60 protein-coding genes and 1 riboswitch (1 of these 61 cut by a window edge) are annotated in these 54,638 nt (G+C 72.0%); of the genes, 23 read left to right on the forward strand and 37 right to left on the reverse strand.

From position 1 onward, the window contains the following. Positions 1-68 precede the first annotated feature (68 nt). Positions 69-428 carry a nuclear transport factor 2 family protein gene (locus ACZ63J_RS07245; RefSeq protein WP_465398464.1) on the forward strand — a complete coding sequence of 120 codons (360 nt, stop codon included), beginning with the start codon at positions 69-71 and terminating at the stop codon, positions 426-428. A gap of 53 nt (positions 429-481) precedes the next feature. Here ACZ63J_RS07245 and ACZ63J_RS07250 read toward each other — a convergent pair whose 3' ends face one another. Beyond that, on the reverse strand, positions 482-1,636 hold the full coding sequence (locus ACZ63J_RS07250; RefSeq protein WP_465339697.1) for an NAD-dependent epimerase/dehydratase family protein: 1,155 nt from the start codon (positions 1,634-1,636) through the stop codon (positions 482-484). Positions 1,637-1,774: 138 nt separating this feature from the next. Here ACZ63J_RS07250 and ACZ63J_RS07255 point away from each other — a divergent pair, with 138 nt between their 5' ends. Continuing rightward, complete coding sequence (locus tag ACZ63J_RS07255; protein ID WP_465339698.1) at positions 1,775-2,272, forward strand: GtrA family protein; 498 nt, start codon at positions 1,775-1,777, stop codon at positions 2,270-2,272. On the opposite strand, the gene ACZ63J_RS07260 is transcribed toward ACZ63J_RS07255, so the two are convergent. Then, on the reverse strand, positions 2,202-4,376 hold the full coding sequence (locus ACZ63J_RS07260) for a glycosyltransferase (protein WP_465398465.1): 2,175 nt from the start codon (positions 4,374-4,376) through the stop codon (positions 2,202-2,204). The genes ACZ63J_RS07255 and ACZ63J_RS07260 overlap by 71 nt on opposite strands. After that, the gene (locus tag ACZ63J_RS07265; protein ID WP_465398466.1) at positions 4,373-5,320 is read right to left on the reverse strand and encodes an NAD-dependent epimerase/dehydratase family protein; all 948 of its coding nucleotides are present in this window, start codon (positions 5,318-5,320) and stop codon (positions 4,373-4,375) included. The genes ACZ63J_RS07260 and ACZ63J_RS07265 overlap by 4 nt, the downstream gene beginning before the upstream one ends. Positions 5,321-5,450: 130 nt before the next feature. Here ACZ63J_RS07265 and ACZ63J_RS07270 point away from each other — a divergent pair, with 130 nt between their 5' ends. Both ACZ63J_RS07270 and ACZ63J_RS07275 read left to right on the forward strand, forming a co-directional pair. Continuing rightward, a complete protein-coding gene (locus tag ACZ63J_RS07270) occupies positions 5,451-6,119 on the forward strand; it encodes a hypothetical protein (RefSeq protein ID WP_465398467.1) in 669 nt (222 codons plus the stop codon). Between the two features lie 69 nt (positions 6,120-6,188). Beyond that, complete coding sequence (locus ACZ63J_RS07275; RefSeq protein WP_465398468.1) at positions 6,189-6,923, forward strand: helix-turn-helix transcriptional regulator; 735 nt, start codon at positions 6,189-6,191, stop codon at positions 6,921-6,923. 6 nt (positions 6,924-6,929) lie between these two features. Here the strand turns inward: ACZ63J_RS07275 and gcvP are convergent, their stop codons facing one another. Together gcvP and ACZ63J_RS07285 are read right to left on the reverse strand one after the other, a co-directional pair. Further along, positions 6,930-9,809 carry an aminomethyl-transferring glycine dehydrogenase gene (gcvP, locus tag ACZ63J_RS07280; protein WP_465398779.1) on the reverse strand — a complete coding sequence of 960 codons (2,880 nt, stop codon included), beginning with the start codon at positions 9,807-9,809 and terminating at the stop codon, positions 6,930-6,932. Between the two features lie 299 nt (positions 9,810-10,108). After that, a riboswitch (glycine riboswitch) is annotated at positions 10,109-10,207 on the reverse strand. Positions 10,208-10,249: 42 nt separating this feature from the next. Further along, positions 10,250-10,828 carry a MerR family transcriptional regulator gene (locus ACZ63J_RS07285; RefSeq protein ID WP_465305274.1) on the reverse strand — a complete coding sequence of 193 codons (579 nt, stop codon included), beginning with the start codon at positions 10,826-10,828 and terminating at the stop codon, positions 10,250-10,252. Between the two features lie 278 nt (positions 10,829-11,106). Here ACZ63J_RS07285 and ACZ63J_RS07290 point away from each other — a divergent pair, with 278 nt between their 5' ends. Next, positions 11,107-11,739: a TetR/AcrR family transcriptional regulator gene (locus ACZ63J_RS07290; RefSeq protein WP_465398469.1), complete on the forward strand. Its 633-nt coding sequence runs from the start codon at positions 11,107-11,109 to the stop codon at positions 11,737-11,739. Here the strand turns inward: ACZ63J_RS07290 and trxA are convergent. The 8 genes from trxA to ACZ63J_RS07330 form a co-directional block, all read right to left on the reverse strand. Then, on the reverse strand, positions 11,720-12,055 hold the full coding sequence (trxA, locus tag ACZ63J_RS07295; protein ID WP_465398470.1) for a thioredoxin: 336 nt from the start codon (positions 12,053-12,055) through the stop codon (positions 11,720-11,722). The two genes, ACZ63J_RS07290 and trxA, sit on opposite strands and share 20 nt — an antisense overlap. An 11-nt stretch (positions 12,056-12,066) precedes the next feature. Then, positions 12,067-12,462: a MerR family transcriptional regulator gene (locus ACZ63J_RS07300; RefSeq protein WP_465305280.1), complete on the reverse strand. Its 396-nt coding sequence runs from the start codon at positions 12,460-12,462 to the stop codon at positions 12,067-12,069. A gap of 41 nt (positions 12,463-12,503) precedes the next feature. Continuing rightward, the gene (locus tag ACZ63J_RS07305; RefSeq protein ID WP_009078856.1) at positions 12,504-12,977 is read right to left on the reverse strand and encodes a bifunctional nuclease family protein; all 474 of its coding nucleotides are present in this window, start codon (positions 12,975-12,977) and stop codon (positions 12,504-12,506) included. A gap of 215 nt (positions 12,978-13,192) precedes the next feature. Next, positions 13,193-13,939 carry a transcriptional regulator FtsR gene (gene ftsR / locus ACZ63J_RS07310; protein ID WP_465305282.1) on the reverse strand — a complete coding sequence of 249 codons (747 nt, stop codon included), beginning with the start codon at positions 13,937-13,939 and terminating at the stop codon, positions 13,193-13,195. Then, positions 13,936-14,406, reverse strand: a complete 471-nt coding sequence (gene garA / locus ACZ63J_RS07315; protein WP_284750621.1) for a glycogen accumulation regulator GarA — start codon at positions 14,404-14,406, stop codon at positions 13,936-13,938. The genes ftsR and garA overlap by 4 nt, the downstream gene beginning before the upstream one ends. A gap of 137 nt (positions 14,407-14,543) precedes the next feature. Further along, complete coding sequence (gcvH, locus tag ACZ63J_RS07320; protein WP_465305284.1) at positions 14,544-14,930, reverse strand: glycine cleavage system protein GcvH; 387 nt, start codon at positions 14,928-14,930, stop codon at positions 14,544-14,546. A gap of 99 nt (positions 14,931-15,029) precedes the next feature. Continuing rightward, the gene (locus ACZ63J_RS07325) at positions 15,030-15,650 is read right to left on the reverse strand and encodes a CDP-alcohol phosphatidyltransferase family protein (protein WP_465398471.1); all 621 of its coding nucleotides are present in this window, start codon (positions 15,648-15,650) and stop codon (positions 15,030-15,032) included. Positions 15,651-15,671: 21 nt separating this feature from the next. After that, positions 15,672-15,893, reverse strand: coding sequence for a hypothetical protein (locus tag ACZ63J_RS07330; RefSeq protein WP_465305288.1), 222 nt, complete (start codon positions 15,891-15,893; stop codon positions 15,672-15,674). Between the two features lie 281 nt (positions 15,894-16,174). On the opposite strand from ACZ63J_RS07330, the gene ACZ63J_RS07335 reads away from it, so the two are divergent. Further along, on the forward strand, positions 16,175-16,723 hold the full coding sequence (locus ACZ63J_RS07335) for a hypothetical protein (protein WP_465398472.1): 549 nt from the start codon (positions 16,175-16,177) through the stop codon (positions 16,721-16,723). Positions 16,724-16,754: 31 nt separating this feature from the next. After that, positions 16,755-17,147, forward strand: coding sequence for a hypothetical protein (locus ACZ63J_RS07340; RefSeq protein ID WP_465398473.1), 393 nt, complete (start codon positions 16,755-16,757; stop codon positions 17,145-17,147). A gap of 103 nt (positions 17,148-17,250) precedes the next feature. Here ACZ63J_RS07340 and ACZ63J_RS07345 read toward each other — a convergent pair whose 3' ends face one another. Beyond that, on the reverse strand, positions 17,251-18,222 hold the full coding sequence (locus tag ACZ63J_RS07345) for a helix-turn-helix transcriptional regulator (protein WP_465398474.1): 972 nt from the start codon (positions 18,220-18,222) through the stop codon (positions 17,251-17,253). 88 nt (positions 18,223-18,310) lie between these two features. Here ACZ63J_RS07345 and ACZ63J_RS07350 point away from each other — a divergent pair, with 88 nt between their 5' ends. After that, positions 18,311-18,706 (forward strand): RidA family protein, encoded by a 396-nt coding sequence (locus ACZ63J_RS07350; RefSeq protein WP_465398780.1) that lies wholly within the window; start codon positions 18,311-18,313, stop codon positions 18,704-18,706. A gap of 16 nt (positions 18,707-18,722) precedes the next feature. On the opposite strand, the gene ACZ63J_RS07355 is transcribed toward ACZ63J_RS07350, so the two are convergent. Together ACZ63J_RS07355 and ACZ63J_RS07360 are read right to left on the reverse strand one after the other, a co-directional pair. After that, a complete protein-coding gene (locus ACZ63J_RS07355; RefSeq protein WP_465398475.1) occupies positions 18,723-20,426 on the reverse strand; it encodes an AMP-binding protein in 1,704 nt (567 codons plus the stop codon). Positions 20,427-20,438: 12 nt separating this feature from the next. Then, positions 20,439-21,281 carry a crotonase/enoyl-CoA hydratase family protein gene (locus tag ACZ63J_RS07360; protein WP_465305298.1) on the reverse strand — a complete coding sequence of 281 codons (843 nt, stop codon included), beginning with the start codon at positions 21,279-21,281 and terminating at the stop codon, positions 20,439-20,441. Positions 21,282-21,417: 136 nt separating this feature from the next. On the opposite strand from ACZ63J_RS07360, the gene ACZ63J_RS07365 reads away from it, so the two are divergent. Further along, positions 21,418-22,296, forward strand: a complete 879-nt coding sequence (locus ACZ63J_RS07365) for an alpha/beta fold hydrolase (protein ID WP_465339709.1) — start codon at positions 21,418-21,420, stop codon at positions 22,294-22,296. Between the two features lie 77 nt (positions 22,297-22,373). Here the strand turns inward: ACZ63J_RS07365 and cobA are convergent, their stop codons facing one another. The 7 genes from cobA to rpmB all read right to left on the reverse strand — a co-directional run bounded on the left by cobA (position 22,374) and on the right by rpmB (position 27,586). Next, positions 22,374-23,600 (reverse strand): uroporphyrinogen-III C-methyltransferase, encoded by a 1,227-nt coding sequence (cobA, locus tag ACZ63J_RS07370; protein WP_465398476.1) that lies wholly within the window; start codon positions 23,598-23,600, stop codon positions 22,374-22,376. Positions 23,601-23,647: 47 nt separating this feature from the next. After that, positions 23,648-25,489, reverse strand: a complete 1,842-nt coding sequence (locus tag ACZ63J_RS07375) for a vWA domain-containing protein (protein ID WP_465398477.1) — start codon at positions 25,487-25,489, stop codon at positions 23,648-23,650. Further along, positions 25,486-26,538, reverse strand: coding sequence for an ATP-binding protein (locus tag ACZ63J_RS07380; protein WP_465398478.1), 1,053 nt, complete (start codon positions 26,536-26,538; stop codon positions 25,486-25,488). Before ACZ63J_RS07380 ends, ACZ63J_RS07375 begins: the two co-directional genes overlap by 4 nt. Before the next feature lie 88 nt (positions 26,539-26,626). Then, complete coding sequence (gene rpsR / locus ACZ63J_RS07385) at positions 26,627-26,881, reverse strand: 30S ribosomal protein S18 (RefSeq protein ID WP_465339714.1); 255 nt, start codon at positions 26,879-26,881, stop codon at positions 26,627-26,629. Further along, positions 26,878-27,183, reverse strand: coding sequence for a 30S ribosomal protein S14 (rpsN, locus tag ACZ63J_RS07390; RefSeq protein ID WP_465398479.1), 306 nt, complete (start codon positions 27,181-27,183; stop codon positions 26,878-26,880). Before rpsN ends, rpsR begins: the two co-directional genes overlap by 4 nt. After that, on the reverse strand, positions 27,183-27,350 hold the full coding sequence (gene rpmG / locus ACZ63J_RS07395) for a 50S ribosomal protein L33 (protein ID WP_285992151.1): 168 nt from the start codon (positions 27,348-27,350) through the stop codon (positions 27,183-27,185). Before rpmG ends, rpsN begins: the two co-directional genes overlap by 1 nt. Continuing rightward, positions 27,350-27,586: a 50S ribosomal protein L28 gene (gene rpmB / locus ACZ63J_RS07400; protein ID WP_465305309.1), complete on the reverse strand. Its 237-nt coding sequence runs from the start codon at positions 27,584-27,586 to the stop codon at positions 27,350-27,352. Before rpmB ends, rpmG begins: the two co-directional genes overlap by 1 nt. 78 nt (positions 27,587-27,664) lie before the next feature. Between rpmB and mrf the strand changes: the two genes are divergently transcribed. The 4 genes from mrf to ACZ63J_RS07420 are packed head-to-tail and all read left to right on the forward strand — an operon-like array spanning position 27,665 to position 30,361. Further along, complete coding sequence (mrf, locus tag ACZ63J_RS07405) at positions 27,665-28,915, forward strand: ribosome hibernation factor-recruiting GTPase MRF (RefSeq protein WP_465398480.1); 1,251 nt, start codon at positions 27,665-27,667, stop codon at positions 28,913-28,915. After that, positions 28,912-29,166 carry a type B 50S ribosomal protein L31 gene (locus ACZ63J_RS07410; protein ID WP_465398481.1) on the forward strand — a complete coding sequence of 85 codons (255 nt, stop codon included), beginning with the start codon at positions 28,912-28,914 and terminating at the stop codon, positions 29,164-29,166. The genes mrf and ACZ63J_RS07410 overlap by 4 nt, the downstream gene beginning before the upstream one ends. Then, positions 29,166-29,315, forward strand: coding sequence for a 50S ribosomal protein L32 (rpmF, locus tag ACZ63J_RS07415; RefSeq protein ID WP_125316285.1), 150 nt, complete (start codon positions 29,166-29,168; stop codon positions 29,313-29,315). Before ACZ63J_RS07410 ends, rpmF begins: the two co-directional genes overlap by 1 nt. Then, positions 29,312-30,361, forward strand: a complete 1,050-nt coding sequence (locus tag ACZ63J_RS07420) for a GTP-binding protein (protein WP_465398482.1) — start codon at positions 29,312-29,314, stop codon at positions 30,359-30,361. The genes rpmF and ACZ63J_RS07420 overlap by 4 nt, the downstream gene beginning before the upstream one ends. Here the strand turns inward: ACZ63J_RS07420 and ACZ63J_RS07425 are convergent. Continuing rightward, complete coding sequence (locus ACZ63J_RS07425) at positions 30,358-30,654, reverse strand: hypothetical protein (protein ID WP_465398483.1); 297 nt, start codon at positions 30,652-30,654, stop codon at positions 30,358-30,360. The genes ACZ63J_RS07420 and ACZ63J_RS07425 overlap by 4 nt on opposite strands. Before the next feature lie 142 nt (positions 30,655-30,796). Here ACZ63J_RS07425 and ACZ63J_RS07430 point away from each other — a divergent pair, with 142 nt between their 5' ends. From ACZ63J_RS07430 to ACZ63J_RS07445, 4 genes are read left to right on the forward strand one after another with little or no spacing between them, the layout of a single operon-like run. Further along, on the forward strand, positions 30,797-31,231 hold the full coding sequence (locus ACZ63J_RS07430; RefSeq protein WP_465398484.1) for a MarR family winged helix-turn-helix transcriptional regulator: 435 nt from the start codon (positions 30,797-30,799) through the stop codon (positions 31,229-31,231). Continuing rightward, positions 31,228-32,916 (forward strand): MFS transporter, encoded by a 1,689-nt coding sequence (locus tag ACZ63J_RS07435; RefSeq protein WP_465398485.1) that lies wholly within the window; start codon positions 31,228-31,230, stop codon positions 32,914-32,916. Before ACZ63J_RS07430 ends, ACZ63J_RS07435 begins: the two co-directional genes overlap by 4 nt. Then, complete coding sequence (locus ACZ63J_RS07440) at positions 32,916-33,656, forward strand: dienelactone hydrolase family protein (RefSeq protein ID WP_465398486.1); 741 nt, start codon at positions 32,916-32,918, stop codon at positions 33,654-33,656. The genes ACZ63J_RS07435 and ACZ63J_RS07440 overlap by 1 nt, the downstream gene beginning before the upstream one ends. Before the next feature lie 11 nt (positions 33,657-33,667). After that, complete coding sequence (locus ACZ63J_RS07445) at positions 33,668-33,940, forward strand: DUF6295 family protein (RefSeq protein ID WP_465339724.1); 273 nt, start codon at positions 33,668-33,670, stop codon at positions 33,938-33,940. Between the two features lie 43 nt (positions 33,941-33,983). On the opposite strand, the gene ACZ63J_RS07450 is transcribed toward ACZ63J_RS07445, so the two are convergent. The 6 genes from ACZ63J_RS07450 to ACZ63J_RS07475 form a co-directional block, all read right to left on the reverse strand. After that, a complete protein-coding gene (locus ACZ63J_RS07450) occupies positions 33,984-35,399 on the reverse strand; it encodes a pyridoxal phosphate-dependent decarboxylase family protein (RefSeq protein WP_465398487.1) in 1,416 nt (471 codons plus the stop codon). After that, positions 35,386-36,699, reverse strand: a complete 1,314-nt coding sequence (locus ACZ63J_RS07455) for an MFS transporter (protein ID WP_465398488.1) — start codon at positions 36,697-36,699, stop codon at positions 35,386-35,388. The genes ACZ63J_RS07450 and ACZ63J_RS07455 overlap by 14 nt, the downstream gene beginning before the upstream one ends. A gap of 44 nt (positions 36,700-36,743) precedes the next feature. Next, positions 36,744-37,691, reverse strand: coding sequence for a sphingomyelin phosphodiesterase (locus ACZ63J_RS07460; RefSeq protein ID WP_465398489.1), 948 nt, complete (start codon positions 37,689-37,691; stop codon positions 36,744-36,746). Between the two features lie 11 nt (positions 37,692-37,702). Beyond that, positions 37,703-39,703 carry a neutral/alkaline ceramidase gene (locus tag ACZ63J_RS07465; protein WP_465398490.1) on the reverse strand — a complete coding sequence of 667 codons (2,001 nt, stop codon included), beginning with the start codon at positions 39,701-39,703 and terminating at the stop codon, positions 37,703-37,705. A 90-nt stretch (positions 39,704-39,793) separates the two neighbouring features. Further along, the gene (locus ACZ63J_RS07470) at positions 39,794-40,819 is read right to left on the reverse strand and encodes an LLM class F420-dependent oxidoreductase (RefSeq protein ID WP_465398491.1); all 1,026 of its coding nucleotides are present in this window, start codon (positions 40,817-40,819) and stop codon (positions 39,794-39,796) included. 21 nt (positions 40,820-40,840) lie between these two features. Beyond that, positions 40,841-41,770 (reverse strand): oxygenase MpaB family protein, encoded by a 930-nt coding sequence (locus ACZ63J_RS07475; protein WP_465398492.1) that lies wholly within the window; start codon positions 41,768-41,770, stop codon positions 40,841-40,843. A gap of 87 nt (positions 41,771-41,857) precedes the next feature. Between ACZ63J_RS07475 and ACZ63J_RS07480 the strand changes: the two genes are divergently transcribed. The 5 genes from ACZ63J_RS07480 (at position 41,858) to ACZ63J_RS07500 (ending at position 46,675) form a co-directional block, all read left to right on the forward strand. Beyond that, entirely contained in the window at positions 41,858-42,448 is a 591-nt protein-coding gene (locus ACZ63J_RS07480; protein WP_465398493.1) for a TetR/AcrR family transcriptional regulator, read from the forward strand. Positions 42,449-42,499: 51 nt separating this feature from the next. After that, on the forward strand, positions 42,500-43,285 hold the full coding sequence (locus tag ACZ63J_RS07485; protein ID WP_465398494.1) for an IclR family transcriptional regulator: 786 nt from the start codon (positions 42,500-42,502) through the stop codon (positions 43,283-43,285). Positions 43,286-43,392: 107 nt separating this feature from the next. Continuing rightward, positions 43,393-45,216: a glycosyl transferase gene (locus tag ACZ63J_RS07490; protein ID WP_465398495.1), complete on the forward strand. Its 1,824-nt coding sequence runs from the start codon at positions 43,393-43,395 to the stop codon at positions 45,214-45,216. Between the two features lie 18 nt (positions 45,217-45,234). Further along, a complete protein-coding gene (locus ACZ63J_RS07495) occupies positions 45,235-46,083 on the forward strand; it encodes a DUF4397 domain-containing protein (RefSeq protein WP_465398496.1) in 849 nt (282 codons plus the stop codon). After that, positions 46,073-46,675, forward strand: a complete 603-nt coding sequence (locus ACZ63J_RS07500) for a class F sortase (RefSeq protein WP_465398497.1) — start codon at positions 46,073-46,075, stop codon at positions 46,673-46,675. The genes ACZ63J_RS07495 and ACZ63J_RS07500 overlap by 11 nt, the downstream gene beginning before the upstream one ends. Here the strand turns inward: ACZ63J_RS07500 and ACZ63J_RS07505 are convergent. The 6 genes from ACZ63J_RS07505 to ACZ63J_RS07530 form a co-directional block, all read right to left on the reverse strand. Further along, entirely contained in the window at positions 46,672-47,775 is a 1,104-nt protein-coding gene (locus ACZ63J_RS07505; protein ID WP_465398498.1) for an LLM class flavin-dependent oxidoreductase, read from the reverse strand. The two genes, ACZ63J_RS07500 and ACZ63J_RS07505, sit on opposite strands and share 4 nt — an antisense overlap. Beyond that, complete coding sequence (locus ACZ63J_RS07510; RefSeq protein WP_465398499.1) at positions 47,772-48,776, reverse strand: ABC transporter substrate-binding protein; 1,005 nt, start codon at positions 48,774-48,776, stop codon at positions 47,772-47,774. Before ACZ63J_RS07510 ends, ACZ63J_RS07505 begins: the two co-directional genes overlap by 4 nt. Next, complete coding sequence (locus tag ACZ63J_RS07515; protein ID WP_465398500.1) at positions 48,769-49,473, reverse strand: ABC transporter ATP-binding protein; 705 nt, start codon at positions 49,471-49,473, stop codon at positions 48,769-48,771. Before ACZ63J_RS07515 ends, ACZ63J_RS07510 begins: the two co-directional genes overlap by 8 nt. Next, entirely contained in the window at positions 49,458-50,276 is an 819-nt protein-coding gene (locus ACZ63J_RS07520) for an ABC transporter permease (RefSeq protein WP_465398501.1), read from the reverse strand. Before ACZ63J_RS07520 ends, ACZ63J_RS07515 begins: the two co-directional genes overlap by 16 nt. A 113-nt stretch (positions 50,277-50,389) precedes the next feature. Continuing rightward, positions 50,390-52,426, reverse strand: a complete 2,037-nt coding sequence (locus ACZ63J_RS07525; RefSeq protein WP_465398502.1) for an acetate--CoA ligase family protein — start codon at positions 52,424-52,426, stop codon at positions 50,390-50,392. Beyond that, positions 52,423-53,574 carry an acyl-CoA dehydrogenase family protein gene (locus ACZ63J_RS07530; protein WP_465398503.1) on the reverse strand — a complete coding sequence of 384 codons (1,152 nt, stop codon included), beginning with the start codon at positions 53,572-53,574 and terminating at the stop codon, positions 52,423-52,425. The genes ACZ63J_RS07525 and ACZ63J_RS07530 overlap by 4 nt, the downstream gene beginning before the upstream one ends. A 124-nt stretch (positions 53,575-53,698) precedes the next feature. Between ACZ63J_RS07530 and ACZ63J_RS07535 the strand changes: the two genes are divergently transcribed. Then, entirely contained in the window at positions 53,699-54,460 is a 762-nt protein-coding gene (locus ACZ63J_RS07535) for an IclR family transcriptional regulator (RefSeq protein WP_465398504.1), read from the forward strand. Here ACZ63J_RS07535 and ACZ63J_RS07540 read toward each other — a convergent pair. After that, on the reverse strand, positions 54,444-54,638 hold the 3' end of the coding sequence (locus ACZ63J_RS07540; RefSeq protein WP_465305366.1) for an MBL fold metallo-hydrolase. The gene runs 516 nt beyond the window's last position; only the last 195 of its 711 coding nucleotides appear in the window; its start codon lies off the right edge, out of view; the stop codon is at positions 54,444-54,446. The two genes, ACZ63J_RS07535 and ACZ63J_RS07540, sit on opposite strands and share 17 nt — an antisense overlap.

Genomic DNA, 54,638 nt, shown 5'->3' on the forward strand with positions numbered 1-54,638 from the left:
GCCGCGTCAGAGTCGTGCTCAGCACCGGGACGACAGAAGCCGTTGTCCCCCAACCGAAGGAGCACCCCATGACCGACGTCCGCACCGTCGTGGAGCAGTACATCGCCGTCTGGAACGAGACCGACGACACCAAGCGCCGGGAGCTCATCGCCGGCCTCTTCACCGAGGGCGCCGGGTACACCGACCCGCTCGGGGCCGTCACCGGGCACGACGGGATCGACCAGTTCGTCGCCGGCGCGCAGCAGCAGTTCGCCGGGCTCACCTTCAGCCTGCCCGCCGACCCGGACGCCCACCACGACCTCGCGCGGTTCCACTGGCACCTCGGCACGCCGGGCGCCGAGCCGGTCGCCATCGGGTTCGACGTCGTCGAGCTCGAGGACGGCCGGATCACGAAGGTGCACGGCTTCCTCGACAAGCTGCCGGGCTGAAAGAACGGCGTGCGGGCTCCCGGGCAGGGGAACCCGCACGCCTCCCCGCGGTGTCAGCTCTTGAGCGCGCCCCGCCAGCGCACGGTCGGGCGCAGCTTGTCCGGGTTCACCCGGTGCTTGTTGGCGCCCACGATGTCGAACATCGACTCGATCAGCGTGTCCGACAGCAGGTGCGGCTCCAGCCCGAGGCCGACCAGCCCGGTGTGCTTCACGTTGTAGTAGTGCTCCGGCGCCTCGGTGCGCGGGTTCTCCAGCTGCTCGATCTGCACCGGGCCGGGGAACCGCTCGGCGACGAGGTCGGCGATCGCGGCCACCGACATGCTCTCGGTCATCTGGTTGAAGACGCGGAACTCCCCCGCCTCGGCCGGGTTCTCCACGGCGAGCCGGATGCACTCCACGGTGTCGCGGATGTCGATCAGGCCGCGGGTCTGGGCGCCCTTGCCGTACACGGTCAGCGGCTGGCCCAGCACCGCCTGGATGACGAACCGGTTCAGCACCGTGCCGAACACGGCGTCGTAGTCGAAGCGCGTCGCCAGACGCGGGTCGAGCGCCGTCTGCGGGGTCTGCTGGCCGTACACGACACCCTGGTTGAGGTCCGTCGCCCGCAGCCCCCAGGCGCGGCAGGTGAATTCGATGTTGTGCGAATCGTGGACCTTGGTCAGGTGGTAGAACGACCCGGGCCGCTTCGGGAACAGCACCCGGTCCGCGCGCCCGTTGTGCTCGAGGTCCAGCCAGCCTTCTTCGATGTCGACGTTCGGCGTGCCGTATTCGCCCATCGTGCCCAGCTTGACCAGGTGGATCGCCGGATTGATCTCCGCGATCGCGTACAGCAGGTTCAGGTTCCCGATCACATTGTTGTGCTGGGTGTACACCGCGTGCTCGCGGTCGATCATGGAGTACGGCGCCGACCGCTGCTCCGCGTAGTGGACGACGGTGTCGGGCGCGAAGTCGCGCACCGCGCCGAACAGGAACTCCGCGTCCAGCAGGTCGCCCTCGTAGCTGGTGATCTCCCGGCCGGAAACCTCTTGCCAGGCCGCGATCCGGTCGGCCAGGGACTCGATCGGGACGAGGCTTTCGACGCCCAGTTCGACGTCGTACCCACGGCGGGCGAAATTGTCGAGAACGGCTACCTCGTGGCCTTTGTCCGATAAGTGCAGCGCGGTCGGCCAGCCCAGATATCCGTCACCGCCGAGAACCAGCACACGCATTGTGCCGCCTTTCCTGCTCGTTTACGCCCCCCGACGCTATCGATCACCTGCTGATGAAGACCTGGCAATAGGCTGTGAATCTCCTATGCGTAGGGGACCCGGACGGCGGCGCGCCGAGCCCGCGGGGAGGATGGGGGCATGACGACCGTAACCAACGGCGTGCGGCCTCGCACAACGGAGAAGACCCGCCGCCGGGGCTGGGCCCGGCTGGCGCGCGCCGCGGCGACGTCGGTCGCGGCGACGGTCCTCAGCCAGGTCGTGCTGCTCGCGGTCCTCGCCACCGGCGGCGCGGCGGCCCTGGCGAGCACGCTGGCCTGGGCGGCCGGCGCGGTGCTGAACTTCGTGGTCACCCGCCGCTGGGTGTGGGGCCGCACCGGACGCCCGCGCGTCCGCCGCGAACTGCTGCCCTACCTGGTCGTGATCGGGCTCGGCGGGCTGGCGTCCATCGGCCTGACGACGCTGGCGGGCTCGCTGCTGACGCCGCTGGACCTGCCGCACTTCTGGTGGGTCGTGCTCGTCGACGGCGCGTACGTGGCCAGCTACGCGCTGGTGTTCGTCGTCAAGTTCACCCTGCTCGACCGGCTCGTGTTCGGCCGCGGCGCAGCACGTACCCCCGCCACCACGTCCCCGTCATGACCCGGGCGTAGTTCGCGCCGTAGACGAGGCTGCCGCCCTTCTTGCTCTTGCCCGCCTTGCGCAGGCGCATGCTCATCGGCAGCTCGACGACGCGGGAGCCGCGCGCGGTCACCCCGAGCATCAGCTCCGACGACTGGTACTGCGGCTCGTTGAGCGGCACCGAGCAGGCCAGCTCGGCCCGCATCGCGCGGAAACCGAACGACGTGTCGGTGATCCGCCGCGCCGTCAGCACCGACGCCAGGACCGCGAACACGCGCACGCCGAGCCACCGGACGCGGCTGTCGGCCTCTTCGTGCCCGAGCCTCCGCGACCCGGTGACGAAGTCCGCGGTGCCGTCCACGACCGGGCTGACCAGGGCTTCGAGCTCGCTGTTGTCGTACTGGCCGTCGGCGTCGGTCGTCACGACGTACTCGGCGCCGGCCTCGGCCGCGAGGTGGTAGCCGAGCCGCAGTGCCGCGCCCTGGCCGCGGTTGCGGGGCGCGACGCAGACGTACGCGCCGTGTTCCTCGGCGATCTCGGCGGTGGTGTCGGTGCCGCCGTCGACCACCACGAGGACGTCCACGCGCATGCCGAGGCACTGGTCCGGCATCTTCTCCAGGACCTCGCCGATCCCGCCGGCCTCGTTGTAGGCCGCGATGACGACGGTCAGCGGGGCCAGCGTCAGGTCCGGGTGCCGGCCGCGGAAGTCGTCGAGCGCGCCGATGTCGACGTCGTCCGGGAACGCGGCGAGGCGTTTCCGGCTGGCCGAGGTCAGCGTGGTGAAGCCGAGCGCGCCGGCCAGCGGGAGCAGGACCAATGCGGGGATCTGGTAGCGCCAGGAGAACTGGAAGACCGCCGAGGCGAAGAGCAGGACCAGCCCGCTCGACGCCGCGAGCAGCGCACCCGCCCGCGCCTTGTCCAGGGGCTTCTTGCGGCGGAACACCGTCAGCAGCCCCAGCAGCGCGCCGATGCCGAGCACCGCGCCCGGGACGTACCCGCCGCCGAGCTGGTAGTCGCGAAGGAACTTGGCCAGCGGCTGGTCGACGCTCGCGGTGACCCCGTCGTTCTGCTGCGTGACGAGGTCGATCAGCGACTGGTCGGCCCACTGCGGGTAGCTCAGCTGGAACTGCCACCGGTCGAGCGGGACGTCGGTCGGGTCCTGCTCGCGGGTCCAGGCGAAGCTCTTGGCGAAGTCGTTCAGGATCGCCGCGGCGACGTCGCCGGGCTGCTCCTTCAGCACGTCGATCGCGAACTCGTGCGCCAGCGCGGCCTTGTCCGCGCCGGGCGGCAGCGGGCCCGGCCAGTTGGGGTCGAGGTCGGCGTGGGTGTAGTTGTCCACCAGCCGCGTCTCGCGCGGCTCGGCCGGGCAGAACACCCGCAGCGTCGGGTCGAGGTGGAGGGCTGCGCAATCGGCGATGGCGGCCGTGCGGCCGTACAGCATGTTCCCCGACGGCCCGGTCAGGCCCCATTTGCCGGTCTCCGAGTGCACGCGCGCCGCGTAGGGCGCCAGCACGACCAGGAGCCCGAGCACACCCACGCCGGCCCGGCGCCAGCCCGCCCAGTGCCGCCACGCTCCCCCGGCGGCCACCAGGTAGACCAGCAGCGGCAGGGCCAGCGAGATGCCGATCAGGCGGGTCAGCACGGCGAACCCGACGAGCAGGCCCGCGAGCCCGGCTCGCTTCCACCCCGGAGCGCCCTTGCCGAGCAGCAGCCACAGCAGCCCGAGCAGGACCGCCTCGAAGACGACCTCGGACATGATGTTCTGCTCGATCTGCAGCTGGTAGGCGTCCAGCAGCACCGGCGCCGCGGCGAGCGCGCCGACCCAGGGGCGGCCGCCGAGGCGCAGCACCAGCGCGTAGACGCCGATCGCGATCAGCACACCGCCGACGTGCTGCACCGCCGCCACCCACGCGAGCCCGCCCACCGCCAGCAGCGGGCGCAGCACGAGGTCGTAGCCGATCGGGTCGAGCTGGTCGGCGCGCAGCGCGTGCAGGTTGTCGATGTAGCGGAACGAGTCGATGAACAGCAGCGCCGGCCGGTAGGCGAGCCAGGTCAGCACCCGGAGCGCGATCGCCGGGACGAGGAGCAGGAGCAGCAGCCAGTGCCGCCGGAGGAACGGCTTCACGGTGTCCCGTTGGGACGATCGAGGTTGGAGAAGTACTTCCACGCCGTGGCCAGGCCGTCGGTGAGCGAGACCGACGGCTCGTAACCGATCGTCTCCCCGCTGGCCGAGACGTCCACGACCACGGCGGGCATCTCCCCCGCCGGGGCCTCGACGTGCTCGACCGGCAGCTCGGCGCCGGTCACCTCGCGCACGGCCTCGACCATCTCCAGGACCGACACCGACCGCCCGGCGCCGACGATCGCGCGGCCCGAGTGGCCGCTCTCGAGGGCCAGCAGGATCGCGCGGACGACGTCGTCGACGTGCACGAGGTCGCGGCGCTGGCGGCCGTCACCGTAGATCCTGACCCCGGCGCCGGTCAGCGCGGCCCGCATCATCCGCGGCACAAAACTGTCCTTGTGGGACATTCCCGGGCCGTAGACGTTGGTGAACCGCAACGCACACGTGGTCATCCCGTACGCGCCGGCGTAGCCCGAGAGCAGCATTTCGCACGCCGCCTTGGTCGCGCCGTAGGGCGTCAGCGGCCGCAGCGGCAGGTCCGGCGTGATGGTCGCGGTGCCGACGTTCCCGATCACGGCGTTGGTCGAGGCGAGCAGGAACTTCGGCACCTCCCGGCGCCGGGCGAGCTCCAGCAGCTCCTGGGTGACCAGGACGTTGTCGGCGAAGGTGTCTTCGGGCAGCTCGACCGACTTCAGCACCGACGTCAGCGCCGCGAGGTGCACGATGCCGGCGGTCTCCCGCGTCACGGCTTCCTCGCGGACGGCCGCGTCGCGCAGGTCGCCGGTCACGACGCGGACGCCGTCGAGGTCCTCGGGGAACGGGACCCGGTCGACGACGGTGACCGGGACGCTCCGGTCGCGAAGGGCGCGCACGACGGCCCGGCCGATGAAGCCGCTGCCGCCGGTCACGACCACGGACGTCCGATCAGGACCGTGCGCACTCGCCATGGGCGTCAACCTACCCGCCGTCCCTGTGCGGACGCCGTGGGCCCGCGTACGCAGAAGTGCGTATGGCCGGCGGCCCCGCCGGGTTGGTGTCCTTGAGCGGTCAGACCGTCCCAGGGGAGGAAACCACACCATGAAACGACTCTTCACCGTTCCGGCGCTGCTGCTCGCATCACTCGCCGGCGCGCTCACGCTGGCCGCCGCGCCCGCCCAGGCGGCCACCACCGACGTCGGGGTCATCCCGGCGGGCCGGTCCTGCCCGGTCGGGACCGAGGCGATCGTCATCCGGATGGACGACGAGGACTCGGGCAACGCCAACTCGCGCGGTGGGTTCATCGGGGCCGTCAGCAGCACCAGCAACACGGAGATGTTCTTCTGCCGGGTCAACGGCACCGCGTTCCGCGGGGTCACGCAGTCCGGCTCGTTCCGGCCCTACGCGGTGCTGAAGCTGGGCGCGAACTGCCCGAACGGCTCCCAGGAGTTCTCGCGCCGGTTCGACAACGAAGACGACGGCAACACCAACTTCTCCTCCGGCAACATCTTCCCGAACGTGAGCGACAGCAACACGCTGCTGCGGTTCTGCCTCTTCGCGCCCGGGGTGGCCACGACGACGGCGTTCCCGAACGTCGGCTTCGGCTACCTCGTGTTCTCCGGGGTGGACTCGTCGGGCTTCTTCCACACCGATGACGAGGACGACAGCAACAACAACTCCTACAGCGCACCGGCCGGGATCAGCAGCATCGCGCAGTCGATGGTGAGCGCCGGCGCGAACACCACGCTGAACGTCCGGATCGCCCCGTAACGTCGGAGTTCGTATCTCCCTCGGCCCGCCCGGGTCTTTCTTCACCGGGCGAGCCGAGGGGGATCGGGAGTGAGCAGTGAACTGACGGCGCGGCACCTGCACCGCGCCCTCGAAGTGGCACGGGAGTTCCGGGCCGAGGGGCCGGCGGCCGGGCTGGCCGGGCTCGCCCGGCTCGTCGGCTGCGACTTCGCGTCGTGCACCAGCGCGGAGCACACGACCCGGCGGCTGACCGGCGCCGTGACCGACCGGCCGGAGCACAACCTGCTGCGCCACGCCGGGTTCCGGGCCCAGGTGTACCAGCACCCGGCGTTCGCGGCCCACCGCGACGGGCGGCTGCCGCTGGGGACGTCGGCGGCGTTGAGCGACCTGGCGGACCTGCGGACGCTGCGCGCGTTGCCGCTGTACACCGACTACTACCGCCCGCGGGGCACGGTCGACCAGCTGCTGTGCATCGTCCAGGTCGACGACCGGCACGGCCGCATCCTGACCTTGAGCCGTTCCCGGCCGGGGTTCTCGGCGCGGGACCGGGCCTGGGTCGACCTCCTGGCGCCGCACCTCGGCCAGGCGCTGGCCCGCGAGGAGCGGCCGCCGGTCCGGCCCCTCGCCGGTCCGGAGCTCACGCTGCTGACCACCCGCGAACGGCAGGTGGCAAGGCTCGTCGCGGACGCCGCGGGTGACCGGGACATCGCACGCCACCTCGGCATCAGCCCGCGGACGGCGCAGAAGCACCTCCAGCAGATCTACCGCAAGCTGGGGTTGACCAGCCGGACGGAGCTGCTGGTGCGCCTGGCAGCTTCGGCGTGACCGCGCTCAGGCGAAGGCTTCCGGGGGCGGGCAGGAGCAGACCAGGTTCCGGTCCCCCGCCGCGCCGTCGATGCGGCGGACCGGCGGCCAGATCTTGGTCGCCGCGGGGCCTGCCGGGAACACCGCCGTCTCCCGGCTGTACGGCCGTTCCCACTCGCCCGCCACGCAGCGCGCGGTGTGCGGCGCGTGCCGCAGCGGCGAGCCGGCCAGCGGCCACTCCCCCGAGGCGACGCGGTCGATCTCGCCGCGGATGGCGATCATCGCCGCGCAGAACCGGTCCAGCTCGGCGAGGTCCTCGCTCTCCGTCGGCTCCACCATCAGCGTGCCGGCGACCGGGAACGACATCGTCGGCGCGTGCAGCCCGTAGTCCGCCAGGCGCTTCGCGACGTCGTCCACCGTCACGCCGGTGGCCTTCGTCAGCGGCCGCAGGTCGAGGATGCATTCGTGCGCGACCAGGCCCGAGCGGCCCGCGTACAGGACCGGGTAGTGCTCGCCGAGGCGCTTCGCGACGTAGTTGGCGTTCGCCACCGCGACCAGCGTCGCCCGGCGCAGGCCTTCCGCGCCCATCATCCGGACGTAGGCCCACGAGATCGGCAGGATCGACGCGCTGCCCCAGGGCGCCGCGCTGACCGGGCCGACCCCGGTCACCGGGCCGGCGGCCGGCTGCAGCGGGTGGTTCGGCAGGAACGGCGCCAGGTGCGCGCGGACCCCGATCGGGCCGACCCCGGGGCCGCCACCGCCGTGCGGAACGCAGAAAGTCTTGTGCAGGTTGAGGTGCGAGACGTCGGCGCCGAACCGGCCGTACTGGGCGACGCCGATCAGGGCGTTGAGGTTGGCGCCGTCGACGTAGACCTGCCCGCCCGCGTCGCGCACCGCCGCGCAGACCTCGCCGACGGTGTCCTCGTAGACCCCGTGCGTCGACGGGTAGGTGAGCATGATCGCGGCCAGGTCGCCGCGGTGGGCGTCCACAGTGGACTTCAGGTGCGCGAGGTCGATGTTGCCCTCGTCGTCGCAGCGGACGACGACCACTCGCATGCCCGCCATCACGGCGCTCGCCGCGTTCGTGCCGTGCGCGCTGGCCGGGATCAGGCAGACGTCGCGGGTGTGCTCGCCGCGGGAGCGGTGGTACGCCCGGATCGCCAGCAGGCCCGCGAACTCGCCCTGGCTGCCGGCGTTGGGCTGCAGGGAAACCGTGTCGTAGCCGGTGATCCGCGCGAGCCAGGCGCCGAGGTCGGCGACGACGGTCAGCAGCCCGGCCGCGTCCTCGGCCGGCGCGAACGGGTGCAGCCCGGCGAACTCGGGCCAGGTGACCGGCTCCATCTCCGCGGTGGCGTTGAGCTTCATCGTGCACGAGCCGAGCGGGATCATGCTCCGGTCGAGCGCGACGTCCTTGTCGGACAGCTCCCGCAGGTAGCGCAGCAGCGCGGTTTCCGAGCGGTGCGCGTGGAACACCGGGTGGGTCAGGAACGCGCTGGTGCGCCGCAGCGGCGCCGGGAGCGCGTCCGCGGTGTCCGCGTCGAGGCCGTCCACATCGGACACCGAGACGCCGAACGCCTTCCACACGCAGGAAAGCCGCTCACGTGTCGTGGTCTCGTCGCAGGCGACGCCGACGTGGTCGTCGTCGGCCCGCCGCAGGTTCACCCCGAGGTCGCGGGCCGCCGCGACCACCGCGTCCGCCCGGCCGGGCACCGCCGCGAGGACCGTGTCGAAGAACTCGCCGTGCACCACCTCGACGCCGCCCTCACACAGCCCGGCCGCGAGCACGGTGGCCATCCGGTGCGCCCGCAGCGCGATCCCGCGCAGCCCGTCGGGTCCGTGGTGCACCGCGTACATCGACGCCATGACCGCGAGCAGGACCTGCGCGGTGCAGATGTTCGACGTCGCCTTCTCCCGGCGGATGTGCTGCTCGCGCGTCTGGAGGGCGAGCCGGTACGCGGGTGCGCCGTCCGCGTCCTTCGAGACGCCGACGAGCCGGCCGGGCAGCTGCCGCTCGAGGCCCTGGCGCACCGCCAGGTAGGCGGCGTGCGGGCCGCCGAAGCCCATCGGGACGCCGAAGCGTTGCGTCGAGCCGACCGCGACGTCGGCGCCGAGCTCACCCGGCGGGCGCAGCAGGGTCAGCGCGAGCGGATCCGCGGCGACGACCACCGCGGCGCCGTGCTTCTTCGCGTCGGCGATCGTCAGGTCGAGCTCGCGCACCGCGCCGGACGCCCCGGGGTAGGACAGCAGCACCCCGAAGAAGTCGCCGCCGAGCCCCAGGCCGGTGAGCCCCTGCGAGAGGTCTTCGACGACCAGCTCGATGCCCAGCGGCTCCGCGCGGGTCCGGAGCACGGCGAGTGTCTGCGGCAGGGTGTCCTCGTCGACGACGAAGCGGTTCGACGCGGACTTGCCCGCCCGGCGCACGAGCGTCATCGCTTCGGCGGCCGCGGTGGCTTCGTCGAGCAGGGACGCGTTCGCGACCGGCAGCCCGGTCAGATCGGCGACCATGGTCTGGAAGTTGAGCAGTGCTTCGAGCCGTCCCTGCGAAATTTCCGGCTGGTAGGGCGTGTAGGCGGTGTACCAGGCGGGGTTCTCGAGCACGTTGCGCCGGATGACGGGCGGGGTGACGGTGTCGTGGTAGCCGAGGCCGATCATCTGGGCCATCGGCCGGTTCCGCGAGGCCAGCTCCCGGAGCTCGGCGAGCGCCTGGGCTTCGGTGGCCGCCGGCGGAAGAACGAGCGGCTCGGCGGACTCCCGCAGCGACGACGGCACGGCCCACTCGGCGAGCTCGTCCAGCGAGGCGACGCCGATGACGTCGAGGATGTGGCGCAGCTCGTCCGGACCGGGCCCGATGTGCCGGTCGGCGAAGGGAACCCCTTGTTCGAGGGAGGCGAGCGACAAGTCCACGATGGCCTCCTCCGAACGGCAGCGTCCACCCAACCCGACTGTAAACGCGAAGGTGACCACGGCGGGGGTCCGGGCGCGGAGCCCGCCGGGCGGGGTGTGGGGGTTGCACCCCCACAAGTCACCGCGGAGGGTTCAAGCGAGCGCCCTCCGCGAGCACGGCTCATCCGAACCCGGAGGAAACCCTCCCCACTCTGTCCGTACCCGTGTCGGGCGCCTGAGAGTTTCGCCCGCAGGTTGAGCCGGGCTTGCACCGTCGGCGGGGCCATCAGGCTGTGTCCTGACGACCCGCTTTCCAGAGGCGTCTCGTCCGCGCGGTCCAGGGTGCCTGAGAGGTTCCGGGGAGGACTTGCTCCTTCGGCGCCGAGCTCAAGGTGTGGCTCGGACTCTCCCGCGCGGATTCGTCGACCGCAGGCAGAACCTTACTCGCCTCCCCGCGGCGATGATCACCCGGTCTTGCGTGCGTTGCGGCGCTGGGTGAGCTCGTCCGGTTCGTGCGTCTCGACCACGCCGCCGTCGGCGCGCTCGGCCGGGAACTCGTGGATCGTGCCGCTGATCTCCTGCATCGCCCCGCTGACCGCGATGCCGAACACACCCTGGCCGCCCTGGAGCAGATCGACGATCTCCTCCGGCGAGGTGCACTCGTAGACCGTGGTGCCGTCGGAGAACAGCGTCACCTTGGCGAGGTCGCGGACCCCGCGGACCCGCAGGTGGTCGACCGCCACCCGGATGTTCTGCAGGGAGACCCCGGTGTCCAGCAGCCGCTTGACGACCTTGAGGACCAGGATGTCCTTGAACGAGTACAGCCGCTGCGAGCCGGAGCCGTGCGCCGTGCGGATGCTCGGCGCCACCAGCTTCGTGCGCGCCCAGTAGTCCAGCTGGCGGTAGGTGATGCCGGCGATCTGGCACGCCGCCGGACCCCGGTAGCCCACCAGCTCGTCGGGCAGCGAGTCGTCGGGGAACAGCTCACCCTGCTCACCAGTCGCGACCTCGACAGGCTGCTTCTCGGAACCAGCCTCGACCACGCAAGCCTCCCCTCGCCCGACCGGACGGCCGGCGAATGACAGCCGGGGAGTCCCAGGAGCGGGACCCACCGGAGATCAACCGCCACGGTCCGGCCCCAGACCGTGAATCACACCGTGGCGATTTACCTCCTCCGACGGTAAGCGCCAGGAGAACACCGGTCAACGCGACGCGCGGCAAGCCTCAACGACCGGATGAGCCTTTGAGCCGTTCGCCGCACCCCCGGCGCGGTGGTTCAAACCTCTTGCGTCGATTTACTCAGCCGAGTACATTTTTACTCATGCAAGTAAACACCGACCTCATGGCCGAAATGGGCCTCAGCGTCACGGAGGCGGCGCGCCGCGCGCAGATCATCGGCGCGACCATCGGCGTCATCGCCGACCTCGGGTACCGGAAGGCGACGTTCGCCAAGATCAAGGAGCGCGCCGGGCTCAGCAGCACCCGGATGATCTCCTACCACTTCACGAACAAGGCCGGCCTGATGCAGGCCGTGCTGAGCACGGTCGTCGAGACGAAGAACGAGTTCCTCAAGGAGCGCACCGGCGGCGGAGTCGACCCGGCCGACCGGCCCGGCTACCTGCGGGCGCACATCGAGACGTCGATCGCGTTCCTGCGCGCGTACCCGGAGTGCGTCCGGGTGCTGGCGGAGATGTCCGCCAACGCCGACGACGCCGAAGGCTGGGTGATGACGAAGGTCCTGGTCGACGACATGCGGGTGCACGGCCTGGCCCGTCAGCTCAAGCAGGGCCAGGCGGAAGGCGCTTTCGGCGGCTTCACGCCCGAGGTGATGGCAATGTCGGTCGCGCAGGCCGTCGACGGGGTCGCCGCGGCCTACGCGGCGGACCCGTCGCTGGACCTGGAGCAGTACGGGCGCGAGGTGGCGGACACCTTCGTCAAAGCGACGGCGCCTTGAGCGCCCGGTCGAGCCGCTCTTCGATGCGGGCCTTCGGGAACGCGCCGACGATCGTCTCGACCGGCTCGCCGCCCGAGAACAGGATCATCGTCGGCAGCGACATGACCTGGTAGGACCGGGTCGTTTCCGGGTTCTCGTCGGCGTTGATCTTGCGGACGGCCAGCTCCCCGGCCCGTTCGGCGGCCAGCTGCGCCAGCACCGGGCCGACCATCCGGCACGGGCCGCACCAGGTGGCCCAGAACTCGACGAGCACGGGGACATCGCTGCCGAGGACCTCGGGGAACGTGGTGTCGGTGACTTCGGCGACTTCGGGCATGACGGGCTCCTTCACGGGCGCGGGGATTCGGGCACGACGCACGGATCGGGCGCCTGGCGGGCCAAGGCGCCGGCGAGCTTCGTGGCCAGTTCGGCGCGGATCCCGCCGAGCCGGGCCAACAGGGCGTCGGCTTCTTCGAGCTTGCGGCGGTAGACCTCGATCGAGCTCGCGCAGGCGTCGCCGGTCTCGTGGCCGCTGCGCAGGCAGTCGACGAACGGACGGGTCTCGTCGAGGGTCAGGCCGACCGTCTGCAGGGTCTGGATCTCCCGGACCAGCTGCAGGTCGTCCTCGGTGTACTCGCGATAGCCGTTCGCCGAGCGCCGGGCCGCGATGAGGCCCTGGTCCTCGTAAAAGCGCAGCGCACGGGTGGTGACACCCGTGCGCTGCGCAAGCTCTCCGATCCGCATGCCCTAGACGCTAAACGTTGACGTCCGCGTCAAGGCAAGGTTCAGGTATCGGCTCCCCGGAAGTCCTCAGGGGACACGGAGTCGAGGAACTCGCGGAACTTCTCGACCTCGTCCTCCTGCTCGTCCGGGATGATCAGGCCGGCCTCTTCCAGCACCGCGTCCACGGCGTGGATGGGGACGCCGATCCGCAGGGCCAGCGCGACCGAGTCGCTCGGCCGGGCCGACACGCGGATGTCACCGTCGAAGACGAGCTCGGCGAAGAACGTGCCTTCCTTGAGGTCGGTGATGACGACCTGCTCCAGCTCCCGGCCGAGCGCTCCGATGACCTCTTTCAACAGGTCATGCGTGAGCGGGCGGGCGGGGCGGACGCCCTGCTGCTCCAAGGCGATGGCGGTGGCTTCGACCGAGCCGATCCAGATCGGCAGGTACCGTTCACCCTCGGTCTCCCGCAGCAACAAGATCGGCTGATTCGCGGGCAGCTCGACCCGCACACCGACGACGCGCATTTCGCTCATCGGGCTTCGCCTCCCTCTCGTGCACACGGGCTTCAGCGTGGGAACGGCTTGCGCCGCCACTGCCGACGCTACCCGTCATCCGTGCGCTGTGCTCGCTGTCCGGACTCTCTCGGTTCGCCTGCCGCAAACCCTGGGTCTCACGGTACGGCATGAAGGTCCGAACATTCAGTCATTGACATGGGACCGCAAAGAGGATCTCACCGCCCCGTTACGGATCAACACCCGGAGACGCCACGGATTCCGGCCTTGACGAGGAGCGTGTGCAGGGTCACGGACAGTGCCGCGAGCTCCCGGACGACTTCGTCGGCCCGTTGTTTGGCCTCCGGGTCACGGTGCCGATACACCGGTGTCACGATCTGCTCCAACAACCCGACCTCACGGTCGGCCGCGGCGCGGAAGGCACGCAGGTGTCTCGGCTCGATACCGAATTCGGTCATCGCCTTCACCGTCCGCGCGACCAGGACCGCGTCGGGGTCGAAGAACCCCGCGGGACCGGGCCGGACCAGGCCGTACTGCCGCAGCTCCGCCAGCGCGGCCGCGTCGATGCCGGCCTGCTCCAGGAGGTCCTCCTCGGTGAGGCGGAGCTCCCGGCCCGCGGCGAAGTCGGCCGCCTCGGGCAGGCCGACGTTCTCCGCCGGCGCGTCGATCGGGACCAGCCGGCGCGGCGGGCGGGGCAGGGCCGCGACGGGCCCGGCTCCCGAGTCCGCCGCGTCCAGCTGCTCCTTGATGACCTTCAACGGGAGGTAGTGGTCCCGCTGGGCGGCCAGGACGAACCGGAGGCGCTCCACGTCCGCCGCGGCGAACTGCCGGTACCCCGAAGGCGTCCGGCCCGGCTGGACCAGGCCTTCCGCTTCGAGGAACCGGATCTTGGAGATGGTGACATCGGGGAAGTCACCGCGCAGCTGCGCCAGTACGGCCCCGATGCTCAGCCCGGAGCTCTGTGGCCGCCCGGCCGCCGTCACTGCGCCCCCTGGCCCCCGTGCCCCGGGCCGGTCAGGAAGACCAGGCGGAACTTCCCGATCTGGACCTCGTCGCCGCCCGCGAGGACGGCCTGGTCGACCGGCTCCCGGTTGACGTAGGTGCCGTTGAGGCTGCCGACGTCGATGACGACGAACTCGCCGCCCTCACGCCGGAACTCGGCGTGCCGGCGGGAGACCGTGACGTCGTCCAGGAAGATGTCGCTGTCCGGGTGCCGTCCGGCGCTGGTGGTGTCGCGGTCGAGCAGGAACCGCGAACCCGCGTTGGGCCCGCGCTTCACGACCAGCAGCGCCGAACCCGCCGGCAGGGCGTCGACACCCTGGACCGGCGCCTCCGCGGCGGGGGCGGACTCGTGGCCTTCGGCTTCGGCCAGGAAGTCGGCCCGGAAGACAGAGGTCCGCTCCGGAGACTGCTCCGGGGGAACGCCGCCGGGCCCGTCGTTCGTGCTCACCTGAGCTCTCCTCCACACATGCTGTGTTGCCTAGTACTCAAGAACGTGTAGCTGCCAACGTACCGTGCCTGATCGATTCTCCGAGCCCCGGCTCCCCGAACCGGCGCAGTGCCGGTCCGGCGGCTCGTCGACGGGGTTCAGCCCTTGGTCAGGGCGTCGTACGCTTCGGCTTCGAGCAGGGCTTCGAGCCCCGCCGGGTCGTCGAGCCGGATCTCGATCAGCCAGCCCTCGCCGTAGGGGTCGCTGTTGATCAGCTCTGGCGAGTCGGCGACACCGTCGTTGACCGCGACGACCTCGCCGTCGACCGGCGCGAACAGCTCGGAAACGCTCTTGGTCGACTCGACCTCGCCGAAGACGTCCCCGGCGCTCACCTGACGCCCGACCTCGGGCAGGTCGACGAAGACGACGTCGCCGAGCTGGTCCTGCGCGTACTCGGTGATGCCGATCCGGACGAGGGTGTCCTCGCCGCGGGTGGCGACCCACTCGTGTTCCTCGGTGTAACGAAGCTCTTCAGGAGCGGACACCGCCGGTCCCCTTTCATGCCCTCACTGGCGAAACGTGCTGGGCGAAGTCTTACACCCACACGGCCCAGCCGCCGGGCACGACCCGGGAAAGCGGCGCGCTCAGTCCTCGCCCGCGCCGCGCAGCGCGTTGCGCGCCTGCACGACGTAGAGCACGCCGGACCAGACGTAGAGGACGCCGCCCCAGATGGTGAAGGCGTAGCCGATCGGCCGGGCGACCGCGGCGACGTCCGAGCCACCCTGCGCGAGCAGCAGGAACGGGAAGGCGTACATCAGCACGAAGGTCGCGCCCTTGCCGATGTAGGTGACCTCCGGCGGGGCGAAGCCGCGGCGGCGCAGCGTCAGGACGCAGAGGCCGAGCACGGCTTCGCGGACCACCAGCGGGACCACGACCCACCAGGGGATGATGTCGCGGACCAGGAACGCGATGAGCGTGGCGAGGATGTAGAGCCGGTCGGCCGCCGGGTCGAGCAGCTGGCCCAGCCGCGACATCTGGTTGAGCCAGCGGGCCAGCTTGCCGTCGAGCCAGTCGGTGAGGGCACTGAACACCAGCAGCGCCAGCGCCCAGCCGTCCTCCTCCGGGCCGAGCAGCAGCCAGAGGAACACCGGCACGCCGGCCAGCCGCAGGAGCGACAGCATGTTGGGGACGTTGAACGCCTGCTTCAGCAGGGACGGCTCGGTGACGTCCGCCGGAGCGGCTGGTTCGGGGGCGGCTGTGCTCACCTGGTCAGCCTAGAGCTTGCTTCAGCACGCGCGGCGGTGGCTCCAGCCGCGCCGGCGCAGTTCGGCGCTGCTCAGCGCCTCGGGGCGGCCGCGGTAGTCGGTGCCCATCCAGCGGGCGCGGCCGGGGCGCGCCTCGAGGACATACGGGCGGCCGCAGCACCAGACGACGGTGCTGGGGACGGTCGGCGGGTTGGCGGGGTCGTCGGTGCTGGTTTCGGGGCTGGTCACAGCGTCGGCGTTCATCGCTCTCACGGGCTCGGGACGGGGGGGGCGGGGACGGGGAAGCTCTTCGGCCTCCACCAAGACCTTCGGCACGCGAGGCCGGATCGTTAACGGGAACGGCCGGAATTACACCGATCGATTCCGGATGGCAGTGTGAGGTTTCGGAGCGTGAACGGAATGTTAACTGTCCATTGTGGACACCGGTTCGGCGGCCACCGGACCGGGCCGCCACCCGGCTGGAGTAATCTCCGGCACACCCGTGGGCGAGTCGGTCCACGGCGCTGGAACCCGGAGGGGCCAGAATGTCCGGACCAGCACAGGCGCGGGGAGGAACGATCGCGGTGCCCCACCCGACCACCACGAGGACGTGGCGGCCGTTGCTCGCGGCGTGCCTCGCCGTCCCGGCCCTCGCGGCGTGTTCGGCCGAGCAGGCCGCCCAGGCGCCGGCGTCGTCCACGCCTCCGGTGACCTCGGCTTCCGCGCCGACGTCCACCGGCACGCCTCCCCCGCCGCCCGCCGAGGGCAGCTCGTCCGCGCCCGCGCCGGTGACGAAGCCGTCCGGCGCGCCGCCGTCGGTGCCCGGGTCGTGCGGCACCGTGACCGCGGCCAGCGGGTTGACGCTCTACGTGTTCGACAGCGGCTCCGCCGGTGTCAGCTGCGTCGCGGCGACGAAGCTGGTCGGCGACTTCCACCGCAAGATCGCCGGGCGCCAGGGCGCCGGTTCGAACGACGCGGTGAACGAGACCGTCGACGGCTGGCTGTGCACCTCCGGGCCGCCCGCCGCACAGGGCGGCACCACCTGCACCAAGGGCGAGCAGACGGTGTTCGCCGCCGTCGTGCCGTCCGAGTGAACCCTGTCCCGTTTTAGTTCCTGAAGGGCCCATGAAGACTCTCGCGTACCCCTTGCTGCTCGTCGCCGCGTCCGCCGCACTGGCCGCCTGCGGCGGCGCGGACCCGGCGCCCACGGCGCCCCAGTCCGCCGTACCCGCCGCAGCCGCGGCGGCGGGGTCCACGGCCCCGGGCGTCCCGTGCGGCGACGTCCCGGGCGCGGGCGGCGCGAAGACGACGGTGACCGCCCACGGCCAGGTCGACTGCGCCGCGGCGACGAAGCTGCTGAAGGACTACTTCGCGAAGTTGACCCCGGCGGAGGCGAGCTCACCGGACGGGCCGGGGCCGGTGGTCCTGGACGAGTGGACGTGTGGGAGTGGCGCGAACGACCCGGTGACGGCGTGCTCGACTGAGGACGGCCGTCAGGTCGAGGGAACTCGCGCCTGACGAGCGCCGCTCGGCCAAGGCCGCCTCGGGGCGCTCAGCGCGAGTCTTCCCGCCCAGTGCGGCCCTCGGTGCGCTCAACTCGACCAAGGCCGTCTCGGGGCACTCACCGCGAGTCTTCGTAGCGCGCCGCGATCGCGGCGGCGCGGTCGCGCAGAGCGGCGCGTAGCGAGGCCGGAGTCAGAGCTTCCGCGTCCGCGCCGAGCTGCCACAGCGCCCACTCGGCGTGCCGCAGATCCTGAAACGTCGCCTCCAGCCGCACCCACCCCTCCGCGTCCGGTTCCGCCGCGCGCACAGCCACCGCCATACCCAGCAGCTCCTCCCGCCGCACCGGCCGCACCCGCACGAGCACCGGGAGATGGTCGGTGGACAGGAACCGCGCGCACCGATCGCGCCAAATCCGGTCCAGATCGACCCGGTCCGCGCGCTCGGCGGGTTCCGACAGCTCCGACGCCGCCGACACGCGGGAGAGCCGGTAGGTCCGGTCGGCACCCGATCTCGTGGCGAGCAGGTACCCGCGGTCGCGGACCGTGACCAGGCCGATCGGGTCCACCGTGCGCCACTGCGGCTCCTGGTTCGCCGCCGCGTACCGGATGCGCAGCTTGTGCCCGGCGAACACCGCGCGCCGGATCTCGGTGACCACCCCGCCGGGCAGTTCCTCGGCGGCCGGGCGGCGGGAAAGCAGGTCGGTCTCCGGCTCGACGAGGATGCGCCGGGCCGCGTCGCTCGCCGTCGCGCGGTGGCCGTCCGGGAGCGCGTCGACCACCTTGCGCATCGCCGACGCGAGCGCCGAGCCGAGGCCGAACGCCTGCTCGCCGCGCCCCGATCCGGCCGTCAGCAGCGCCAGGGCCTCCTCGTGGTTGAGCCCGGTGAGCTCGGTCCGGAACCCGGGCAGCAGCGCGAACCCGCCGTGCCGCCCGCGCTCGGCGTAGACCGGGACGCCCGCCGCGGACAGCGCTTCGATGTCGCGGAGCACGGTCCGGGTGGACACCTCCAGCTCGCGGGCGAGCGTCTCCGCGCTCAGCCGGCCGCGCTGCCGCAGCAGCAGCACCAGCGAGACCAGCCGGTCGGCGCGCATGCCGGAACCTTAGCGAATACACGACAGAGGATGTCGTGATTCACCGCCAAGCTCGAGCTCTCGACAACAAGAAGGAGCCGAAGTGGCAGTGGAACGAACGGCGGTCAACCCGTGGCCGTGGTCGGTGGAGCTGGGGTTCGACCAGGGCGAGGTCGTCTCCGGGCACACCCGGACCCTCTACTGCTCCGGGCAGACGGCGATGAACGCCGACGGGAAACCGGAGCACGAAGGTGACATCGCCGCGCAGCTGGCGCTGAGCCTGGACAACCTGGAGGCCGTCCTCGCCGAGGCGGGCATGGCGCTGGCGAACCTCGTGCGGCTGACCGTCTACACCACCGACGTCGACCTGCTGTTCCCGCACTACGGCGTGCTGGCAGCGCGGCTGGGCGCCGCCGGGGTCGCCCCGCCGACCACCATGCTCGGCGTGACGCGGCTGGCGATCCCCGGCCAGCTCGTCGAGCTGGAGGGGACCGCCGTCGCCTGAGCGGAGCGCCGCGAGGTCAGGACTTCAGGTCCGGGAAGTCCTCCTCGCGGAACTCCGTGCCCTCCCCGCGTGCCGGGTCGTTCTCACGGCCGCGCAGCTCGACGCGGCGAATCTTGCCCGAGATCGTCTTCGGCAGCTCCGCGAACTCCAGCCGCCGGATCCGCTTGTACGGCGCCAAGTGCTCGCGGCAGTACGCGAGGATCGCCTTCGCCGTCTCGGGTGTCGGCTCGTGGCCGGCCGCCAGCACGACGTACGCCTTGGGCACCGCGAGCCGGATCGGGTCCGGCGCCGGGACGACCGCCGCCTCCGCGACCGCCTCGTGCTCGATCAGCACGCTCTCCAGCTCGAACGGCGAGATCCGGTAGTCCGACGCCTTGAAAACGTCGTCCGTGCGCCCGACGTAGGTGATGTAGCCGCGTTCGTCGATCGAACCGACGTCCCCGGTGTGGTAGAAGCCGTTGGCGAACGCCGCGGACGTGCGCTCGTCGTCGTCCGCGTAGCCGGTCATCAGGCCGACCGGGCGGTGGTCGAGGTCGAGGCAGATCTCGCCCTCCGCCGCCCGCTCGCCGCTGACCGGGTCGACCAGCGCCACCACGAACCCGGGCAGCGGCCGGCCCATCGAGCCGGGCACGACGTCCTGGCCGGGTGTGTTGGCGATCTGGACGCTGCTTTCGGTCTGGCCGAAGCCGTCGCGGATGGTGACGCCCCACGACTGCCGGACCTGCTCGATCACCTCGGGGTTGAGCGGCTCCCCCGCGCCGACGACCTTCTTCGGCGGGGTCTTCAACGCCGTCAGGTCGGCCTGGATCAGCATCCGCCACACCGTCGGCGGCGCGCAGAAGCTGGTGATCCCACACCGGTCCATCTGGGCCATCAGCGCGTTCGCGTCGAAGCGGTTGTAGTTGAAGAGGAACACCGTCGCTTCGGCGTTCCACGGCGCGAAGACGTTGCTCCACGCGTGTTTCGCCCAGCCGGGCGAGGAGATGTTCAGGTGGACGTCGCCCGGTTCCAGCCCGATCCAGTACATCGTGGACAGATGGCCCACCGGGTAGGAGACCTGCGTGTGCTGCACCAGTTTCGGCTTCGCCGTCGTGCCCGAGGTGAAGTACAGCAGCATCGGGTCGGCCGCCCGGGTCGGGCCGTCCGGGGCGAACTCCGGCGACTGCGCGAACGCGGCCGAGTACTGCTGCCAGCCCTCGACCGGCTCCCCGACCGCGATCCGCGTGTAGTCACCCTCGACGCCGTCGAACTTCGGCGCGTCCACCGAGCGGACGACGACGTGCTTCGCCGCGCCGCGCTCGACGCGGTCGGTGAGGTCGGCCGGGCCGAGCAGGGTGGACGCGGGGATGATCACGGCGCCGAGCTTGATCGCGGCGAGGATCGTCTCCCACAGCTCACCCTGGTTGCCCAGCATGAGGATCAGCCGGTCGCCGCGGCGGACACCGAGACCGTGCAGCCAGTTCGCCACCTGGTTGGACCGGCCGGACATCTCCGGGTAGGTCCAGCGGTTCTCGGTGCCGTCCTCCTCGACGATCCACAGCGCGTACCGCTCGGCGTTGTCCGGGTCGTGCGCGACGACGTCGAACCAGTCGATCGCCCAGTTGAACTCGTCGAACTCCGGCCAGGCGAAGTCCCGGTACGCCGTGTCGTAGTCCTCGCGGTGGGTCTGCAGGTAGTCCCGCGCCACGCGGAACGCGTGATGGACTTCCGAAGCGGTCACGCTGCCTCCTTGCTATTCGCCCTTGAACTCCGGCGCGCGCCGCTCCATGAACGCCTGGACCGCCTCGCCGAGGTCCTTGCTGGGCAGGAACGCCGAGTTCCACGCCGCGACGTACCGGAGGCCGTCGGCGACCTGGCGCTCGGTGTTCGTCGCCAGTACCTGCTTCGTACCCTGCACCACGAGCGGCGGGTTCGCAGCGATCTCGCCGGCGAGTTCCCGCGCGGCGGCCAGCAGCGCGTCCTGGTCGGCGTAGACGTCGTTGACGAGCCCGATCTTCTCCGCGCGGGCGGCGGTGATGTCCTTGCCGGTCAGCGCGAGCTCGCGCAGGTGGCCTTCGCCGACGATGCTCGCGAGCCGCTGGAGGCTACCCAGGTCGGCCACGATGGCGACGCGCACCTCGCGGACGCTGAACTTGGCGTCGGCGCTGGCCAGGCGGACGTCCGCGGCGGCGACCACGTCGACCCCGCCGCCGATGCACCAGCCGGAAACGGCCGCGACGACCGGTTTGCGGCATTCCGCGATCGAGCTGACGGCCGCCTGCAGCGTCTTGACCTGGTCGAGGAAGGCCGTGCGCGGCCCGGCGAGGCTGTCACCGCCGAGCATCGGGGCCCAGTCGCCCATCATCGCCGGCAGGTCGAGGCCGTAGGAGAAGTGGGACCCGCTGCCGGTCAGCACGACGGCCCTGACCTGCGGGTCGGCGTCGAGCGCGCGGAACACCAGCGGCAGCTCGCGCCAGAAGTCCGGGCCCATCGCGTTGCCCTTGGACGGGCCGAGCAGGGTCACTTCGGCCACGTGGCCGTCGACGTCGACCTTGAGGGAGACGAGGTCGGGCAGACTGTCAGCAGTAGCGGTCATGGGGTCATCTTGACCCATGCCCGCGGCGAGCCGCCATTGGCACGTTGTCAACTGACGCGCGAGTCACTGTGCCAACGTGGTCACGGGATGTTTTCCTGGACGTAAGGTGACCACGACGCGGGGAGGACGGTGGGACATGAGCCCGGCCAGCAGCGCGACCCTGATCGAACCGGAGCCCCCGGCCCCGGCCGCCCGGCGCGAGTCCCGCCCGATCGAGCTGACCGGGTCGTTCGACCACGACGGCCACCGGCTCTGGTACACCGAGTTCGGCAGCGGCGAGAAGGTCGTCGTGCTCACCCACGGCATCATGCTGACCCGCCGGATGCACGCGCCGCTCGCGCGCCGGTTGGCCCGCGCGGGGTTCCGGGTGGTCACGCTCGACCTGCTCGGCCACGGCGACTCGGACCGCCCGACCGAGTCGTGGCTGTACTCGATGCCGTCCTTCGCCGAGCAGACCCTGGCGTTGCTGGACCACCTCGAAGTGGAGTCGGCGGTGATCGGCGGGACGTCCCTCGGGGCGAACGTCTCGCTGGAAGTGGCGGTGTCGGCGCCGTCGCGCGCTCGCGGCCTGATCGTCGAGATGCCGGTGCTGGACAACGCGATCGTCGCGGGGCTGTTCACGTTCGCTCCGCTGCTGATGGCGGCCCGGTTCCTGCCGGTGACGGTGCAGGCGGTGGCGCTGGCGGCTTCCCTGGTGCCGCACGGGAACCAGTGGGTCGACGTCGTCACGGACACGCTCTCCCAGCGCCCGGCCCCGATGGCGGCGTTGCTGCACGGGGTGCTGTTCGGCCGCATCGCGCCGCCGAAGTCGGTGCGCCGCAAGATCTCGACGCGCGCGCTGGTGATCGGCCACCAGGGTGACCCGATCCACCCGTTCGGCGACGCGGACACCCTGGCGGTGGACATGCCGGCGGCGGAGTTCGTCCAGGCCCGCAGCCCGGTGGAGCTCAGGCTGGACCCGACCCGGCTGTCCGACGCGATCCGGGACTTCGCCGCGAGCTGCTACGAAGACTGAACCGGCGTGCGCCGGGCCGGAACTCGCGTGATCAGAACCGGAACTCGCGTGATCGGACGCGTATCTCGCGTGGTTCCCTACGCTCGGTCGATCGGGGCCAGGCCGGCCACCGGGCCGACCACGATGATCGCCGGGGGGCGGACGCCGGAAGCCGCCGCGTCGGTGACCACCGTGTCCAAAGTGGACCGGAGGACCCGCTGGGTGCGCATCGTGCCGTCCTCGACGATCGCGACCGGGGTGTCGGACGGGCGGCCGCCGTCCAGGAGGGCCTTCGCGAACTGCGGGAGCCGCTCCACCCCCATCATCAGCACGATCGTGCCGCGCATGCGTGCCAGGAGCTCCCAGTCGACCAGTGAGCGGTCGTCGCCGGGCGCGACGTGGCCGGAGACCACCACCACCTCGTGCGCGACGCCGCGGTGGGTCACCGGGACGTCCGCCACCGCCGGGACCGCGAACGCGCTCGTGATGCCCGGGACCATCGTCACCGGGACCCCCGCCTCGGCGCAGGCGAGCACCTCTTCGAAGCCGCGGCCGAACAGGTACGGGTCGCCGCCCTTGAGGCGGACGACGAACTTGCCCTCCTTGGCGCGCTCGATCAGCGTCTGGTTGATGACGTCCTGGCTGGCCGCGCGGCCGTACGGGATCTTGGCCGCGTCGACGACCTCGACCTCCGGCGCGAGCTCGTCCAGCAGCTCGCGCGGCGCCAGCCGGTCGACGACCACGACGTCCGCGCGCGAGAGCAGCCGGCGGCCGCGGACCGTGATCAGCTCCGGGTCGCCCGGGCCGCCACCGACCAGCGCGACGCCGGGAAGGCTGCCCTCGGGGTGCGGCCGGCGGCCGTCCTCGATCGTGCCGTTGTGCAGGCCGTCGAGCATCGAGTCGCGCACCGCCGCCGAGCGCAGCGGCTCGCCGCCGGACAGGACGCCGAACAGCAGGCCGCCGTGGCGGCCGGACGCGGGGGTCACCGCGGACCCCGACTCGCCCTCGTCGGCGCGGACGCAGAACACCCGCTCACGCTCGGCTTCGGCGCAGATTTCCGCGTTCACCGCGGGATCGTTCGTGCAGGCCAGCGCGTACCACGCGTCGCGAAGGTCACCGGCGGTGTAGCGACGCTCGTGCCAGACCAGCTCCCCCGCGTCCACCATCCCCTGCACCGACGGCGTTGTGTGCGGCGACACCAGTTCGACGCGGGCGCCGGCGCTGATCAGCCGCGGCAGCCGTCGCTGGGCGACCGAGCCGCCGCCGAACATCACGACACGACGGCCGGACAGCTGGAGGCCGGAAAGGTAGTGCGGGTCGTCCATGGCCGGGAGTTTATTGACGGTTCACCCGCGCGCCAGCCCAGCGTGCGTTACGCCACCCGGAAGACCGGCCCGCGCGCCACGAACGGCAGCCGCGCGCCCCGCGGCACCAGGTACGCGTGTTCCCGACGCGGCCGGACGTGGTCGCACTGCGCGTCCGTGATGATCAGGATCGGGCCGTCGGCCGGGAAGTCCGGAGCGCGCTGAAGCAGGTCGACGCCGGGCTGCAGGATCGTGCCGCCCCGGCCGCGGACCTTGACGCGCCCCGCGATGTCCTCCACCGCCAGGTACCCGGCGTCGTAGGCGACCGCGTCGCAGAACACCACGCGCGCGGCCGGGACGTCGCGGGCCAGCGCGTACGACGCGATCGCGCCCAGCGCCTTGCCCAGCAGCTCGGCGTTCATCGAGCCGGACGTGTCGAGCACGACGCCGAACGTCGCGCGCCGGTCGAGGCGCTCCGGGCGTACTCGGCCCGGGCGCGGGATGTCCAGCGTCGACGACTGCCGGCGCGACGCCCGCGCGTAGCTGCGCACCGGCAGCTCCACCCGGACGTGCTCGTCGAACCAGCGCGCCAGCCGCGCGTCCCAGGGCAGCGGCGGGTGGTCCAGCGCGCGGATCTCCTGCTCCAGCCCGAGCGGCAGCAGCCCGCGGCCCTGCGCGTGGTGGTACTCCAGGCCCTGGGTGAGCGCCCGGCGGTAGAACTCGTCGAGGTCGACCCCGCCGACGCAGTCACCTTCGCGCCACGGCAACGGCCGCGCGTCCCGCCGCGACGACCGGCGCTGGGCCGCGTCGGGCTCGGACAGCCAGTCGCCGAGGACGTCACCCGCGTCCCGGGAGCCGAGGGTGAGGAGCTTGCGGGCGCGGCGGATGTCCGTGGTCAGCGTGTCGTAGACCGACTCCGCGGACATCCCGGTGAGCTGCTGGTCGTGCAGGCTGCCGTCGGGCAGCTCGCCGACGCCCATCGCGACCAGCCAGCCGTTGATGACGTAGTCGCAGGCGACGTTCCACAGGTACGGCTCGCGGCCGAGCGCCCGCCGGTCGTGCCGGAGCGCGGCGTGCAGCATCTCGTGCGCCAGCACGAACCGCCACTCCTCGGCGGTCAGCGCCGCGCCCGGGTTGACGTAGATCTCGCCGTGCCCGGCGTCGACCGCGGCCAGGGAGATGTCCCAGGCGCGGACGACCTCGGCGTCGGCGACCAGCGTGAACCCGGCGGCCATCCCGCCGAGCAGCGGGAACGACGAGACGAACCACGACAGCGCGCGGTCCCACTCGCCCACGGCCCGGCGGTGCCGCGTCTGCCCGCGCGCGTCGGCGGCGCGTTCCATCGCTTCGGTGGCCGACGCGATCAGCCCCCGGGCGAACCGCTCGGTCCACGGTTCCGGCTTCCCGCGGTAGGCCAGCTCCCAGCGCGACAGCGGCGGCCCGAGCACCAGGCACGGCCGGCCGGCGCCCAGGCCGGTGAACCGCTCCGGCACCCCCGTCTCCCGCCACGCCCTGGTCAGCGCCTCTTCGTCGGTGCCGGGCAGGTCCGGCGGCTCCAGGATCGGGCTGCCGACGCGGACGGCCTCGGCGAACCGGTGCACGGCCACGCAGCACGCGGCGCCGTAGGCCTCGTCGATGACCGGCTCGTCGTCCAGGTGGCCGAGGCCCAGATGCAGCAGCAGGTGCGCGAACACCCACGCCCACTCGGCGGGTTCGGCGTCGCACGCCCGGTTGACCGTGAGCACACCGCGGTCGTTGACCACGCCCCAGCCGCCGACGCTCTCCGCGCTCAGGCTCGCGCCGCGGGCGAGGTGCCCGAGAACCGTGTGCGAGCGGGCCTCGGCCCAGCCGTCCTCGATCGCCTTGGTCCGGCGCTCGCGACGCTTGGCTTCGGCACGTGCATTGCTCATGCGCGGGCCGCGACCAGCCGCGGCAGGTCACGCGCGGCTTCGACCAGGAACCACGACGGCAGCCGCGCGTTGCCCGCTTCGTCGTCGGCGATGACCAGCTGCGCCATCTCCAGCGAGAGCTCGGCCAGCTCGACGAGCAGGCTCTTCGCGCGGAAGGCGAACTGGCGGACGGCCGCCGACGCGTGCCGCTTGTCCGCCGGCAGGTCCTTGACCAGCCGCGCGCGGAACGTCTCGGCGAGGAAGTAGAGCAGGTCGCGGTCGGCGGGCCAGCGCGCGTCCCCCTTGAGGATCGCCTCGAGGTCGAAGGCGTGCCGGGCGACCTTGAGGTACGCGCGGAACGCGCCCGCGTGCGCCGGCGTGAGCGTGGCGTACGCGAGCAGCGCGATCGTCTCGTCGCCGGCCGGGTCGCCGTAGGAGTGCAGGAGGTCCGAGAGCATGTGCCAGGACCGCGGCGTCGAGAACGGCTCCTCGGTCTTCGGCGGCGGGCTCCACAGGTGGTCCGGGCGCTGGGTCAGGTACTCGACCACCCACGGGTGGATCCCGTGGCCGGCGGCCCACCCGAGCCAGTCGTCCGCCGCCGCCCGCAGGTGGACGTGGACCAGCCGGTTCACCAGCGCGGACGCCATCGGGCGGGCCAGCGCCTGGTCGGTGGCGCGGTTGCCGGCGCCGATCACGACCGACCCCGCCGGCAGCTCGTACGAGCCGATGCGGCGGTCGAGGATGAGCGAGTAGAACGCCTTCTGGACGTCGGGCGCGGCGGCGTTCAGCTCGTCGAGGAACAGGCAGTACGGTTCGTCGCGCGCGATCTGCTCGGGCGGGCAGAACCGGCTGCGGCCGTCGACGATCTGCGGGACGCCGATCAGGTCCTCCGGTGCGAGCTGGGTCCCGAGCAGAGACACGCACTCGAGACCCAACGATGCCGCGAAATCTCTTACCAGGGAAGACTTCCCGATGCCGGGAGCGCCCCAGAGGAACACCGGCCGGACGACGGCGGTGTTCAGCAGGACTTCGGGCAGCTGGGCGGGCGTGACCGTGAGCTGGGCGTGCAAGCGTGGACCTCCTGAGTCAGGACATCCCGGTGCGACGCCCCCTTTCGTGCGCCCATGATCGCGCGCCCGCCCAGCGTGCGCACCCGATTTAGCCGGCGCGCCCCGAGGCCGGGTACGGCAGGAGCGCCATCTCACGCGCGTTCTTGATCGCCGTGGCGACCTGTTTCTGTTGCTGCGGCGTCAATCCCGTCACGCGCCGGGCGCGGATCTTGCCGCGGTCGGAGATGAACTTCCGCAGCAGGTCGACGTCCTTCCAGTCGACGTGCGTGATCTTGTTGGCGCGCAGCAGGTTCACCCGGCGCTTGCCGGGCCGGTCGCGGTTCGGCTTCGGCATCCGGCTCACCAGCTCGACTTCGTGACGCCGGGCAGTTCGCCGTTGTGCGCGGCCTGGCGCATCTTCACCCGCGACAGCCCGAACTTCCGCAGGTACCCGCGCGGGCGTCCGTCGGAAGCGTCCCGGTTGCGGATCCGCGTCGGGCTCGCGTCACGCGGCAGCTTCTGCAGCGCGACGACCGCCTCGCCCTTCTCCGCCGGCGAAGCCGAGGGCGAGACGATGACGGCCTTGAGCGCACGACGGCGTTCGACGTGGCGCGCGGCGACCACCTTCCGCTGCTCGTTCTTCGCGATCTTGGACTTCTTCGCCATCAGCGCTCTTCCTTGAACTCGACGTGCTTGCGCGCGACCGGGTCGTACTTGCGCAGGACCATCCGGTCGGGGTCGTTCCGCCGGTTCTTCTTCGTGACGTACGTGTAGCCCGTGCCCGCGGTGGACCGCAGCTTGATGACCGGGCGGACGTCGGTGCTCTTCGCCATTACAGCTTCACTCCCCTTGCCTTCAGTTCGGCGACCACGGACTCGATCCCGCGTTTGTCGATCGTCTTCATGCCCTTGGCGGAGACGCGCAGCCGCACCCAGCGGCCCTCGCTCGGCACGAAGTAACGGCGGTTCTGCAAGTTCGGCTCCCAGCGCCGCGACGTGCGGCGGTGCGAGTGCGAGACCTGCTTGCCGTAGCCCGGCTTGCGGCCGGTGACCTGGCAGACAGCGGACACGAACCCTCCCGAGTTGATATCGGTTTTCGTTTTCATCTACTCTACGCACCGTACCCCGCCCGTATTCCTGGAGCACCCGTGACCCCTGAACCCCGCGTCCCGCTCGTCCTCGTGAGCGGGCTCTCCCCCGGCGCGAACGCCGAGCTCGCCGAGCTGCTGCGGGTCGCCGAGCCCGGCACCGCCGTCGTCCACCACGACCTGCGCGACATCCACTCCGGCGTCGTCCGCCGCCGGCTGCGCCTCGACCAGCGTGACCAGCTGACCGTTCTCGAGCTGGCGCACGGCTGCGTGTCCTGCACGCTGCGCGAGGACCTGCTCCCGCTGCTGCGCCACCTCGCGCGGATGCCGCAGGTGCGCCGGATCGTCGTCCGGCTCGACGAGGCCATGGAGCCGGAGCCGGTCAGCTGGGCGATCCGCAACGTCCTGGTCGGCGACCACCCGGTGCACGACGACGTCGACCTGCTGGCCGTGCTCACCGTCGTGGACTGCGCAACTTTCCTCGCCGACGCGACCGGCGACGACGTCCTGGCCGAGCGGAACCTGCAGGCCAGCCCGGAGGACGAGCGGACGGTCGCCCAGGTGGCGCTCTCGCAGGCCGAGTTCGCCGACGTCCTGGTCCTGGCCGGCGCGGCCGTCGACGCGTGGAGCGCCGCGAAGGCGTCCGCGGTCCTCGACCGGGTCGCGCCGTCCGTCCCGCGGGTCGAGCTGGGCCGGATCGACGGGCACAGCGTGCTCGACGCCGTCCCGTCCGGCGCCCGGCGCGGTGAGGTCACCGACATGCACGGCGCACTGCTGCGTGGCCAGCCGCCGCTGCACGTCGACTGCGGCATCGGCCTCGTCACCTTCACCGCCGAGCGGCCGTTCCACCCCGAACGGCTGCACGACGCCCTCGACGTGCTGCTCGACGGCGTCGTCCGCACCCGCGGGCGGGCGTGGGTGGCCAGCCAGCCCGACGTCGCGTTCTGGATCGAGTCGGCCGGCGGCGGGCTCGGCATCGGGCACGCCGGGCCGTGGCTCGCCGCCCCGGACGGCCCGGCGTGGGCCGACGTCTCCCCCGAGCGCCGCACCCTGGCGTCCCTGCGCTGGCACCCGGTGCACGGCGACCGCGCGCAGGAGCTCGTCGTGGTGACGGACCAGACAACGCCCGACGAGATCGACGCGGCCCTGCGCGGCGCTCTACTCACTGACGACGAACTGGCCGCCGGCCCAGCGGAGTGGCACCGCTACCCCGACCCGTTCGGCGACTGGCACGAAGAGCCGTGCGAGGACACCGAACCCGACCCGGCGCGGCACGACGCGACCGCGGCGAACCGAAAGGAAGACCGATGAAGAACGGCATCCACCCCGACTACCACCCCGTCGTGTTCAAGGACTCGTCCACCGGCGACGCGTTCCTGACGCGCTCCACCATCACGTCCGAGAAGACCGTCGAGTGGTCCGACGGGCAGACCTACCCGCTGGTCATGGTCGACATCAGTTCCTGGTCGCACCCGTTCTGGACCGGCACCCAGCGCATCATGGACAGCGCCGGCCAGGTCGAGAAGTTCCACCGCCGCTACGGGAAGCGGGGGACGCGCTGATGGCCGTCCCGAAGCGCAAGAAGTCGCGCAGCAACACCCGGTCCCGGCGTTCACAGTGGAAGGCCGCGGTGCCGGACCTGGTCCCGATCAAGGTCGACGGCGAGGTCCGGCTGGTGCCCCGCCGGCTGATGCGCCACTTCCACTCGTGACGGTTCCGGTCACCGTCCTGTCCGGCTTCCTCGGCGCGGGCAAGACGACGCTGCTCAACCACATCCTCGCGAACCGCGAGGGGACGCGGGTGGCGGTGATCGTCAACGACATGAGCGAGGTCAACATCGACGCGGGCCTCGTGCGCTCACAGGAGCGCCTGGTCGAGCTGACCAACGGGTGCATCTGCTGCACCTTGCGGGAAGACCTGCTCGAGGAGGTGGCGGCGCTGTGCTCGGACGGCCGCTTCGACCACGTGCTGATCGAGTCGAGCGGCATCTCCGAGCCGATGCCGGTGGCGGCGACGTTCTCCTTCCTGGAGTCCGTCGCCCGCCTCGACACGATGGTGACGGTGGTCGACGCGGCGAGCTTCTCGCGTGAGCTGGCGGCCGGCGACTCCCTCGTGGAGCGCCGGCTCGACCAGTACGCCGGCGACGAGCGGACCGTCAGCGACCTGCTCATGGACCAGGTCGAGTTCGCCGACGTCCTGCTGCTGAACAAGACGGACCTCGTCCCGGACACCGACCGCCTGGTGGCGACGCTGCGGCGGCTCAACCCCGCCGCGGACGTCGTCACCGGCAGCTTCGGGAAGGTCCCGCTGGAGCGGGTGTTCGGCACCGGCCGCTACGACCCGGTGCGGGCGCAGGAGGCGCCGGGCTGGGTGGCCGAGCTGAACGGCGACCACGTGCCGGAGACCGAGGAGTACGGCATCTCCAGCGTGGTCTTCCGCGCCTCGAGCGCGTTCGACCCGGTGGCGCTGTGGGACTTCGTCGCACGGCGCCTGGATTCGGGCGAGTTCGGGACCGTGCTGCGGTCCAAGGGGTTCTTCGCGCTGGCGTCCCGCCCGGGTGTGACCGGGCTGTGGTCGCAGGCGGGCGCCGTGGCGCGCTTCGAGCCCCAGGGGGTGGCGGACGAGCCGCGGCAGGAGCTGGTGTTCATCGGCGTCGAGCTGGCGGGCGACGCCCTGCTCGGCGCGCTGAGGGAGTGCCTCGGCGAGGCCACCGGGCCGGACCCCTTCCCGGAGTGGGGCCCGGTCCACACCCACTAGTGGTCGTCGTAGTGGTCCTCGTGGGCCGCGTGGCGGTGGCCGTCGTGCAGGTAGTCGACGTGCTCGCCGTGGGGCACCGCCACGTGGCCGCAGCCGTCGCCGTGGGTGTGGTCGTGCCCGGTGTGCGGCACGTGGCCGGTCATCTCGCACTCGTCGAAGTGGTCGTCGTGCGCCCGGTGCAGGTGGCCTTCGTGGGCGTAGTCGACATGGTCGCCGTGCGGGACCGCGGCGTGGCCGCAACCTTCGCGGTGGACGTGGTCGTGGCCGGCGTGCACGGCGTGCGGCATGGTCATCGGATCGCCTCCCGGAGTCTGTCCACTTCGGACGCTAACACCGGGTGTCCGGGACCGGCCGGGCGAAAGCTCCCGCCTCACCCGTTAGCGGCCGTTCCGTCCGAGTTGATCAACCCAGGTTTATCAGTCTAGGTTGACGATCGTGACGGATGAGGAGCTGCTCCAGGTGAGCACCGACCTGCGCGTCGCTCTCGGCCGGCTGGTCCGGCGGCTGCGCCAGGGGTACGTCGTCGGCGAGCTCACCCTGCCCGAGCGCTCGGTGCTGTCCCGGCTCGACCGGGAGGGACCGGCCACGCCGGGCTGCCTGGCCGACCTCGAACGGGTGAAACCGCAGGCCATGGGGGTCACCCTGGCCGGGCTGGTCGACCGCGGACTGGTCGAACGGCACAAGGACGACTCCGACGGGCGCAAGGTGCTGATGTCGGTCACCGACGCGGGGGTCCAGCTGCTGACCGACCGGCGCTCGCGGACCACCGAGAAGATGGCGACCGCGCTGGCGGAGAAGTTCACCCCGGCCGAACAGCGCAGGCTGGCCGCGGCCGTCCCGCTGATCGAGCGGCTGGCGGACGAGCTGTGACCGTCACCGAAACCCCCGGCCGGTACAAATGGGTCGCGCTGTCGAACACTACGCTCGGTGTCCTGATGTCGGCGCTCGACGGCTCCATCGTCATCATCTCGCTGCCGGCGATCTTCCGCGGCATCGGCCTCGACCCGCTGGCCCCGGGCAACATCGGCTACCTGCTCTGGATGATTCTCGGTTACCTGCTGGTGCAGGCCGTGCTGGTGGTGACGCTCGGGCGGCTCGGCGACATGTTCGGCCGGGTCAAGATGTACAACCTCGGCTTCGTCGTCTTCAGCGTCGCTTCGGTGGCCTTGTCGTTCGACCCGTTCCACGCCGGCGGCGGCGCGTTGTGGCTGATCGGCTGGCGGGTCGTGCAGGCCGTCGGCGGGTCGATGCTCACGGCGAACTCGGCCGCGATCCTGACCGACGCCTTCCCCACCGAACAACGCGGGATGGCACTGGGGGTCAACCAGATCACCGCGCTGGCCGGGCAGTTCCTCGGCCTGGTCGTCGGCGGGCTGCTCGCCGAGATCGACTGGCGCGCGGTGTTCTGGGTGAGCGTCCCGTTCGGGCTGCTCGGCACGATCTGGTCGATCCGCAGCCTGCGTGAAGTCGGCACGCCGAAGCGGGCGAAGGTCGACTGGGGCGGCAACATCACCTTCGCGGCGGGAACCGCCGTGCTGCTCGCCGCGATCACCTACGGCATCCAGCCCTACGGCGGCGCCGCGACCGGCTGGGGCAGCCCGTGGGTGCTCGGCGGCATCGGCGCCGGGGTGCTGCTGCTCCTGCTGTTCGGCGTCATCGAAACCCGCGTCGCCGCGCCGATGTTCCAGCTTTCCCTGTTCAAGATCCGTGCGTTCGCCGCGGGCAACATCGCCGCGTTGCTGACCTCGGTCGCCCGGGGTGGCATGCAGTTCATGCTCATCATCTGGCTGCAGGGGATCTGGCTGCCCCTGCACGGCTACGACTACGAGCGGACGCCGCTCTGGGCGGGCGTCTACATGCTGCCGCTGACGGTGGGCTTCCTCATCGCCGGGCCGATCTCCGGGTACCTCTCCGACCGCTTCGGCGCCCGGCTGTTCTCCACCGGCGGGCTGCTGCTGGTCGCGGCGGCGTTCCTCGGCCTGCTCGCGCTGCCGGTGGACTTCCCGTACCCGGTGTTCGCCGCCCTGCTCGTGGTCAGCGGGATCGGCCAGGGCATGTTCTCCGCGCCCAACACGTCGGCCATCATGAGCAGCGTGCCGACCGAACAGCGCGGGGTCGCCTCCGGCATGCGGGCGACGTTCCAGAACTCCGGGACGTCGTTGTCGATCGGCGTGTTCTTCTCGCTGATGATCGCCGGGCTGGCGTCCTCGCTGCCGCAGACGCTCACCAGCGGCCTGCAGGCCCACGGCGTCCCGGCCGGGGTCGCCGACGGCGTCGCCCAGCTACCGCCGGTGAGCACGCTGTTCGCGGCGTTCCTCGGCAGCAACCCGGTCGGGCACCTGCTCGGCCCGGGTGTCCTTTCCGGACTCTCCCCCGCCGACCGGGCCACGCTGACCGGGGGCGAGTTCTTCCCGCAGCTGGTCTCCGGCCCGTTCCACCACGGCCTGGTGGTCGTGTTCACCGCGGCCGCGGTGATGGCCGTGGTCGCCGCGGTGGCATCCGCCTCCCGCGGCGCGCGTTACTTCCACACTCCCGAGGGATCGAAGGAGAATTGATGATTGACGAGATCGTCGCCGGGACCGTCACCATCACCGGCCACGGCGGGGACGAGCTCGAGGCCTACCGGGCCAAGCCGACCGGCCCGGGCCCGCGCGGCAGCGTGGTGGTGATCCACCACATGCCCGGCTACGACGCCTCGACCAAGGAGATGGTGCGCCGCTTCGCCGTCGAGGGGTACAACGCGCTCTGCCCGAACCTCTACACCCGCGAAGCCCCGGGCGCGGACCCGGACGACGCGGCCGCGACGGTCCGCGCGGCCGGCGGCGTCCCGGACGACCGGCTCGTCGGCGACGTCAAGGGCGCGGTCGAGTACCTTCGCGGGCTCGAAGACGCGAACGGCCGGGTCGGGGTCATCGGGCACTGCTCGGGCGGGCGTCAGGCGTTCCTCTCCGGCTGTTCGCTCGACATCGACGCGGCGGTCGACTGCTACGGCGCGTTTGTCGTCGCCGACCCGCCCGAGGCCATGAAGCAGATGAAGCCGCTGCTGGGCCTGGCGCCGCAGCTGTCGTGCCCGCTGCTGGGCATCTTCGGCGCGGACGACCAGTTCCCCAGCCCGGACGAGGTCGCGGTGCTCGCGGCGGAGCTGGAGAAGCTGGGCAAGGAGCACGAGTTCCACACTTACGCCGGCGCGGGCCACGCGTTCTTCGCCGTCGACCGCCCGAGCTACCGCCCCGAGGCCGCGAAGGACGGCTGGGAACGCATCCTCGACTTCTACTCCCGCACGCTCAGCGCCTGAGAGGACTCGCCATGTGCACCTACCTGACCGAGAAGTTCGAGCTCGAAGGCAGCGGCAAGGGCGCCCGCGGCTGGTTCCGCCTCAACGAGGGCACCGTGTACGTCGACCACCCGGTCCACGCGCCGTACGCGCACACGGTGAACATCGACTTCCGCAACCCGGGAATGGGCGCTTCGGCGCGCGTCGCGCTGGAGCTGACGGAGGAGGACGCGCTCGCGCTGGCGGACGCGATCCACGCCGCCGTCAAGTCGGCGCCGGACGGGCTGGCTTCGCGGAACCAATAGACGCTCGGGAGTGGTGGATCCGGGTGGGCTGGTCAGCACCCGTTCATGGCGTGTAGAGCGCGCCCAGGAACTCCAGCAACAGCCGCTCCCGCAACGGCCCCGGCGCCGTTGCGAGGAGCGCGTTGATCGGCGCCATCCGCTCCGGCAAGCCCGACGCGCCACCCAGACCCGCCGCCGCCAGCAAGCCTGCGAACTGCTCCGACGTCAGCGTCGCCGGGTCCAGCGCCGCGACGAACTCCGCCACCGCCGGGTCGACCACCACCGGACCCGACGAGCGGGCCGCGTCGACCGAAGCGGCCAAGTCAGCCAGGAACTCCTTCTCGCTGCCGTGGTTGGCCGCGGTCACCGTGAGGTGCAGGTTCACCGGCGACGACAGATGAGCGAACTGCGGCTGGACGTACCAGCCGCGCGCCTTCATCTCGTCGGCCACGGTGAACAGGTCGAACCCGTCGTCGCCGGTGAACGCGATCAGCGTCGACACCGGGTCGCCGAGGATCCGCAGGCCCGGCAGCTCCGTGATGCCCGCGCGGATCCGGGAAACCGCTTCCCGCGTTGATGCGGCCAACGCCAGGTAACCCTCCGAGCCGAGGTGACGCACCACCGCCCACGCGGCCGCCAGCGGACCACCCGAGCGGGTGCTCTGGATCGTCGTGTTCAGCATCGTGTACCCCGGCCACCCCGCGCTCGCGAAGTAGTGCGAGCGCCGCAGCTCCGCCGACGCGTGCAGCAGCACCGACGTCCCCTTCGGGCAGTACGCGTACTTGTGCAGGTCCACGGAGATGCTCGTGACCCCGGGCACCCGGAAGTCGAACGGCGCGACGTCGGCCCCGAGCCGCGCGAAGTACGGCAGCACCCAGCCGCCGATGCACGCGTCGACGTGCATCCGGACGCCGCGGGCAGCCGTCGCCCCCGCGATCTCGGGGATCGGGTCGAGGACGCCGTGCGCGTACGACGGCGCGCTCGCCACCACCAGGACCGTCGAGTCGTCGATCGCCGCCGCCATCGCCGCCGGGTCCGCGCGGAACGTCACCGGATCGACCGGGACGTCGATCCGCCGCAGCCCGAACAGGTGCGCCGCCTTGTGGAACGCCGCGTGCGCGGTGGTCGGCAGGACGATGGACGGCGCCGGGATCGAAGGGTTCGCGTCCCGGGCGGCCAAGACCGCCAGCAGGCACGACTCGGTGCCGCCCGAGGTCACCGAGCCGACGACGCCCGGCACGTCACCGAGCAACGCGGCGGCTTCGGCGACGAGGTCGTTCTCCAGCTTCAGCAGGCTCGGGAACGCCGTCGGGTCGAGGCCGTTCGCCGACGACGCCAGCGCGTGCGCCGCCGCGCCGAGGGAGTCCACTTCGGACAGCCCGCTGTCGTAGACGTACGCCAAAGTCCGGCCGCCGTGCGTCGGCAGGTCACCGGCGCGCAGCTCCCGCAGCGTCGCGAGGACGTCCTCAGGCGGGTTCATGGCGCGGCTCCAGGACCTTCCGCCGCAGCAGCGGCAGGGCCAGCGCGATGAGCACCCCCGGGACGACCGACGCCCCGACGAGGATCGCCACGATCGCGCTGTGCGGCTGGGCCGCCGTCGCGTCGGTGCTGGACACGTACCCGCCGAACGCGAGGATGAGCGCCCACAGCCCGCCGCCGAAGGCCAGGCCGAGCGTCTCCCCCGCGGTCCACACGCCGGCCGCGATCCCGGCGCGCGTCTCGCCGGTGCGCTCCTCCTCGGCCGTGATCAGGTCGGGCAGGATCGCCAGCGGGAACACCGAGATCCCCGCGTACCCGACGCCGCACAGCGCCACGAAGAGGAACGTGAGGGCCAGCGGGATCTCCTGCGCAAACACGAGCCCGAGCAGGCCGACCGCGAACGCCGCGGTCGCCAGGCGGAAGCCGTTCAGCTTGCCGACCCGGTCGCCCAGCCGCGGCCACAGCGGCATGGTGACCAGCGCCGGGCCGACGAAGATGACGAACAGGATGGTGCCGTACTTGTCGTCGCCGAGGATGCGCTGCGCGAAGAACGGGATCGCGGCGAGCACCGTGCCGATGCCCAGCGCCTGGATGAAGTACGTGCCGAGCAGCCACCGGAACGGCCGCCAGCCGGCGAGCGTGCGGACGAGCTCCTTGAGGTTCACGGTGTTCGGCCGCAGCGAGCCGACCGGCGCGCCCTTGAGCCCGAAGTACACCAGCAGCGTCGCGGCCAGCACGATCAGCCCGATCACCACGGCCATCACGCGGTAGCCGGCGACACCCTCGATCGCGGAGGTGATCGCCGGGGCGCCGCCACCGCAGATCAGGATCGTCACGGCCAGCACGCCGATGCGGACGCTGGTGAGCTTCGTGCGCTCGGTCGCCGACTCGGTCAGCTCGGCGGGCAGCGCGTTGAACGGCACCTGGAACAGCGCGTACGCCGTGGCGCAGAGCGCGAACGTGATCGCCACGTACAGCGCGTCCGGCAGCGGGCTCCCGAAGCCGGGGTGCGCGAACATCGCCGCGAACAGGATGGCGACGCCGATGCCGCCGACGAGCAGGAAGCGCCGCCGGCTGCCGGTCTTGATCAGGTCGGCGTCGGACAGCCGGCCCGCGATCGGGTTGAACAGCACGTCCCAGGCCTTGGGCACGAACACGATCGCCGCGGCCCAGCCCGCGGGCACGGCCATCGTGTCGGTCAGGTACTTCACCAGCACCAGGCCGGGGACCGTGCCGAAGGACCCGGTGACGAACGAGCCGAGCGAATAGCGGAACCTCGTCCGGCCGGACAGCGTCGCCATGGTCCTCCTCGCAAAGCGGATCCCGACATTCAACACTGAGGCGATCAGTAGTGGATCTCGGCCCGCACCGGGTAGTGGTCGGAGGGAATCGTGCCACCGTCGTAATGCACCAGCCGTACCGGGCCGACCTCGGCGCGTCGCAGCGAGCCGACGTAGTCCAGCGAGTCGCGGTAGGACGCGGGGACGGACTTCGCCGCGGCCGGGTTCGTGACGGCGTCGAAGGTGTACTCCCCCGGCCCGGTCGTCCGCAGTGTGCCGCCGAGCACCGCCGCGCCCTGCTCGGCCTGCGTGCGGCCGGCCGCGTCACGACGGTCCTGCCCGGCCCAGTACTCGATGTTGAGGTCACCGGCGACGGCCACCGCGTCGCCCGCCGGGACGCGGGCGGCGGTGAGCGCGCGCAGCTCGCCAAGCTGGGCCATGCGGGTGTCGTGCGCCTTCGGGAGCGTCTCGGGTCCTTCGTCGGCCTGAAGGTGCGTGCCGGCCAGCCAGAGCGCCTTGCCGTGGGCGAAGATCCGCACCAGCGCGGCGCCCTTGTTGGACAGGTAGTCGGCCGTGCCGGAGTAGGAGGCGCGGTAGACGAGCTGGTGTTTCTCCGTGATCGGGTACTTGCTCAGCACGGTGACACCGCCGTTGACGACGATCGGCGAGTTCGAGCAGTTGCCGCTCACCGACGTCCAGCCCGGCGACGTCGAGCAGGACTGCCCGACCAGCGGGGTCTGGAACGGGTAGGCGTCGACGAGCCGGTCGCGCAGGTCCTCGGCCTGGGCGCTGAAGGCCTCTTCGAGGACGACGACGTCGGTGTTCTGGGTCCGGATCACGCTCTCCGCCGCGCGGGCCCGGGCTTCCTTGTCGGAGGTGTTCGGGTTGGCGATCCACGGCAGCTGCCAGAGGTTGAAGCTGAGCACGCTCACCGACGCGTCCGCGGCCTGAGCCGGGGCCGCGAAGGTGGTCAGCGCGGTGACGAGAGCGGCGAGAATGGCGGTCCTGCGCACGCGAGGTCCTTTCAGGAGACGACGAAGGCGCGGGAGGTCCCGCTGAGCTGGGCGATGGCGCCGGTGAGACCGTGTTTCCACGCTCCGAAGTGGACAACGCGGTACTTCCCGACCGGGGTGTTGTCCGGGATGTCCCAGGTGACCTCGGCGCGGGACTCGCTCACGAATGTCCGGGTCCAGCGGAACTTCGTGGCCCAGTCACCGTCGTCGGCGTACCGCACCCAGCGGCCGTCGACGTACTGCTGGACCTCCAGGAACGTGCCGTCGCGGCGCAGGTCGTTCTTCGGGTGGCCGGTCACGAACGCGACCGACACCTGCTCACCCCGCCGGTAGCTGCTCTTCGCGTCGGTGACGACGTCGCCGAAGCTCTTCAGCAGCGGCGCGCTGTCGAACACGACGCCGGGCTGGAAGTTGACGAGCTTGCCGCGGAGGTCACGCGGGACCGGCCCGTGCGGCACCGAAGTCCCCGCCTTCATCGCCGCGGCGAGCTTCCCGAACTCCTGCTGGTACGCAGGCAGGGTGTAGCGGCCGAAGAGCGTCGACGCGCCTTCGTACTGCTGCGAGTCGTACTCCTCCGGCGTCGTGACGTACTGGCTGTAGGCGTTGGAGTAGCCCTGCATCAGGACGTTCTCGAGCGGCACGCCCAGCGCCTCGGCGACGGTCTTCCGGATCCGCAGCCCGGCGACGATCGTGTACTCCGCGGGCCCGGCGACCAGGTGCAGCTGCCCGATCCGGACGATCTGCAGCGGCAGCACCTCCGGCGCCCACGGGTACGGCTTCATCGCGCCGAACGGCACCGCGACGACCTTCGGCGCCTGCGCGTCGGCCAGGGCCTGCGGGATCGGCGCGTTGATGCCGCCGAGCCAGTCGATGAACGGGTTCTTGACGCCTTCGGGCAGCGGCAGGCCCGGGCCGTCTTCGGTGCTGCCGGCCAGCATCGAGACGCCGATCGCGGCGGTGCACGTCCGGTGGGCGCGGCCGTCCGGGGTGTACTTCGGGTCGACGTCGACGCCCGCCATGTCGACGTACGTCAGCCGGTAGTCGACCCCGCCGGTGATCGTTTCGGTCGCCGCGTCGAACGCGCGTTTCGCCGCCTGGAACTGCAGTTCGCCGATGCGCTGGGTGTTCTGGAACTCCGTCTCGGGCGTGCCGGGCTTGAGGTTCAGGTTCGGCGTCATGTCGCCGGAGTTGGTCTGGGCGAAGGCGGCGACGAACCCGGGCGGGCCGTCGAGGTAGCGGACGCCGGCGTGGTCGTGCTCCCACGCGTAGGCGGCGTAGCCCTTGTTGTCGCTGCTGATCAGGTGGTTGCCGTTGCTCATCGACGTGCCGTGGGTGGCGAACCAGGTGATCGCGCCGACGTCCTGCCCGCCTTGGCGGAACCGCAGCACGGTGACCGCAGGGTCGATCGAGAGCGGGAAGTGGTCCTTGTCGGGGTTGAGCTCGAAGGCGACCCGGGACCGGTTGGCGCTGGCCTCGGTCAGCTCGGTGCGGCCGAGGGCGAGCTCGCCGGGCTTGAGGTTGTCGTGGGCCCGGCTGATGGCCTCGACGATCCCGGCGACGACGGCGTCGTAGGTCTGCTGCTGGAAGCCGAGGATCGAGAGGTCGTAGGCGGCGTAGTGCGAGTCGCCGCCGCAGGCCGAGTGCGTGTGGGTGGCGTTGAGCAGGACGTTCTGCTCGGTGTAGCGGTCGCCGTACTTCCGGACGAGCTCCCGCAGCACGCCTTGGTGCACGGACTGGAACAGCGCACCCAGCTCGGCGGTCACGAAGACGATCCGCTTCACGCCGTCGTCGACGATGTAGGCGCGGGCCCGCGTGCGCAGGTGGATGCCGGCGGTCTGCTGCTGCGGCATGGAGTAGCCCATCATGCCGTTCTCGGCGGCGGGCCCGGTGACGTCGCCGATCCCGACGCCCACCCGGAGCGGCGTGGCCGCTTCGGCGGTTCTCCCGCCGAGCGCGGCGGCGAACGGGAGCGCGGTGGCTCCGGCCAGGACGGTACGACGACTCACCCGCATACGGTCTCCCGACTAACGTGAACGACTTTCGCGTTAGTCGGGGACCGTACGGGAGCCCCGCCGGCCGGGCAACCCGGCAAAAATGCCGGGTCAGCCCAGCGCGTCGGCGATCTTCGTGAGCGTCGCGGCGTCTCCGCGCAGGAGCAGCTGCGTGACGACGGTTTCTTCCCACGCCTGCAGCTCGTCCCGGATCTTCGCCGCCGGGCCGATCAGCGACGTGTCCTCCACCAGCGACGTCGGGATCGCCGCGGTCGCCTCGTCCTTGCGGCCCGCCAGGTACAGCTCCTGCACCTTGTCCGCCACGTCCTCGTACCCCAGCCGGGCGAAGACGTCGTGGTGGAAGTTGACGCTCTTCGCGCCCATCCCGCCGATGTAGAGCGCCAGCGACGGCTTGATCCACGAAGCCGCCTCCTCGACGTCGTCGTGGACGAGCACCGGGACCGAGCACGGCACCTCGAACGTCTCCAGCGTGTGTCGCGCCCCCGAGCGCGCGAAGCCCTCTTCCAGCGCCGTCTTGTAGAAGGCGTTGCTCTTGGGCGAGAAGAACAGCGGCAGCCAGCCGTCGCCGATCTCGGCGGCGAGCGCGACGTTCTTCGGACCCTCCGCGGCCAGGTGGATCGGGATGTCCTTGCGCAGCGGGTGGACCGTCGGCTTCAACGGCTTCCCGAGGCCCGCGCCGCCCTTGAACGGCAGCTGGAAGTGCTGGCCGTCGAGGGTCACCGGCGCTTCGCGGGCGATCACCTGCCGGACGATGTCCACGTACTCCCGGGTCCGCGCCAGGGGCTTCGGGTACGGCTGGCCGTACCAGCCTTCGACGACCTGCGGGCCGGACGCGCCGAGCCCGAGCACCATCCGGCCGCCGGAGAGGTGGTCGAGGGTCATCGCGCTCATCGCCGTCGCGGTCGGGGTGCGCGCGGCCATCTGGACGATGTTGGTGCCGAGCCGGATCCGGCTGGTCGAGGCGCCGTACCACGCCAGGGGCGTGAACGCGTCCGAGCCGTACGCCTCCGCCGTCCACACCGAGTCGAAGCCGAGCTCCTCGGCCCTGACCACGGCCTCCAGCGCGCCCGGGGTCGGGCCGCTGCCCCAGTACCCGACGTGGAATCCCAGCTTCACGAATGCCTCCTGTGTCTGCTTCTACTCGACGTTCGGCGCGTAGTGCTCGGGTTTGCCGCGCTCGGACAGCGGCGGCAGGTTCCTGCGTGGAGTCTCGACCAAGGCGGCGTCCGGAGCCACCTCGCCGCGCACACGCCGCCAGCCGGCGCGGGCCCGCGGGTGGTAGCGGCGGTCGTGCGGGACGAGCTTGAAGACGCCGTTGAGCAGCTTGCCGACGCGCCGGTGGCGCCGCGCGTCGCGGTCGGACCAGCGCAGGCCGAGCAGGTCGCGGACCTCGCGGTCGTAGAGCCCGGTGGTCAGCCAGACGAAGTTGCGGGCGACCAGCGCGCTCACCGGCCGCCAGAGCGGGTCCGGCAGCCACGGCAGGAACGGCGGTTTGGCGATCCCGCGCAGGTCCAGGACGTCGCGGGTGGCCTTGTTGTCCTCGAGGACCTCGGCGCACATGTGCTTCCAGTAGCGCTGGAAGTCCTCCCAGCTCTCCGGGACCGGCCGCATGGTCAGGTCGTACATCCGCCACCAGGTGAGGTGCTCGTCGAACAGCCGCCGCTTTTCGGCCTCGCCGATGCCGCCCATGAAGTGGTCGGCGATGAGTATCGTGCTGACGAAGAACGTCGAATGCGCCCAGTAGTAGGTGTCCGGGTCCAGCGCGTGGTACCGCCGTCCCTTCGCGTCGACACCCTTGATGCGGTCGTGGTAGCCGCGGACTTCGAGGGCCGTCTCGTGTGCCCGCGGGCCGTCGTAGACGACTCCCCCGATCGGGTAGAGCGAGCGGAACAGCCGCTGCCAGCGTTCTTCGAAGAACCGCGAGTGCTGCTCGACGCCGGCGCCGAGGCCGGGGTGCATGTTCTGCATCGACCCGGCCCACAGCGCGATCAGCAGGCCGCGCCAGTCGCCGAAGTACTTCCAGGTCAGCGAGTCGGGCCCGAGCGGTTCGGGGGCTTCCCTGCCCATACGTGGCTCTCCTCGTCGAGTCGGAACTGACTACGGCTGTTGTCAGGCTAGGATCTGACAACACATGTAGTCAACCGAGGAGCCGCCATGCCGGGCCGCACGTGGGCGGGCACGACGCTGGACGACCGCAAGGCGCTGCGCCGCGAGCAGCTCGTCGCCGCCGGCCTCGAGCTGCTGGGCACCGAGGGCTCGGCCGGGACGAGCGTCCGCGCGGTCTGCCGGCACGCGAAGCTCACCGAGCGCTACTTCTACGAGAGCTTCACCGACCGCGAGGAGCTCGTCGCCGCCGTCTACGAACACGTCGCCGAGCAGGCCCGGCAGGCGCTCGTCGACGCCGTGCGCGACGCGCCGAACCCCACGCTGCGGGCCGAGCACGCGGTGCGCGCGTTTGTCGAGCTGATCGTCGACGACCCGCGCCGGGGCCGGATCCTGCTGCTCGCGCCGCTGACCGACCCCGCGCTGACCCGGCGTGGCCTGCACCTGATGCCGGTGTTCGCCGCGCTCGTCGGCGAGCAGCTGTCCCACGGCGACGAGACCGAACGCCGGATGGTCGCCATCGGGCTGGTGGGCGCGCTGAGCAACGTCTTCATCGCCTACCTCGACGGCTCGCTGAAGGTCTCGCGCGAGCAGCTCGTGGCGCACTGCGTCAAGCTCGTGCTCGGCGCCGACGACCACTGACCTCACCTCCACCTGCTGACAGTCGCGTGGCGGATCGGGCACACTCAACCCATGCGTACCGCTGGCCGGAACGACGGCGCGGGCGGCGACGGCCTTGTCGCCGCCCGGCTCACGGCGTTGCTCGAAGCGTTCCGGCCGGGTGACGAGGTGCTCGGCGTCTCCGAGCTGGCGCGCCGGACCGGGCTGGCGAAGACGACGGTGCACCGGCTGACGGGACACCTCGTCGAGACCGGCTTGTTCGAGCGTGAGGACAGCGCGGTGCGGCTCGGGCTGCGCCTGTTCGAAATCGGCCAACTGGCCTCCCCCCGCCGTGGTCTGGTCGAGGCCGCCCGGCCGTACCTCGCCGATCTGCGCGGAGCGACGCGCAACACCGTGCATCTCGCGATCCTCGAAGGCACCGAAGTCGTCTACCTCGACGTGCTGCGCGGGCCGGACGCGCCGACGCTGCCGTCGCGCATCGGCGGCCGGTTCCCCGCGCACGCCACCGGCGTCGGCAAGGCGATCCTCGCGTTTTCCGCGGAATCCGTGGTGAACCAGGTGATCGACGCCGGATTACCCCGGATGAGCCCGAAGACGATCACCGCGCCCGGACTGCTCCGCCGTCAGCTGACCCGGATCCGCGAAGACGGGATCGCGTTGGAACGTGAGGAATCCGGCGTCGGTGTCGTGTGCGCGGCCAGCCCGCTGCTCGACGCGCGGGGCGTCGCGGTCGCCGCCGTCTCGATTTCGGGCTGGGCCAACCGGATGCGCACCGAACGGGTTGCCCCCGCCGTCCGGACGGTCGCACTCGCGTTGACCCGGACACTCTCCGGATCCACTCCGGACAGTCGGAAATAATCATGCGGGACAAGGGTTTTGGATCACCGAGGAGGATCTCTAGGCCGTCCGGATGACGTAATCGTCCCGAGCTGGACGGGTGATCGGGAGCGGCTACGATCCGTCCAATGGCCCAGCACAGCTGGGGGATGTCGTTCTCGGGCCGCTCCCCCGCGACGCTTCCCGAACCGGCAGGCGCGCGTCCTTCGGCCGCGCACCGCCTGCTGTCGCTCGACATCGTGCTCGCGCTGCTGGCGCTGGCGGGTGGCCTGCGAGTCCTCTACCTCGCCGCCGCGTCGCCGGCCCTGCCCGCGGAAGCCGCGAACGTCGCCCACGCCTACGCCCTCGGCCACCTGACGCCGTTCACCGACGCCGGCGGCGCCGGGGTGAGCCGGTTCGGCTGGTGGCAGCTCTCGGCGTACACGATGGTCACGGACGCGTTCGGCCGCTCGGCCACCGCGCTCGACGCGGTCCGCGAAACGATGCTCGTCGCGGCGGTGACCGGCACCGTGCTGCTGTGGTTCCTGGCGCGCCGGCTGGGCCTGACGCGCTGGGCGTCGTCGGCCGCGGTCCTGCTCGTCGCGGCGTCACCGCTGGCGCTCGGCCTGCAGCGGCTCGTCGTCGTCGAGCACCTCGCGGTGGTGTGGGCGCTGGGGGCGCTGGTGCTGGTCACCACGCCCGGCGCCCGGATCCGGCACGACGTCCTGGCCGCGGTCTGCCTGCTCGCCGCCGTCCTCACCTCGCCCCTGGCGCTGCTCTTCCTGCCCGCCGCCGGCTGGCTGCTGGTGCGGCGCGCGCCGGTCCGGGCGGCGCTGGTGGCGGTGCTGCTGAACCTCGGCCTCGGCATGGCGTTCGGCCCGGCGGCCGCCGCGCTCCGGCCGCACCTCGCGGCCGCGGGCCGTCCGTCGGTCGCCGACTGGGTCGCGCTCGACCCGGCGTGGGCCGTGCTGTCGGTCGTCGCGCTCGTGGCCGCGCTAGCCGTCACGGCGTTGCGCCCGTTCGCGGTGTCCGGCCTGCTGCTCGCCGCGACCCTGGCGGTGCCCGGGGTGCCCGACACCGCCGTGCTCGCCCTGCTGCTGCCGCTGACCCCGCTGCTGCTGGCCGGGGTCGCCCAGGCCCTGACCCGCCAGCGCGGCGCCGCGCACCGGTGGGAGACCGGCCGGGCGCGCGGGATCGTGCCCGGCGCGGTGGTCGTCGTGCTGGTCGTCGCGGCCGGCTGGGCTTACGGTTATCCGTCGCTGCGCCCCGCCGCCGACCGGAGCGGCGCACTCGGCGCCGCGCAGGATTGGTTGCGGGCCAACGCATCCGGGTCGCGGCTGCTGGTCGACGACGGCGCCTGGGCCGAGCTCGCCAAGGCCGGCTGGCCGACCGGCATGCTCGCCGCGCCCGCCGCGTGCGCGGCCACCTGCCCGCCCGCCGAGTGGGCCGTCTTCACCGGCGACGGCGCCGACCTGCGACAGCGCTTTCCCGCCCTCGACGACACCCTCCGCACCGCGGACGCGACCGCGGTCTTCGGCGCCGGCGAGCGCCGGGTCACCGTCTCACGCCTGGGCCTGCCCCCGGCCGACCCGGGCGCGTCGTCGGAAGCGTCGGCCCGCGCCCACGCGGGTGAGGCGCTGGCGGCGTCGGCCCGGATCACCCTCGCCCCGGACGCCGCCGCGGTCCTGCGCGCCGGGCGTGTCGACCCCCGGCTCATCGCGACGATCGCCGCGCTCGCGGCGCTGCAGCCGGTGCGCGTCACGGCCTTCCCCGAGGTGCCCGGCGAAGACCCCGCCGGGCAGCCCCGCCGCCGGCTATTGCTGACCGGCGGTGAAGACGGCGCGACCGAGTTCTACTCCGGCCAGCGCGACCTGTTCCGCCCGTCCTCGGTCGTCCGGACCGCCGGCGGCGTGCTCGTCACCTATCCGCTGTTCGCCCCCACGGGGCTGCTCGTCCCGTTCTCCTCCCCCTGACCGGTGAAAGGCCGTCCGATGCGCACACTCCCGAAGCTCCTGCTCAGACCCGCCGGCCTGGCCGCCGCCGTGCTTCTGCTCGGTGCGCTGACGCCCGTGACGGCCGAAGCGGCGACCGCGCCCGGCCCCGGGGTCGGCTGGATCCGGGTCGGGCACCTCTCGCCGAAGGTGCCGCCGGTGGACATCTACTTCGCGCCGTTCGGCCAGGCCGAGAAGGTCGTCATCCGCAAGGCCGGGTACGGCGCGGTCACCCCGTACTCCTCGCTCGACCCCGGCAAGTACACGCTGTCGATGCGGCCCGCCGACGCCGCGTCCAGCACCCCGCCCGCGCTGTCGGCGACGATCGACGTCGCCGAGCGCAGTGCCTACTCGCTGCTGGTCTTCGCGAACGGGCCCGACGGCACGCTCAAGGGCGACCTGATCACCGACGACCTCACCCCGCCTGCCGCGGGCAAGGGCCGGGTCCGGGTCGTCGAAGGGTCGGCGGCGATCACCCCGGTCACCGTGGACGGGCCGCAGGGCGTCTCGCTCGCGAAGGAAGCCCCGTACGGCCAGACGTCGAACTACGTCGACGTTCCCCAGGGGCGCTGGCCGCTGCAGCTGAGCGGCGGCGCGGTGAAGTCCACCGCCGACGTCGACGTCAAGGCGGGCACCTCGACGACGCTGCTGGTCACCGAGAACTCCGGGGCGCTGAAGGCGAACCCGATCTCCGACGGCGCGTCGCTGCCCGAACCGCCGCGGCTCGGCGTCGAGACCGGGGGCGGCGGCACCGCGCCGTCGTCCGGGCTGCCGCTGTGGCCGGCGTTCGCCGCGGCCGCGCTGCTGGCCGCGCTCGTGGTGGGACGCCGGGCGGCTCGTGCGCGCTGACCTCGGCGCCCTGCTCGTCGTCGCTGCCCTCGCCGCGGGCTGCTCGGCGGCGCCGGCCGCGACGCCACCGCCGGCCACGCCGACGTCGTCCACGGCTTCGGCGCCGACGGCGACCGGGCCCCAGCCGTTGCCCGCGGCGGCCGACGTCCGGCCGGTGCGGCTGCGGATCCCCGCGATCGGCATCGACGCCGCCGCGCTCGTCCCGCTCGGGCTGGGCGCCGACCACGAGCTCGAAGCGCCGGCGAAGTTCGAAGACGTCGGCTGGTACGCCGCCGGCCCGGTGCCGGGTGACCCGGGCCCGGCGGTGATCGCCGCACACGTGGACTCCCGGGCCGGGCCGGCGCCCTTCTTCCGGCTGCGCGAGCTGCGCGACGGCGACCAAGTGTTCGTCGCGCGCTCGGACGGCCAGGAAACCCGCTTCGTCGTGGACGGTGTCCAGCGCTACCCGAAGGACGCGTTCCCGACCGACGCGGTGTACGGGCCCGCGCCGGGCAGCGCGCTGCGGCTCATCACCTGCGGTGGCAGCTTCGACGCGGCCAAACGGTCCTATCGGGACAACGTCGTCGTCTACGCCTCGACCCGCTGGGGTTAGTACTCCTTGAGCAGCCCGCGCCGGGCCAGCTCCGGCCGGACGCCGTCGCCGAACCAGTACGCCTCCTCCAGGTGCGGGTAGCCGGACAGCACGAACTCGCTGACGCCGACGCTGTGGTACTCCTCGATCAGGTCGGCGACCTCGCCGTGGCTGCCGACCAGCGCCGTGCCCGCGCCGCCGCGGACGAGACCGACGCCGGCCCACAGGTTCGGGTGGATCTCCAGCCCGCGTACCCCGCCGTCGGTGCGGCCGCCGTGCAGCGCGACCATCCGCTGCTGCCCCACCGACTCGCTCGCGGCCAGCTGCGCCTGCGCCTTCGCGACCTGCTCCGGGCTCAGCGCGTCCAGGAGCTTCTGGGCCTCCGCCCACGCTTCGGCCGAGGTGTCGCGCGAGATCGTGTGCAGCCGGACGCCGAACCGGATCGGCCGGTCGCCGGCCAGCGCACGCACCTTGCCGATCTTCTCCGCCACCTGCGCGGGCGGCTCGCCCCAGGTCAGGTAGACGTCGGCGTGGCGGGCCGCGACCGGCAGCGCGGCCGGGGACGAGCCGCCGAAGTAGATCGGCGGCACCGGGTCCGGCGCGGCCAGCGTCGTCGCGCCCTCGACTTTCAGGTGCTCACCCTCGAAGCTGAACGGCTGCCCGGACCAGACCCCGCGCACGATGGTCAGGAACTCGTCGGTGCGCGCGTACCGGGCGTCGTGGTCGTGCCAGTCGCCGAACCGCCGCTGCTCCACCGCGTCGCCGCCGGTGACGATGTTGAGCAGCACCCGGCCCTGCGACAGCCGCTGGAAGGTGCCGGCCATCTGCGCGGCGAGCGTCGGCGAGATGACGCCGGGGCGGAACGCGACCAGGAACTTCAGCCGGGTCGTCTCGCGGATCAGCGCGGCCGTGGTGAGCCACGCGTCCTCGCACCAAGTCCCGGTCGGCGTCAGCACGCCTTCGAAGCCCTGCCGCTCGGCCGCGCGGGCCACCTGCGCGAGGTAGTCCAGGTCCGGTTCGCGCTGGGCCGACGGACCCTGGGACCGGTTGGCGTGGAAGCGTTCCACGATCGTGCGGCCGTCGCCGCTGGTGGGCAGGAACCAGTGCAGTCCGATGGTCATCCGTTGCTCCTCGCCTGATCCAGCTCGGGGGCGAACCGCCGGTCGACGTACGCCGCGAAGTCCACCTTGCCCGGCAAAGTCTTCTCGTTCGTGAAAGCGTCCGCGAGCTGCTGCTCGGACTGCACGACCGAGTCGTCCAGCGCGATCGGCTGGTCGCGGCCCGCGTCGACGGCCTTCTGGGCCACCTCGGGGTTCAGCCCGGTCTCCTTGGCCCACGCCGCCGCCCACTCCGGCCGGTGCGTGTCGGCCCACTTCTGGGCCTTCACCACCCGCACGACGAAGTCGCGGATCGCCGAGTTCTTGCCCGCGTCGGCCAGTGCCGTGGTGCTCGCGGTCTCGAAGGCGAGGCCGTTCGACGCGCCCCGCCCGTCGGCGAGCACCCGCGCCTTGGCCTCGATCTGGGCCTGCGCGGTGTACGGGTCCCAGATCGCCCACGCGTCGATCGTGTGCTGGGTGAACGCGGCGTAGGCCTCGGCGGGCTGTAGGAAGCTCACCTTGACGTCCTTGGTGGACAACCCGTTGTTGTGCAACGTGTTCAGCAGCTGGCCGTGCGCGGAGCTGCCCTTCGCGACCCCGACCGTCTTGCCCTTGAGCGAAGCGACGTCGTTCAGCGGCGAGCCGGGCGGCACGAGGATGGCTTCGCGCTCGACGTTGCTGCGCGCGACGCTGACCACCGCCACCTTCGCCTTCGCGGCGGCCGCGAAGATCGGCGGAGTATTGCCGACCCGGCCGAGGTCGATCGCGCCGGCCGAAGCCGCTTCGAGCAGGGGCGGGCCCGAGGTGAACGTGGACCATTCGATCTTGTACGGCGTGCCGTCGAGCAGGCCCGCGGCGGTGAGCAGCGACTTCACGCCGCCCTTCTGGTCACCGACCTTCAACGTCACCTTCGCCAGGTCCGCCGCGGCGACCGGTGACGGCACGGCGGCCGGACCGGACGACGCCGCCGAGCCGCAGCCCGCCAGCACGAACACCGCGGCGATCGCGGGCAAAACCTTACGCATGCGCATCTTCGGTCACTCCCAGGTCCACCAGCACGCGGCGGCGGAGGTCGTCGTGGTCGGCGGTTTCGCGCGGCCGGTGTTCGGCGACGATCCGGCCGCCGTCGAGGACGAGGACCCGGCCGGCGAGCAGCAGGGCCTCGGCGACGTCGTGGGTCACCAGCAGGACGCCGGGCCCGTGCCGCCGCCACAGGTCCTGGACCAGCCCGTGCATCGCGATCCGGGTGAGCGCGTCGAGGGCGCCGAACGGCTCGTCGAGCAGGAGCAGGCCGGGTTCGCGCACCAGCGCACGGGCCAGCGACACCCGCTGGGCCTCCCCGCCGGAGAGGGTCAGCGGCCAGTCGTCGGCGTGCTCGGCCAGGTGGACCTCGGCCAGCGCCTTTTCCGCCAATGCCCGGTTCCGCGCCTTCGAGACACCGTCCTGGCGCAGGCCGAGCACGACGTTGCGCCAGACCTTCCGCCAGGGCAGCAACCGCGGCTGCTGGAAGGCGACCGAGACGGTCCCGGGCACGTCGACCCGGCCGTGCACCTGGTCGTCGAGCCCGGCGAGCACCCGCAGGAGCGTCGACTTGCCGGAGCCGCTGCGGCCCAGCAGCGCGACGAACTCGCCGCGCCCGACCGTCAGGTCGAGTCCGTCGAGGACGGTCCGGTCGCCGAACCGCTTGGTCAGGTCCCGGACCCGGGCTACCGCGTCCGCCATCGGAGCACCTTCCGTTCGAGCAGCCGGACCAGCGCGTCGGTGACCAGGCCGAGCAGGGCGTACAGGACGAGGCCGACCACCACGACGTCGGTGCGCAGGAACTCCCGCGCGTTGTTGATGAGGTACCCGACCCCGGCGTCGGCGTTCACCGTCTCCCCCACGATCAGCGCGAGCCAGGCGAGGCCGAGCGACTGCCGCAGCCCGACGAGCGACTGCGGCAGCGCGCCGGGGAGCACGACGTGCCAAAGCCGTTCCGCGCGGCTGAACCCGAGCGCCCGGGAGGCTTCGACGAGGTCCGGGTCGGCGCCGCGGATTCCCGAGTGGACGTTCAGGTACAGCGGGAAGGCCACGCCGAGCGCGACCAGCACGATCTTGGTCTCCTCGCCGATGCCGAACCACAGGATGAACAGCGGGATCAGGCCGAGGAAGGGCAGCGTGCGCAGCATCTGCACGGGCGGGTCGACGAGCGCCTCGCCCCACCGCGAGAGCCCCGAGACGATGCCGAGCAGGACGCCGACCACGGCGCCGATCGCGAAGCCCGCGCCGACCCGGCCGAGCGACACCGCGAACGCGTCACCGAGCTCACCGCTGCGCGCGACTTCGACACCGGCCTGCACGACCGTCCACGGTGAACTGAGCTTGTCCGACGGCAGCACGCCGGTGGTGCTGGCGACCTGCCAGGCGGCGACGAGCACCACCGGGCTGATCCAGCGCCGCAGGTCGAGCCGCCGGGCCGGTTTCGCCGGTGGCTCGTCGGCGCGTTTCCGGGCGCGCGTCAGCACGCCCGTGGTGGAAATCGACACGGATTTCTCCCGGGGACGGGGATGTTCGGGCTTGCGTGGTCCCGAGCTTCGAGCCCCGCGGAGGGGAAGTCAATCCGTGGACGGTCACTCCCAGTCCGTGAACAACCGGTGTGTCAGCCCGTGGAACGGCGGACCACGGCGTCCGCGGCCCGGATACCCTGCCGCAGCACGAGCAGCGGGTTGACGTCCAGTTCGACCAGCCACTCCGCCGCCGAAAGGGCGTATGCGGCAACGGCTTCCATGGCGTCGAGCACGGCTTCGAAGTCACCGGGCGGGCCGCCGCGGTGCCCCGCGATCAGCCGGAACGCTCTCAGCCCGCGGACGGCGGCCGCGAAGTCGTCCCGCGTCGCGGGCAGCAGCACGGTCGTGGTGTCGGCGACCAGCTCGACGAGCGTGCCGCCGCTGCCGACGGTGAGCGCGAGCCCGAACCGCGGGTCGGCGCGCACCCCGACGAGCAGCTCGGCGACCACGCCGGTGACCATCCGCTCCACGAGCAACCGGGGCGAGATCGTCGTCAGCTCCTTTGCCGCGAGCCGGACGGCTTCGGCATCACGCAGGTCGAGCCGGACCGCACCGGCTTCGGTCTTGTGCGCCAGTGCGGGCGAAACCGCCTTGAGCACCACCGGGAACCCCACCGCTTCGGCCGCGTCGACGGCTCCATTAGCGTCGGTGAGCACGGCTTCCGGCACCGGCAGCCCCCAGGTCCGTAAGTCCTGTTTGGACTGCCACTCGTCGAGCTGGACCACCGGCCCTCGTGCGCTCGAAACGGCCAGGGGGCCGGGCTCCAGCCGGGCGCGGGCCCGCCCGATCCCGGCCGCCGCCGCGACCGCGTCGAGGCAGTCCCCGAGGCCCTGCATCGGAGTGATCCCCGCGGCGAGCAACCGCTGCGCCAGGGGTTCCGGCAGGTTTTCCGGCAGGGTGCTGACGATGCTCGCCGCGGCGCCCGTCGTTTGGTGCGCGGCGACGAACGCGTCCACTGTGGACATGAACTCGGCCGTGCGGCAGCGGTCTTCGCGCGGGACGTCGAGCACCAGCAGGTGGTGGTCCGCGCCGGCGGTCAGGAGCGCGGTGAAGCAGGCTTCCTGCGCGGGAGCGTCACCCCAGATGTAGGTGTGGTAGTCGAGCGGGTTGGCCACGGCCACGCGGTCACCGAGCACTCCGGCCAGGCGCTCGCGGGTGGCGGCCGGGAAGTCCGGCAGCGTGAGCCCGCGCCCGGCCGCGGCGTCGGCGACCAACGCCGCTTCCCCACCCGAACAGCTCGCCGACACGATCGACGTGCCTTCGAGCGGGCCGTGGACGTGGAGGAACTTGAGCGTCTCGACGAGGGACGGCAGACTGTGCACACGAGCGATCCCGGCGCGCGCGAACAACGCGGAGTCGAGGACATCGGACGTCGCGAGCGCGCTGGTGTGGCTCGCCGTCGCGCGGGCGCCGAGCTCCGACGTCCCCGCCTTCAGGGCGACCACCGGCACTCCCCGCGTGAGGGCTCGTCTTGCGGCCGCGCACAGCGCCGCCGGGTCGTCGATCCCTTCCAGGTACAGGCCGATCGCGGTCACGCGAGGATCGGCGGCGAGGGTGTCGAGCAGCTCCGGAACCCCGGTCACGGCGGCGTTCCCGACGGTCACCAGGCAGGCCAGCGGGAGCGAGCGCCGGTGCATGGACAGGTTGTGCGCGACGTTCCCGCTCTGGCTCAGCACGGCGACCCCGCGCCCGACCCGCGTCCCGCCGTGCTGCTCCGGCCACAGCGCGACGCCGTCCAGGTAGTTCACGTAACCGAGGCAGTTGGGCCCCAGCACCGGCAGGTTCCCGGCCGCTTCGCGCAGTTCGGCCTGGAGGCCGGCGTCGCCGGCTTCGGCGAACCCGGACGCGTGGCAGACGGCGCCCCCGGCCCCGCGCGCGGCCAGCGCGGCGACAAGGTCCACAGTGGACCGGGCGGGCACGGAGAGGAACGCCGCGTCGGGCGCCGCGGGCAGGTCCGCCACCGACCGGAAGCACGGCAGGCCGGCGAGCTCGGCGCGGCGCGGGTGCACCGGCCAGATCTCGCCGGCGTAGCCGAGCGCCCGCGAGCGCGTCACGACCTCGGCCGCCGCCGCGCCCCCGGCGACCACCACGTGCCGCGGCGCGAGCAGGCGGCGCAGCCCGGCGCTCACGCGCCCAGCGGACGCAGCAGCGACCGCGCGATGATGTGCCGCTGGATCTCGCTGGTGCCGTCCCAGATCCGCTCGAGCCGCGCGTCGCGCCAGAACCGCTCGACGCGCGTTTCGGCCATCAGGCCCAGCCCGCCGAAGACCTGGACGGCCTGGTCGGTGATCCGGCCGAGCGTCTCGGAGGCGAACAGCTTGGCCATCGCGACGTCGCGGTCGCTCAGCCGCCCCTGGTCGAAGTTCCAGGCCGCGCGCAGGGTGAGCAGTTCCGCCGCTTCCAGCTCGGTCGTGAGGTCGGCCAGCGGGAAGGCGATGCCCTGGAAGCGCCCGATCGGCTGCCCGAACTGCTCGCGCCGGGCGGCCCACTCGGTCGTCATGTCCAGCACGCGCCGGCCCCGCCCGACACAGGTGGCGGCGACGGACAGCCGGGTCGAGCCGAGCCACTCGTTCATCAGGTCGAAGCCGCGGCCCTCCTCACCCAGCCGCTTCCCGGCGGGCACGCGGACGTCGTCGAAGAGCAGCTCGCAGGTGTGGTAACCGCGGTTGGACACGCAGCCCGCGGCCTTCCGGACGGTCACGCCGGGCGTGTCGAGGTCGACGAGGAACCCGGTGATCCGCTTCTTCCCGCTGGCTTCGACGCCGGTGGCCGCGAAGAGGATGACGAAGTCGGCGACGTCGGCGTGGCTGATGAAGTGCTTGCCGCCGGTGATGACGTAGTCGTCCCCGGCGGCAACGGCGCGGGTGGTCATCGACCGGACGTCGGAGCCGGCGCCGGGTTCGGTCATCGCGAGGCAGTCGGTGCGGTCGCCGCGCACGGTCGGCAGCAGGTACTCCTCGCGCTGTGCGCCTTCGCAGGCGAGCAGGATGTTGCTCGGCCGCGCCACCAGCGAATGCAGGGCGTACGACGCCTTCCCGAGCTCACGTTCGGCGAGCGCGACCCCGACCCCGTCGAGGCCGCCCCCGCCGACGTCGGCGGGCATGTTCGGCGCGTACAGCCCGGCTTCGAGCGCGCGTTTCCGGATCTGCGCGGCGAGCTCCGCGGGGACCTCGTCCAGCCGTTCGACCTCGTCTTCGTGCGGGTAGAGCTCGGTCCGCACGAAGGCGGCGACCGTGTCGGCGACCATCCGCTGCTCGTCGGTGAGGGCGAAGTGCATGCCAAGACCTCCGTCGCATAATGTGCGATTCTCGTTCGTAATGCGCGACGGTACGGACGGGCGCGGTGAGCCGTCAAGCGTCCGAACGGGCGCTCGCTAGGCTGCCCGCCGAGGGAGGACCCGCATGGAGGACAAGGGAACCGGGCGCGTCCAGTCGGTGGACCGGGCGGTCGCGCTGGTGGACGCGGTCGCCGACGCCGGCCCGCTCGGCGAGACCGCGGCGACGCTCGCCGAGCAGTGCGGCCTCAACCGCGCGACGGCGTGGCGGCTGCTGGCCACCCTCGAACACCACGGCGTCCTCGAACGCGACCCGGCGAGCAACCGCTACACGATCGGCCTGACCGCCGACCGCTGGGCCGCGGGCGCCGGCGTCGACGGCCTGGTGCGGCGCGCGCACGACACCGTCGTCTCGCTGTCCGAGCAGACGGGCGAAACGGCGAACCTGGCCGTGCCGCGGCAGTTCGGACTGACCTATGTGGACGAAGCCGTGCCGTCGGCGGTGCTTTCGGCGCGCTGGCTGGGCTGGCAGGCGCCGCTGCACGCGACGTCGACCGGAAAGGCGTTCCTCGCCGCGCTGCCGTGGTCGGAGGTCGCGAGCCTGCTGCCGGAGGAGCTGACGCGCTACACGGACTCGACGATCGTCGACCGCGACCGGCTGCGCGCCGAACTGGGCGGCGTGCGCGAGCGGGGGTACGCGCTGAGCGTCGGCGAGATGGAGACGAACCTGTACGGGGTCTCGGCCGCCGTGCTCGACCGGCGGCGCCGGCCGCTGGCGGTGGTCAGCGTGTGGGGCGCGCTGACGGCCGCGGTGTCGTTGGCCGAGCTGGGCGAGCTGGCGACGAAGGCGGCGGCCTCGATCGAGACCGCCGTCAGCCGCCGAACATGACCTTCCATTCGTCCAGCGACCGCGGCCGGTAGACGAAGTTGGTGCGCTTCACCTCCGACAGCGCGGCCGACGGCTCGGCCGAGTACTGGTGCCCGGGGTAGACGACGGGATCCCCGGCCAGGCCGGCGAGCGCCTGGAGGCTGCGGTAGATCTCCTCGGCGTCACCTCCGGGGAAGTC

It is taken from the genome of Amycolatopsis sp. NPDC104863 (assembly GCF_055582965.1).

Coding starts and splice junctions, on each gene's coding strand:
- ACZ63J_RS07490 (WP_465398495.1), top strand. CDS start 43,393: ATGGCCCAGCACAGCTGGGGGATGTCGTTCTCGGGCCGCTCCCCCGCG.
- ACZ63J_RS07335 (WP_465398472.1), top strand. CDS start 16,175: ATGTCCGGACCAGCACAGGCGCGGGGAGGAACGATCGCGGTGCCCCAC.
- ACZ63J_RS07265 (WP_465398466.1), bottom strand. CDS start 5,320: ATGGCGAGTGCGCACGGTCCTGATCGGACGTCCGTGGTCGTGACCGGC.
- rpsN (WP_465398479.1), bottom strand. CDS start 27,183: ATGGCGAAGAAGTCCAAGATCGCGAAGAACGAGCAGCGGAAGGTGGTC.
- ACZ63J_RS07455 (WP_465398488.1), bottom strand. CDS start 36,699: ATGGCGACGCTGTCCGGCCGGACGAGGTTCCGCTATTCGCTCGGCTCG.
- ACZ63J_RS07450 (WP_465398487.1), bottom strand. CDS start 35,399: ATGAACCCGCCTGAGGACGTCCTCGCGACGCTGCGGGAGCTGCGCGCC.
- ACZ63J_RS07480 (WP_465398493.1), top strand. CDS start 41,858: ATGCCGGGCCGCACGTGGGCGGGCACGACGCTGGACGACCGCAAGGCG.
- ACZ63J_RS07510 (WP_465398499.1), bottom strand. CDS start 48,776: ATGCGTAAGGTTTTGCCCGCGATCGCCGCGGTGTTCGTGCTGGCGGGC.
- ACZ63J_RS07445 (WP_465339724.1), top strand. CDS start 33,668: ATGTGCACCTACCTGACCGAGAAGTTCGAGCTCGAAGGCAGCGGCAAG.
- ACZ63J_RS07290 (WP_465398469.1), top strand. CDS start 11,107: ATGCAAGTAAACACCGACCTCATGGCCGAAATGGGCCTCAGCGTCACG.
- ACZ63J_RS07530 (WP_465398503.1), bottom strand. CDS start 53,574: ATGCACTTCGCCCTCACCGACGAGCAGCGGATGGTCGCCGACACGGTC.
- ACZ63J_RS07410 (WP_465398481.1), top strand. CDS start 28,912: ATGAAGAACGGCATCCACCCCGACTACCACCCCGTCGTGTTCAAGGAC.
- ACZ63J_RS07465 (WP_465398490.1), bottom strand. CDS start 39,703: ATGCGGGTGAGTCGTCGTACCGTCCTGGCCGGAGCCACCGCGCTCCCG.
- rpmF (WP_125316285.1), top strand. CDS start 29,166: ATGGCCGTCCCGAAGCGCAAGAAGTCGCGCAGCAACACCCGGTCCCGG.
- ACZ63J_RS07535 (WP_465398504.1), top strand. CDS start 53,699: ATGGAGGACAAGGGAACCGGGCGCGTCCAGTCGGTGGACCGGGCGGTC.
- ACZ63J_RS07495 (WP_465398496.1), top strand. CDS start 45,235: ATGCGCACACTCCCGAAGCTCCTGCTCAGACCCGCCGGCCTGGCCGCC.
- ACZ63J_RS07425 (WP_465398483.1), bottom strand. CDS start 30,654: ATGACCATGCCGCACGCCGTGCACGCCGGCCACGACCACGTCCACCGC.
- ACZ63J_RS07365 (WP_465339709.1), top strand. CDS start 21,418: ATGAGCCCGGCCAGCAGCGCGACCCTGATCGAACCGGAGCCCCCGGCC.
- ACZ63J_RS07305 (WP_009078856.1), bottom strand. CDS start 12,977: ATGAGCGAAATGCGCGTCGTCGGTGTGCGGGTCGAGCTGCCCGCGAAT.
- ACZ63J_RS07250 (WP_465339697.1), bottom strand. CDS start 1,636: ATGCGTGTGCTGGTTCTCGGCGGTGACGGATATCTGGGCTGGCCGACC.
- ACZ63J_RS07255 (WP_465339698.1), top strand. CDS start 1,775: ATGACGACCGTAACCAACGGCGTGCGGCCTCGCACAACGGAGAAGACC.
- ACZ63J_RS07330 (WP_465305288.1), bottom strand. CDS start 15,893: ATGAACGCCGACGCTGTGACCAGCCCCGAAACCAGCACCGACGACCCC.
- ACZ63J_RS07245 (WP_465398464.1), top strand. CDS start 69: ATGACCGACGTCCGCACCGTCGTGGAGCAGTACATCGCCGTCTGGAAC.
- ACZ63J_RS07375 (WP_465398477.1), bottom strand. CDS start 25,489: ATGAGCAATGCACGTGCCGAAGCCAAGCGTCGCGAGCGCCGGACCAAG.
- ACZ63J_RS07345 (WP_465398474.1), bottom strand. CDS start 18,222: ATGCGCGCCGACCGGCTGGTCTCGCTGGTGCTGCTGCTGCGGCAGCGC.
- ACZ63J_RS07475 (WP_465398492.1), bottom strand. CDS start 41,770: ATGGGCAGGGAAGCCCCCGAACCGCTCGGGCCCGACTCGCTGACCTGG.
- ACZ63J_RS07485 (WP_465398494.1), top strand. CDS start 42,500: ATGCGTACCGCTGGCCGGAACGACGGCGCGGGCGGCGACGGCCTTGTC.
- ACZ63J_RS07440 (WP_465398486.1), top strand. CDS start 32,916: ATGATTGACGAGATCGTCGCCGGGACCGTCACCATCACCGGCCACGGC.
- ACZ63J_RS07270 (WP_465398467.1), top strand. CDS start 5,451: ATGAAACGACTCTTCACCGTTCCGGCGCTGCTGCTCGCATCACTCGCC.
- ACZ63J_RS07515 (WP_465398500.1), bottom strand. CDS start 49,473: ATGGCGGACGCGGTAGCCCGGGTCCGGGACCTGACCAAGCGGTTCGGC.
- rpmG (WP_285992151.1), bottom strand. CDS start 27,350: ATGGCGAAGAGCACCGACGTCCGCCCGGTCATCAAGCTGCGGTCCACC.
- trxA (WP_465398470.1), bottom strand. CDS start 12,055: ATGCCCGAAGTCGCCGAAGTCACCGACACCACGTTCCCCGAGGTCCTC.
- ACZ63J_RS07360 (WP_465305298.1), bottom strand. CDS start 21,281: ATGACCGCTACTGCTGACAGTCTGCCCGACCTCGTCTCCCTCAAGGTC.
- ACZ63J_RS07340 (WP_465398473.1), top strand. CDS start 16,755: ATGAAGACTCTCGCGTACCCCTTGCTGCTCGTCGCCGCGTCCGCCGCA.
- ACZ63J_RS07300 (WP_465305280.1), bottom strand. CDS start 12,462: ATGCGGATCGGAGAGCTTGCGCAGCGCACGGGTGTCACCACCCGTGCG.
- ACZ63J_RS07505 (WP_465398498.1), bottom strand. CDS start 47,775: ATGACCATCGGACTGCACTGGTTCCTGCCCACCAGCGGCGACGGCCGC.
- cobA (WP_465398476.1), bottom strand. CDS start 23,600: ATGGACGACCCGCACTACCTTTCCGGCCTCCAGCTGTCCGGCCGTCGT.